We start from the raw sequence: 43624 nt of genomic DNA, 5'->3' as shown, positions 1-43624 counted from the left end.
TATCACGTTCAATATCGTGCATTTGTTCGAGTTGCAGTTTCTGTTGAGGAGTCAGTGTAATTTTCATGGTTCGTAGCATGATCCTGATTCTAAAAAAAATCAAGCATCTTCAATGATCACGGGTATAGGTCGTGAATTTACCGGCACGATGGGGCGTATTCAGTGGGGCAAGATGTATGAAGAAGCAGACAAGTTGCTTCAACGCCTTAACGTAAAGCACTCATCGAAAACGTTGCTTGGTGATTTGAGCCTAGGTGAACAGCAAATGGTGGAGATCGCGAAAGCGCTTTCGTTTGAATCGAAAGTCATCATTATGGATGAGCCAACTGACGCGCTGACTGATACCGAGACGGAGTCACTATTTAAAGTGATCAACGAGCTTCGAGAGCAGGGCTGCGGCATCGTTTACATCTCACACCGTCTTAAAGAAATCTTTGAAATCTGTGACGACATTACGGTGCTTCGTGACGGTAAATTTATCGGTGAGTGCAAGGTGTCCGACACTGATGAAGACGGCCTGATCGAAATGATGGTTGGTCGTAAGTTAGAAGAGCAATACCCACGTATTGATGTGCGACATGGCGAAACTTGCCTTGAAGTGATTGGCCTGACTGGCTCTGGCGTTCACGATGTGAGCTTTACGCTGAAACGCGGTGAAATTTTGGGTATTTCTGGTTTGATGGGGGCAGGCCGCACCGAACTGATGAAAGTGATTTATGGCGCGTTGCCAAGTGAGCATGGTGTTATCAACCTTGATAACAAAACCATTAACCCGGTTAGCCCACAAGATGGCTTAGCAAATGGCATCGCTTATATCTCTGAAGATCGCAAAGGCGATGGCTTGGTGTTAGGTCTCTCGGTTAAGGAGAATATGTCACTTTGTTCTCTCAATCATTTGACTAAAGGCTTCCAAATCCAACATAGCGACGAAGTGATTGCCGTGGAAGATTTTATCAAGCTATTTAATATCAAAACCCCTACGCGCGACCAAATCATTGGTAACTTATCCGGCGGTAACCAGCAAAAAGTGGCGATCGCGAAAGGGTTAATGACAAAACCTAAAGTTCTGATTCTCGATGAGCCAACACGTGGCGTCGATGTCGGTGCGAAAAAAGAAATTTATCAACTCATCAACAAGTTCAAAGCCGAAGGCATGAGCATCATCTTGGTGTCTTCCGAGATGCCAGAAGTGCTTGGTATGAGTGACCGCATTCTGGTTATGCATGAAGGTCGTATTACTGGCGAATTCGATGCGAAAGACGCCGATCAAGAAAAATTACTCGCCTGTGCCGTAGGCAAAAAGATCAATGAGGAAGCAGCATGAGTACTAATACCATGAGCAAACCAACCGAAGCTAGCAACAAGAAGTTGTTCACAAAAGAGTGGTTGATTGAGCAAAAATCACTGATAGCACTGATTTTTTTGATTGTTGTTGTGTCATTTTTGAACCCGAACTTCTTTACGGTCGACAACATTCTCAACATTCTTCGTCAAACCTCAGTGAATGCCATTATCGCGGTAGGTATGACACTGGTTATTTTAACCGCAGGCATCGACTTGAGTGTTGGTTCCGTACTGGCGCTATGTGGTGCCTTTGTGGCAAGCATGATTGCGCTTGAAGTCCCGGTGCTGGTGGCGGTTCCGACCGCTTTAGTCGCAGGTGCAGCGTTAGGTGCAATTAGCGGCATCATCATTGCGAAGGGCAAAGTACAGGCCTTTATCGCTACGCTGGTTACCATGACGTTACTACGCGGTGTGACTATGGTGTACACCGAAGGTCGTCCAATCTCGACAGGTTTTACTGACACAGCTGATGCGTTTGCATGGTTTGGTACCGGCTACGCGCTAGGTATTCCAGTACCTGTTTGGTTGATGGTAGTTGTATTCGCTGCGGCTTGGTACCTACTTAACCACACTCGCTTTGGTCGCTACGTTTATGCACTAGGTGGCAACGAATCAGCGACTCGTCTATCTGGTATCAATGTAGACCGAGTGAAGATTGGTGTGTACGCCATCTGCGGTATGCTGGCAGCGCTTGCAGGAATCATCGTAACTTCTCGTCTGTCTTCCGCTCAGCCAACTGCGGGTATGGGTTACGAGTTAGATGCGATTGCTGCGGTTGTACTTGGCGGTACCAGCTTGATGGGCGGTAAAGGCCGCATCATGGGTACGCTAATTGGTGCGCTGATCATCGGTTTCTTAAACAACGCTCTTAACCTACTAGACGTTTCCTCATACTACCAAATGATTGCCAAAGCAGTGGTTATCTTGCTCGCAGTACTGGTAGACAACAAAAACAAATAATCCATAACCATTAAATCCTGAATACAAACCGAGCCAGTGGGCGTGTGCTGGCTCACCCTACACAAAGGACTAGAACGATGAAAAAACTTGCAACTCTTATCTCTGCTGCACTTCTTTCTTCCACTGTATCAGTAGCGGCACAAGCCCAAGATACGATGGCGATTGTGGTTTCGACGCTAAACAACCCGTTCTTCGTAACGATGAAAGACGGTGCTGAAGCTAAAGCGAAAGAATTGGGGTACGACTTAATTGTATTGGACTCGCAAAATGACCCGAGCAAAGAACTGTCGAACATCGAGGATTTAAGTATTCGCGGTGTAAAAGCAATTCTTATCAACCCAACGGATTCTGATGCTGTGTCTAATGCGATTCGTATGGCGAACCGTTCTAAGATCCCTGTATTGACACTAGACCGTGGCGCAAGCCGTGGTGAAGTCGTGAGCCACATCGCGTCCGACAACGTGATCGGTGGTGAAATGGCAGGCCACTACATCATGGAAAAAGTTGGCGAAAAAGCAAAAGTAATTCAGCTTGAAGGTATTGCGGGCACATCGGCGGCGCGCGAGCGTGGTGAAGGTTTCATGAATGCCGTGAAGGGTAGCGATATGGATCTTCTTGCCAGCCAGCCAGCAGACTTTGACCGTACTAAAGGCCTAAACGTGATGGAAAACCTACTCGCGGCTAACCCTGATGTACAAGCGGTGTTCGCACAGAATGATGAAATGGCGCTAGGTGCACTTCGCGCCGTTCAAGCTTCTGGCAAAGACGTCGTTATCGTTGGTTTTGATGGCACGGAAGACGGCATTGCCGCAGTTAACCGTGGCAAGCTAGCAGCAACCATCGCACAGCAACCAGATCTTATCGGTGCTTTGGGTGTTGAAACGGCTGACAAAGTCTTGAGAGGTGAAAAAGTAGAAGCATACATTCCGGTACCACTAAAAGTAGTGACTAAATAAGTTTGACGTTCAATAAAGCGTCCTAATTTTTGCTCTCTCCTCCGTTTATATCTGTCGTTTAGGAGGAGAGGGCAAACATACCCAAGTGACTTAAAAATGCAGGGTATAGATGCCTTTGGCTTTTTATCGTGACTCCTTCGTTAAGAAGAGAAGTTAAAGTCATCTAATGTATTTTCCAAAATAGTTTTTCAAAAAAAGGGTTCATTCAGAACCGAGGATAACCGTATGAATAAGTTAGTGGTGTTAGGTAGTGTAAACGCTGACCATGTTCTTCAAGTGCCTTCTTTCCCTCGCCCTGGCGAAACGCTACATGGTCGCAACTATCAAGTTATCCCAGGTGGCAAAGGTGCCAACCAAGCTGTTGCCGCAGCTCGACTCAAGGCTGATATTGGCTTTATTGCTTGTGTAGGCGATGACTCGTTCGGCATCAATATTCGTGAAAACTTCAATATGGACGGCATCGACATCACTGGTGTGAAGATGCAACCAAACTGCCCAACTGGCATTGCGATGATTCAAGTGTCGGATAGTGGTGAAAACAGCATTTGTATTTCAGCAGAAGCGAATGCCAAATTGACAGCAGAAGCGATTGAGCCAGATTTAGATCGCATTCGCCAAGCGGATTACCTGCTGATGCAATTGGAAACGCCGATGTGCGGCATTGAGAAAGCCGCGCGAGTAGCGAAAGATGCAAAAACTAACGTCATTTTAAACCCTGCCCCTGCTCGTGAACTGTCAGACGAACTGCTTGCTTGTATTGATGTCATTACACCAAATGAAACCGAAGCTGAAGTCCTGACGGGGGTAACGGTAACGGATAATGACAGCGCGCAAGAAGCGGCGAATGTGCTTCATAGCAAAGGTATCGAAATTGTCATGATCACTCTCGGTGCGAAGGGTGTTTGGTTAAGTCAAAATGGTAGAGGTGAGCTCATCCCGGGGTTCCGTGTTGACGCGACTGATACCACCGCAGCAGGGGATACGTTTAATGGGGCATTCGTCACTGGCCTGTTAGAGGATTTACCTTTAGAATCAGCAATTAAGTTTGCACATGCGGCGGCTGCAATTTCTGTGACCCGCTTTGGCGCGCAGACGTCGATCCCAACTCGCGAAGAGGTGGACGCGTTTCTCGCTGCACAATAGGGCTTAAACGCCTCATTAATTAGGAGTAATAACATGGCGACGATGAAAGACATCGCAAAACTGGCAGGGGTTTCCACTTCAACAGTGAGCCATGTTATTAACAAGACGCGTTTTGTGAGTGAAGAGATCTCCGAACGCGTCAATAATGCCGCAAAAGAACTCAACTACTATGCGCCATCAGCTTTGGCGCGTAGCCTCAAAGTCAATCGTACCAAAACCATTGGTATGCTAGTGACAACTTCAACCAACCCATTCTTTGGCGAAGTCGTAAAAGGCGTCGAACGCAGTTGCTATCACAAAGGCTATAGTCTCATTCTATGTAACACCGAAGGTGACAACGAACGCATGCGCCAGTCCATTAATACGCTTTTGCAAAAGCGTGTCGATGGTTTGATCTTGATGTGCTCCTCGCTAGAAGGGGAGCGTATCGATGTATTTGAGCGTTATCCTGATATCCCTGTCGTGGTGATGGATTGGGGGCCAATGCTGTTTACGAGCGACAAAATTCAAGATAACTCGCTTCGTGGCGGTTACCTAGCGGCGAAATACCTGATTGATTGCGGCCACACAGAAATAGGATGTATCACTGGTCCTTTGATTAAACACCAGGCGCAAATGCGATACGAAGGTTACAAACGTGCGATGAACGAAGCAGGCTTGGAATTTAATGCCAACTGGATAATTGAATCGGACTTCGAATGTGAAGGCGGATATCAAGCATTTATGAAAATGGCGCAGCGAGGCATCTTACCCAGCTCGATTTTCGTTTCCAATGATATGATGGCGATGGGTGTGATTAACGCCGCAAATGAGCTCAATATTAAAGTCCCGGAACAGATTTCAATCATCGGTTACGATGACATACATATCGCGAAGTTCATGTCGCCATCACTCACCACAATTCACCAGCCTAAATACCGTCTTGGGCAAGCTGCCGTGGAAACGCTTGTCCGAAAATTGGATGATAAATCAACAGAAGCGCAAGTCGTGCAATTAGAACCTACCTTAGTTGAACGAAAAAGTGTCAAGATATTAAAGTCAAGCAGCACTAGATGACCTGTGATGTTGAGCTAAAAAATCAAAAAAGTCGTTTCTCTTTATACTATAAAGCCTTACTATCACCATTGATTATAAATAAAAATATTAATTGTTGTCTGGCGGATTAGTTAAATGTTATCAAAAGGTTACGCTAAGTTCTCCGTAAAGCATCCTTGGTTTCACCGAGTTAATGTTATTGCGGTCATACTGATTTTTTTTGTGAGCTGTTATCAGCTCTTGGTGAATGAAGCATTCGAGTACGCCATTGGGTTTGTTATTACACTTTTGGCGTCAGCTTTATTTGCATCAGCTTCCGCATTCAAAAAGCGCTATTTAGGTTTGGATTCTTAGGCGTGTTAATTTCCAAGCGGTTCAATTGAGTTATTTATTGCTTTCAAGCAAATATTGAACTGAATTATGATCGAGTGCATCAAGAGGGGGACAAATGTCCTCCTTTTTGTTAGGTGTCACGCCCTAATATAGGCATATTCCCAAACAAAATCATAAAGGACATCGACATGGACCTACTTGCCTTACTCGATATAAACAACACCCTGGTTAACATTCCAATTGGCGGCGGTTACGCAATGAGTTGGATCGAAGCTTTCGGTACGGTTTTTGGATTGCTTTGCATTTGGTTTGCTAGCCAAGAAAAAACCATCAACTACTTATTCGGTTTGCTGAATGTCACTCTTTTTGCCGTTATCTTTTTCCAAATTCAGTTATACGGATTATTACTTCTTCAACTGTTTTTCTTCTGTGCGAACATTTACGGTTGGTATGCGTGGACTCGTCCAAACGCGGAAGGTGAAACGCTGGAAGTACGCTGGTTAAACAAACAGAAACTCATCGCCACTGCTTCTATTAGCGTTGTGTCTATCGCGTTGTTAACCATCTACATCGACCCTTTTTTCTTTGCATTAGCAAACATTGCTGTTGATAGCTTGAATCTCTTTGGTGCAGGTTTGGCTGATCCGGTACTTGAACCTGATGCGTTCCCGTTTTGGGATGCAACCATGACAGTACTTTCTGTTGTTGCACAAATTCTGATGACACGTAAATATGTGGAAAACTGGATTCTTTGGGTTGTGATTAACATCATCAGTGTTGGCATCTACGCGACACAGGGTGTTTATGCGATGTCTGTTCAGTATGCGATTTTGATGTTCATTGCTGCCAATGGTACGCGTGAATGGGCCCGTAGCGCCAAGCGCAATGGCGATAAAACCTTAGCTCAAGCTGCAGCTTAAGGAACGAATAATGGCGAAACAACCTCATATTGGTGTTGATGAAACACAAGTCGCTCCTCTCGTCATTGTATGTGGTGAGCCAGACCGAGCTAATCGTATTGCCGCATTATTGGATGATGCAGAAATGATCTCGGAAAATCGCGAGTACCGTGTTTTTACTGGCAAATACAAGGACCAGCCTGTTTCAGTATGCAGCACAGGCATCGGCGCCCCATCGATGATCATCGCAGTTGAAGAGCTAAAACAGTGCGGTGTCACTCATGTAGTACGTGTTGGATCGGCAGGTGCGATGCAATCAGGCATTCAGCTTGGCGAGCTAATCATTGCCGAAGGAGCGGTAAGAGATGAAGGCGGCTCCAAAGCGTATGTGGATTCGGCTTATCCGGCGTACGCAAGCTTTTCCTTATTAAAGGAAGTTGAGCGTTACCTGTCAGTACAAGAGGCGCGTTATCATTTTGGTGTGGTACGTTCTCACGACAGTTTCTATACCGATGACGAAGATGCGATATGCCAATACTGGAACAAGAAGGGCGTCTTAGGTGCCGATATGGAAACCTCAGCTTTGTTTGCCGTTGGCCGATTACGTGGTCTTCATGTGGCTTCGATCTTAAATAACGTCGTTTTGTATCAACAAGATGTGAAAGAAGGGGTTGGCCAGTACGTGGATGAAGCGAAAGTAATGATGCAAGGTGAGAAGCTTGCTGCAACGACGGCGCTAGAAGCGTTGATTGCTCAGAGCTAGTCCGTACGAACTTCAGTCACTCTTATAAATCAATGAATGTAAAGCGACAGGCCACTGTCGCTTTTTTATTTGGTGTTACGGGGTACAATCCACCTGAGATAGTTATCAGTAACTTTTCTGAGAGAGCAGAGAATGAAAATCAGCCCGTATCCAACTGGCCGCTTCAAAACATACCTTGAAAAAAAGAGCGTTGCCTTTCGTGAGATGATCTATCAGTGTCAAATTAGTACGCGTTACTTTGATGCTGGGGAAGAAATTCTCCGTCAAGGTGAGCAACTTCAGTACTTATATGTTGTGCCAGTAGGTCGAGTGTCAATGAGCATATTGGCCGCGAATGGGCGACGCTTTCAATTAGGAGAGGCAAACTGCGACTACCATATCTATGGTGAAATGGAGTACTTCACTCAGACTCCTTGCCAATGGAATGTGATTGCAGATGAGCACATGCAGGTTGATGTCATCTGCATCCAAAAACTAACTGAAGCGCTACAAAAGCATCCAGAAATGATGGTGTTCTTTGCTTCAGCGTTGGCCGAAGATTATCAAGACTCTATGGATATCTATACCAATCGGTTATTGCATCCCATTACTTATAATATTGCGTATGATCTTTTCGTCCGTAATCAAACCAACACATTGCTCGGTGGCTTTGACAAAGTAAATCAAGAAGCTGAGCGATTTGGTACTTCTGGCCGTGTTTATCGACGTGCAGTTAAAGATTTGATTGAAAAGGGATTGATTGCAAAAACGGAAAACGGGTTGGAGATTATTGATGAGCTTGCACTCAAAGCATTTATCGAAGCGCATGAATGATACACCTAGATATTGCAATGAATGGTTTTTATAAGTCTTTGATATAGTTGGAGCTCGAATAAGCGTAACTAATGTAAAGTACCTTAAATTTTGTTGAATGCAGTAAAGAGTAACGTTATATTGCGAACGCGCATGATAATAGATCTCATTAAGGCTTAACAAAATGAAAAAATTCGTCGGTGCGGCTATGCTGTCGCTATTTACTGTTTCTCCTTCTTTCGCTGCTAAGGTTGTGATTGACCATTACATGGGTCAAACCGAGCTAGAGCAATCACCAGAACGTGTGGTTGTGATTGGCTTTGGTCCGCTAGATGCGCTGGACAACTTTGGTATCGATCCTGTTGCAGTCTCTAACTCTTCTAATCTGCCTAGCTACCTTTCAAAATACAGCAAAGATAACTACACCTCTGCGGGTAGTTTGTTTGAACCTGACTTTGAAACCATTTACATGCAAAAACCGGATTTGATATTGGTTGGTCCGCGAGCGTCTGCGAAATATGAAGAGCTGAGTGAAATTGCTCCTACGGTCGTTTTTGCTGCGAAAGAGAATCAAGGTTACTGGGAAGGTACGCAAGCACAGTGGCGCAATATTGGTAAAATCTTCAATATCGAAGAAAAAGTAGAGCAGAAAATTGAAGCGCTAGATGCTCAATTCAAAGCAATCCGTGACTACAACCAATCAAATAACAATGATGCGTTAACGATTTTAAGCATGGGTGACAACATCAGTGCGTTTGGTGCTCAATCACGATTTGGTGTGATTTATAACGATTTCGGTTTCTTGGAAACGGTTGAACACGTGAAAACAGGCACTCACGGAGATGTTATTTCTTATGAATTTATTCGTGAAGCTAACCCAAAAAATATACTCGTAGTTGACCGCAATTCGCTAAAAGGCACGCCAGATAACGATATTCGTAAGTCCATGGATAACGACTTAGTCAAAGCAACCGCCGCATATAAGAATCACAAAATCACTTATTTAGATGTGGACGCGTGGTACTTGTCGATGTCTGGTGTGACTGCAACAGAAAAAATGGTCAGTGAGATCAAGCAAACCGTTGAACTGTAATCCAAGATAGCAGAGGTTAACTTTGAAAAAGTTATTGCTAACCCTTGTGGTTTTAAGCACGGTTTCGCTGTTTGTTGGGGTGGCAAACATGACGCCCCAACAGTTATTTTCGGGTGATGAGAAAGCGTTAGAGCTTTTCTTTACCAGCCGTATACCACGTTTGTTCGCCATACTGCTTGCTGGTGCAGGCTTAAGTATTGCAGGCCTTGTTATGCAGCAAATCAGCCAGAACCGATTCGCGGCACCTTCTACAACCGGTACGATCGAATGTGCCATGCTGGGCTACGTACTGAGCGTGGTTTTCTTTGGCAACGACAATCACCTATGGCTTGTCTTTGGTATCTCGGTGTTCGGGACGCTAGCATTTATTTTCTTTATTCAACGCATTCAATTTAAGAGTGTGGTCTTTGTGCCACTTGTCGGAATTATTTTCGGCAATGTCATCCAATCCATGACTACATTTATTGCTTACAAATACGATGCGTTACAAAGTCTGAATGCTTGGACAGTCGCAAACTTCGCCAACATCTTGCGTGGTGATTTTGAACTACTGTACATCGCGGTACCAATGGCTATTCTCAGCTATCTTTTTGCCGCACGGATTTCAGCCGTGGGTATCGGAAAAGATTTCGCGGTTAACTTGGGGTTAAATTATCAGCAGGTTGTCACGATTGGCGTTCTATTGGTGTCCATCATGTCGGCAAGTGTCGTGATGATTGTGGGGCAGCTGCCATTCCTTGGTCTGATTGTGCCGAACCTCGTTAGTCACTTTTATGGTGATAACCTCAAAAAGAACATTCCGCTTACGGCCATGTATGGGGCGACTTTAGTGTTGTGTTGCGACTTGGTGAGTCGTTTGATTATCTTCCCTCATGAAATGCCAATCTCTATCGTGATCAGCATATTGGGTGGCGTGGTATTCATCGCGATGTTGTTGCGAGGTAAACAACATGCGTGATTCAACGAAAATCCTACTGTTAGGCGGCATTGCGGTACTTTTCGCATGTTTGTTTATTGGTATTGGGCTAACGGCTGACAACTACCAGTATTTTTTATCTCGTAGAGTTCCTAAAGTATTGGCGATAGTGCTAGCGGGTGTGGCTATTGCTCAGTCTTCACTTGTATTTCAAACCATTACGCACAACCGAATTTTAACGCCAAGTATCATGGGGTTTGATGCGTTGTATGTGTTGACGCAAATTTTGATCGTGCTGATTTTTGGTGGTTTGAGTACTTTAGTTCTTAACTTGTACGTCAATTTCACGATTGCCGTAATTGTAATGGTGTCGTTTTCGTTATTGTTGTTTGGTTTTTACTTTTCTAAAGGAAGCAAGAACTTGATTACGTTGCTATTGGTCGGCTTGATCTTTGGTCAGCTATTTTCCAATGCGGCGTCATTTTTCTCTTTGCTGATGGACCCAAATACGTTTGCAATCGTTCAATCGAAACTTTACGCCAGCTTTAATAATGTCAAAGTGAATTTGGTTTACTTTAGTGCACCAGCTTTGATGTTTGCATGTTGGTTGCTATTTAGTATGCATCGCACTTTAGATGTGTTTTGGCTCGACCAAGACAATGCGAAAAGTTTGGGCGTCGACGTACCTAAGGTGACGCGAAATGTATTCATTATCTCGGCGGTTCTGATTGCTATTTCTACGGCTCTAGTGGGACCAATCATGTTCTTTGGTTTGCTGGTGACCAACTTAAGCCGAGAAATGTTCCGAAGTTACCAACACAAAACGCTATTGGTTGGTTGTTCGTTTCTCTCCATCAGCTCGTTACTGGCTGGGCAATGGATTATCGAGAACGTGTTCAGTTTTGAGACGACGTTGAGTGTCGTTATTAACTTTATTGGTGGTGCGTATTTCTTATACCTACTACTGAAAAACAAAGTTGTATAAATATGATAGTGATAGACAAATTAACGAAGGCCTTCGGTTCAAATAAAGTGGTTGATGAGGCCAATACTCAGTTTGAAAAGGGCAAAGTGACGTCCATTATTGGCCCGAATGGCGCGGGAAAGAGCACGCTGTTATCTATGGCTTCGCGCTTAACGGAGCGGGATGGTGGTAGTGTTATCATTGATTGTAAGGAAATTGCGGAATGGGACACTAAAGAGTTAGCGAAAAAGCTGGCGGTACTTCGTCAAGCCAACTCTATTACCATGCGATTTACCGTGAAGGAGTTGGTCTCTTTTGGCCGTTTCCCATACTCCAAAGGAAATCTGACCAAAGAAGATCATGCGGTGATTGAACAAGCGATCGACTACCTAGATTTACAAGGTATCCAAGACAAATATTTGGATGAGTTAAGTGGTGGTCAGCGACAGCTTGCGTTTATTGCCATGGTGATTGCACAAGATACAGACTACGTTTTTCTTGATGAACCACTTAACAATCTAGATATCAAACACTCTCTTCAGATCATGAAAGTCGTGCAGCGGTTAGCTCATGACATGAACAAAGCCATGGTGGTGGTAATTCATGATATTAATTTCGCAGCGTGCTACTCGGATGTCATATTGGCGCTTAAGCAAGGCAAAGTTGTGGCAAGTGGTGCGGTGGAAGAGGTGATTCAGGCGTCTACGCTAGAGGATATCTACGAAACGCCGTTTAATATTATCGAATTAAACGGCAAGCGCATGTGTACTTACCACTAATCCAACCTCAGTGCTTAATGAAAGCGATTCTTCAATGAGGATAGATAGGCGAGTTTACTTGGTGAGCTCGTCTATGATTGGGCATCGGCTTTCAGCGTCTCCCGGACAAGAAGAAACCCAACCTTCAAGTTGCGTTTTGATCTCCATAAGGTGCGCGATTTTTTCTTCAACCTCTCTCAGCTTATCCATGGTTCTTGCTTTTACTTCGCTGCTTTTTCGGTTGGGATTATGGGCAAGCTGCACAAACTCTTTGCATTCTTGCAGTGAAAAGCCAGCGTTTTTTGCGCGTGATACTAAGTTAAGCTCTTGAATATGATTATCTGAATATTCGCGATAGCCAGAGTCGCTGCGCGCTGGTGGAGATATGATCCCTTTGTCTTCATACAATCGAATCGACTTAGATGAAAGCCCAGTAAGCTTTGCGACAGCACCAATATTCATGTTCAACCTCCATAACGTTTAAGGCGAGTATATACCGATGTTGTGGATAAGACACTCCTAAATAACAGTCAGTTACCTGGGGCCTCTTTACTCTTTTATCACTTCATGCGGTGGTACACCAAATACCTTTTTGAAAGCGCAGGTGAAGTTGGAAGGGTGGTGGTATCCGGCTTCATAAGCCGCTTCCGTGATCGTCACTAGGCCACGTTCCAAGTGTTGCCTCGCAATCTCAAGGCGACGAAAGCGAATATAACCATTTACGGTCATATTCAGTGATTGTTTAAATCGGCGCTGCAGGTTTGAAACGCTCATTGAAAACACGCTTGCCAACTTTTCTAAGCCTAGTTCTTGCTCAAGGTGAGTTTCTATATAGCTAACAATATCCTCTATTCGACCATCTGTGTGCCGTTCATGGTTATTTCTATTAGCACTGAAGTTTTTGGGGATTTGCTCAGTCGCTTGATGCAAAATTTGATAGATCAAGCTTTCAACTTCCAACTTATCTTGGAATTCTTGTGGTGTTTCTCGGCTTGTCAGCGTTTCAGCCAGTTCGCATAACGCCTGGTTAAGCTCTAGAGGATGAAACGCCTGATGAGAGTTAAAAAAGGACCAATGACGACAGGTTTGGTCAAGGCGAGCCTCTAGCCACTGGGGCTTAACCAATATGTTGATCTTATTAATGAGGTTATCTTTGAGCAGTGAGCGACGAAAGTTTGCAGGTTTGAGTAGGTTCACCACGACACCTTTAGGGCCGTCGCCTGCGTCTAAATCAAATTGCAAATCGTCATAGCCAAACGAGAGCTTACCTTCTAAAAGAATAGTGACCAACAGTGAGGCGTGGGCAGTAGAAACAATATGTGAATCAACAAGCTCTAGGCAACGTCCACCATGAACAAAGATTTGATCATTGTACTGATATGATAGGAATTTGCCTTCTGCCAGTTGAGTTTGACAAGGTTGACCTTGAGTGACGATCCACTGTTTTTCTGTGGCTTCCAGTTTTTGGGTTAAAGCGATCTTGGCAATTCTAGTTCGTTTTGGTGTGACTTCCTGCATTTGACACTTCCTCATAACACTTGTGCGATTTCGCATAATCAAATCGCCTTTGTATTTATAAAACTCATGCTTATTATACCTGAGAATTATTATCATTAATATTTAGGAATGAAGTTATGGAAAGCCCTGCTTGTTCATCTATCAAGCTTTCAAGCCTTTGCCTTGCAGTGGGAATGGCGCTATCAAACCCTGTTTTAGCTCAAGATACCGAGTCACATTTTGAAGAAGTCGTTGTATGGGGAACAAAAGTTTCTAGCAATACTGAGTCGATGTTTGCGGAAGACATGTCACTGAAGCAAGCGGATCATATGTCTGATTTACTGCGCGATATTCCCGGTGTGGATGTTGGTGGAACACACTCTGTGAATCAACGTATTACCATTCGTGGTTTGAGCGAAACCGATTTGGACATTCGTCTTGATGGTGCTTCTCAGCATGCGAGCATGTTCCATCACATTGGTAACTTGACGCTAAACCCTGACATTCTCAAATCTGCCGATATCCAGGTAGGTAATAACTCTGTGACTCAAAATGGCTTAGGCGGCTCGGTTTATTTTGAAACGAAAGACGCTCGCGATTTACTTCGTTACGATGAAACGTTTGGCGCTCGTGTTTATGGCGGTTATGCATCCAACGACAACCAACAAGGCTCGTTGACACTGTACGGGCTTTTGTCCGAAAACATTGATGCGATGGTTTATGGCCATTACGTTACGCGCGATGATTTTGAAGATGGTGACGGCAACAAAACCTATGGCGCTGCGGGCGATGTTTATAACATTCTGGCTAAGTTGGGGTATGAACTAAAGGACATCCATCGTTTTGAGCTCTCTTATGACATGTACCGAGACAGCGGTGATTACAGTCCGCGTCCTGATATGTCGGGTAGTGCGAACAATGGCTTATCGAGCACGTTACTTATTCCTACGGATTATGACCGAGATACCGTTACCTTGAGTTACGAGCTGCGAGGCGAACAACATCAAGGAAACGTCACGCTCTATAATACCGAGACAGAAATTAAACGGGATGAGAGCGTTATGGCTCCTCGCTGGCCTTCGAACCGTTTATCGAAGAACACCGCTAAAAACCAAAACTTTGGTTTGAATGGTAAGTTCCAGTCGGATGTTATGTTAGGTGAGTTTGATAATCGAATCACCTATGGTTTCGACTACATGGATAAGACATCTTCAAGTTACTACGGTAGTCGTAAGTTCATGGATGAATCGGCCATTTCAACCGCATTGTTTGTAGAAGACCAGTTCTTCTTCTCTGATGCTTTCTTTGTTACCGCAGGTATGCGTTTTGATGATTACAAACGTGAAGCTGAAACGGGGACGAGTAACTATGATGATGTGACCTGGGCCCTAGCAGCAGAATGGGCAGTCACTCAGGATTGGACGTTGTTTGCGAGCGCACGCTCTCTATTCAAAGGCCCTGAGCTGATGGAAACCTTTATTGCTTACCAAGACGTTGCATTTTTAGAGGATGGACTAAAGCCAGAAACGGGGTTGAACACACAGGGTGGTGTCCGTTTTGATAAAACCTTTGATAAGCATTTCTTTGGAGCGAATATTACGGCATTCCAAACGGAAATTGATGATTACATTGCAGACCAGTACCAAAACGCGACTCAAACTTACCTGATTTACAACTTAGGTGATGTCGAGATTAAAGGCTTTGAGGCAAGTGCTTCTTATGGCTACGACAAGTTTAACAGCAAACTTTCTTACTCTAAGTCGGACACCAAAAACAAGAATACTGGTGGCCCTGTTGCTGGGGGTAATGGGCGTAGCATTGATATGGGTGATAGTATTGCTCTAACTTTGGATTACCAGTCAGACGCTTTAGAAACGATCTTCGGGTGGAACTGAATGTTTGTTCTAGAGGAAGACAACGTCTTTGATGGTCAGCCAAAGAAAGCAAGTTATGATGTACATAATCTATATGCTCAATGGGTGCCGTCTGATATTGATGGACTGTCGGTGACCTTTGGTATTGATAATGTATTTGACGAGTTGTACAGCTCTCATGCGTCTCGTTCGGGTACGGCACGTGGCTTCACGCTTGATGACTACGAGCCGGGTCGCAACTTCAAACTTTCTGCTGCTTATCAATTCTAATAGGGCTCCCGAGAGGGGGCGCTTCAAAACACGAGTAAATTCATGATTAAAGAAAGCACCCGAATAGATAGCGAATACGCTGACAAATATTTAGTGACACTTTGTCGACATTTTGGACGAAAGGTTCCTGCTACTTGGAATGAAAACCGCGGTTTGGTGACATTTCCGACGGGAAAAGCGGAGTTTGCTCTTTGCGAGTCTAGCTTGACCATTATTTGTGAGGCGGATTCCGAAGAGAGATTGAGCACAGTGAAGGCGATAATCTCATCGCATGTAGACATGTTCTCTCGTAGAGAAACATTAGCACTTAACTGGGTTCGCTAGAGCTATTGATGAATGTGCAGAAAATGAGAGCGCATTAAAAGCAAAAAGCCCGTGATCTTATCATTCGCGGGCTTTTATTGTTCGAATGCTATTGCTTTTTAGGCTCTAGATTCTAGGCTTTTTTTTTCCTGTTGCATTTTTGCTAGGAAGTAGATATTAACGCAAGCAATAAAGCCGTTAGTTAATACTACAGGCCAAGAATCAATCATTAGTCCGTAAGCAGTAAATAGCGCACAACCAATAAAGTTAAGGATACGAAGCTTAACAATATCTTTCATAGTTAGCGAAATTGCGACCATGATTGAAGCTGCATAACCTAAAATCTCAACCATATTCATGTCCATTTTTTGACCCTCTTAAAATCTGCCGAATTTTGTCGGTACCAATTCTTCTCATCTTGAGATTAATGAGGAAGCTCCATGCCTCGAATGGTCTTTTTTTGTTGTATGGACGCACTATATCAATGGAAAAACCGTGATAAAAGCCTCAAATCAAGGTTAAGAGAAGGTTAGCGATTACGCAAACGTTTAGGACGGGAATTACTGATAATTTTACTTATTGTGTTGATTGATAATAACGATGGTATTAATAGCTCTCACATCATTGAAAGTGGGGGAATATTTACATATGATTGAAAATGATAATTATTTTCAAGTGTGATGTTTATGTATTTTCTTATTAGCTTGCTCGTATTTTTTTTACTGTATATCAGGACAAAGCCGAATTCGTGGTGCTCGGGAATTCATATTGTGAGCCACATTTTCATGGTTATATTTTGTCCAACGATTTATGTCATTCAATATTTAATCGTCACGTTTTTCTCGTCACCAATATTGATTAAGTTGTCATCACGTTCAGGTGTATACAACATTCTTATTGCTTTTCTTCCATTATTGATTGCAACCGGTAGTTTGGCGTTTAGCTGAGCGTTTTCATCTATCTTCTTTTTTAAAACGACTACACTTATACGGAATAAGGTATCAATTTCATATAATTAATCGATATTGCGGTGTTAGGACATGTGTCACATTTTTGTGACTACTAGTAAGTTTTACTTACTTTGCTCATTAGTGCGCCATTTATCGATTGTTTAATGAGTTGATACTTAGTCTAATCGTCTAAAGGTGTGCAGTATGCCGCACTAAATCATTTAAAAACTATCTAAAAAGGTTAATGGGAAACGTAGGCCATTAGCGGAGGTCAGATGAGTACGCAAACCGTGCCGCAGAACGCGATTGTAAATGCTGTCAAAGGTGAAGTCTTGGTTTTAGGTCTGGATGGAAAAGTCAGGTCTATAAAAGCGGGGGATGAGTTAATATCTGGCGAAGTGATCATTACTGAAAATAACGCTTCTCTTGATGTACAGATACATAATGAGCTGTATCTGATTGATGCTAATTGTGTCGCGTGCCTTCCAGAACCTTCTTTTGAACAACCAGAAACCTTGCTGCAATCTCCAGTTAATGGCCAGGTTATTTTCGATCCAACAGCTATCGAAGGTGCTAACTTTGACGCTAATGATGTCGCGGCTATCCAACAGGCCATTTTAGATGGTGCTGACCCGACTGCTATTTTGGAAGCAACGGCTGCTGGTGCTGGCGCTGAAGGCTCAGCCAATGCTGGCTATGTGACCGTTGAATATAATAATCCGGAAGTACTTGCCTCCACCTTTTTTGAGACGTCAGCGACTCGTAGCGGTGTAGAAGAACGCGATGAAGCTGATGATTTGGATGTCACTATTTTTGCCGATGGCGGACAATCACTGCAATCTAGCGTAACAGAAGGCTCAATTTCTCTATCAAGCTATCCGCAAACCATTTCTTCTAGTGTGCTGGTTGAAGCAGGGGATCTCGCACTTGATACCGCTTCATTTGTACCCGAAACGTCTTCTTTAGAGTCTTTGTTAACTGAGCTTAACAGTGATATTACCTCTGGTGGTCAGCCAGTGGCGTTCGTTTATGACGAAGCGCAAAATGCCATTATCGGCACTCAAGAAGGTAACGAAGTGCTTCGTATAGAGATCGAAGCGACATCTTTAGGCCGTGATTTAGAGTTAGAGGTCGTTACCACGATTAGCCAGGGCATTGACCATGTCGCGTCTGTTGCTGATGGTCAAGTTTCCATCTCCGGTGATCAAATCAATATCGCTTTTGACATTACAGGCGCAGATATTGGTGGTAACAGCATTCAAGCGCCTATCGATTTCACAACAACCGTAATTGATGGCGATGATCCTGCGCCGCAAAACGTTACTTTTGAAAACGTTGAATCTTCTTCTACTCCGATTACTGGCACCTATGTGGATATTGGTAGTGATCAATTGGCAACGGTCACGTTTAATCAAGAAGGGCTTAGTCAATTCGATGGCCTATTGAGTGATAATCAGGCGACAGAAGCGGTACTATCTGAAGACGGCAGTACTATCACCCTGTCCATTGCGGGCTCTAATGAAACCGTCTTAACCATCAGTCTGAATACTGATGGTACCTACCAATTTGAGCAATTTAAGCCGTTAGAACAAACAAACGGTGAAGATACGATTGAGCTCTCTTTGCCAACCACAATCGTCGATTTCGACCAAGATACGGCAAGTAACACCTTTACGATGAGCATCCTTGATGGCGATAATCCGGTGATTGCAAACGTGACGGGATTGTCTTTAGACGAGGCGGGGGTTGACCAGGGTTCACAGGAAGGCGCGGTAGTAACAAGTGGCTCTGGGTCGATCACGACAGCGGTCGGTAGTGACATCATTGATCACTATGAGTTGGAACCTACAGAGTTTAATGTTGGTGGTGAACTCCAATCTCAAGGGCAGGTTGTCCAACTTGAACTAGCATCCGAGAGTAATGGCGTGCGTACTTACGAGGGCTTCATCGAGCTGGATGGCGTGCGTATCACAGTATTTGATGTGGCGATTGATGCCCCTGCATTGGGCGAATACCAATTCAACTTGTATGAACAACTCGACCATACGGGTGCTAACGATGACTCGCTTACTTTCTCACTGCCAGTTTACGCGGTAGATGCGGATGGCGACCGCTCCTCGATTACCGAAGGTTCGAACACACCAGAAGCGGCGCAAATTGTCATTCAAGTTCAAGATGACGTTCCTACGATTGATGGCGTTGATGCGCTAGCCGTCGATGAAGACGATTTATCAAGCATCGGCTCCGATCAAAGCGACTCTGTGCTCGCGCAAGGCAACTTCACGACGACTCAGGGCTCAGACCGTGTCGTAAGTTATCAATTAGAGAGCGGCACTGATCCACTCAATGGGTTGGAATCACAGGGTCGATCTATCTCTCTGACGGAAACAGCCAACTCAGATGGCAGCTTTACCTATTCTGCAACGGCAGAAGGGGACGCTATCTTCACCTTACAAGTGAACCCTGATGGCTCTTATTCATTTACTCTTGAAGGTCCAATCGATCATGCTGTGGGTAGCGATAGCCTAACCTTGGATTTCACGATTGTTGCAACGGACTTTGACGGTGACACCAGTTCACTTGTTCTACCGGTAACCATTACTGATGATGTGCCAACCATTAACGACGTTGTTGCTCTTGCCGTCGATGAAGATGACTTAAGTTCGGTAGGCTCTGACCAATCACAGCCAACGCTGGTTGAAGGCCAGTTCACGACAACTCAGGGCTCTGATGGCGTTGTACAGTATCAGCTGGATGTAAACGCTGATCCTTTAAATGGCCTGCAATCTCAAGGTCAAACCGTCTCCATTGCCGAAACTCAAAATGCAGACGGCAGTTACACTTACAGCGCAACGGCAAATGGCAGTGCAGTCTTCACACTTATTTTGAATACCGACGGCTCGTACAGTTTTGAGCTGCAAGGTCCAATCGACCATGCGGCAAATAGCGACAGTTTAACTCTTGATTTTAGTGTTATTGCTACTGATTTCGATGGTGACACAAGTCAAATTGTACTGCCAGTCACCATCGTGGATGATAAACCGACTATTACCGATGTTGATGCGATTACCGTTGATGAAGATGATTTAGGCACGATTGGTTCAGAGCAGACTGACCCGATTTCTATTGATGGCAACTTCACCACCACACAAGGCTCTGATCGAGTGGTGAGCTATCAGCTTGATGCTTCTGCAACACCAGTTGACGGCCTTACATCGCAAGGCGTGGCAGTCACGCTGACTGAAACCGCAAACGGTGATGGCAGCTTTACTTATAAAGCAACAGCGGGTAGTGAAGCGGTCTTTACGCTTACAGTGAATACCGATGGCTCTTATAACTTCACGCTTGAAGGGCCAATTGATCATGCTGTTGATAGCGATGAGTTAACACTCAACTTCCCAATCATCGCAACAGACTTTGATGGTGACACCACAAACGCGACTATCCCTGTCACCATCGTGGACGATAAGCCAGTTATTACTGATGTGGATGCAATTACGGTTGATGAAGATGATCTAGCATCAATCGGTTCAGACCAAAGTAATCCAATTTCTATTGATGGCAGCTTCATAACCACACAAGGCTCAGACCGGGTGGTGAGCTACCAGTTAGATGCTTCAGCAACACCGGTTGACGGTTTAACGTCGCAAGGCGTGGCTGTCACACTGACAGAAATCGCAAATGGTGATGGTAGTTTCACTTATGAAGCGACTGCGGGTGGCAACCCAGTATTTACTCTGACAGTAGATACTGATGGCTCTTACAACTTCACGCTAGAAGGGCCAATTGATCACGCGGTGGATAGTGACGAGCTGACACTCAACTTCCCAATTATCACAACCGACTTTGATGGCGACACCGTTACTGAAACCATTCCAGTCACGATTGTTGATGATGTACCGACCATTACAGCGGTGGATGCGTTGAGTGTCGATGAAGATGACCTTGGCGGTGTGGGCTCGGACCCAGGCGGCGATCTGTTCGTTGAAGGCGCGTTTACTACCACACAAGGCTCTGACCGAGTGGTGAGCTACCAACTGGATTCAACAGCAGATCCTGTTGCGGGGCTGACATCTCAAGGTGAGGCGATTACCTTGGTGGAAACCGCGAATGGTGATGGCAGCTTTACCTATGTTGCGACCGCAGACGGCAATCCAGTCTTCACGTTAAACGTCGCAACGGATGGTACGTACGACTTTACGCTGCAAGGCCCGATTGACCATGCAGCTAACAGCGACAACCTGACGATTGATTTCCCAATTATTGCCACTGATTTTGATGGTGATACGACTTCGGCAACCATTCCAGTCACGATTACGGATGATGCACCAGTCATCGATAACGTCGTGCCGCTGGCTGTGGATGAAGATGATCTCTCAGGTATTGGCTCAGACCAAAGCGACGCTGTTTATGTAGAAGGTGCGTTCACGACCACTCAAGGGTCAGACCGTGTGGTGAGCTACCAACTTGACTCAACGGCTGATCCTGTTTCGGGGTTAACTTCGCAAGGTGAGCCTGTTACTTTGGTAGAGACTGCGAATGCCGATGGCAGCTTTACTTACGTTGCTACCGCGGATGGTAACCCTGTCTTCACCATGAATGTGAATGCAGACGGTACATACAACTTCCGTCTGGAAGGTCCGGTCGACCATGCGTTAAACAGCGATGAGTTAGTACTGAACTTCCCAATCATTGCGACGGATTTTGATGGTGACACGACTACTGCGACCATTCCAGTCACCATTACTGATGACGTTCCAAGCATCGACAACGTTGTTCCACTGACAGTAGACGAAGATGATCTCGCCACAATTGGCTCAGACCAAAACGATGATGCGTTTATGTCTGGTTCGTTTAGTACGACAGAAGGCTCGGACAGCGTTGTTAAATACCAGCTTGATGCAACCGCGGATCCTCTAGCAGGGTTAACTTCTCAAGGTGAACCTGTTGTGCTTGCTGAGACGGCAAACGGTGATGGTAGCTTTACTTACACTGCCACAGCAGATGGCAATGACGTATTTGAATTAGTGCTGAAGCCAGATGGCAGCTACACCTTTACTCTGCAAGGTCCACTAGACCATGCGATGAATAGCGACAGCCTACAAATCGATTTCCCGATTATCGCAACAGACTTTGATGGCGACACTTCAACTAAAATACTGCCTGTCACTATTGTTGATGATCAGCCAAGCATCACTAATGTTGATGCGATCAGCGTGGATGAAGATGACTTGGCGACGATTGGCTCTGATCAAAACGAGTCCGTGTCGATTGATGGTCACTTTGTCACGATGGGCTCTGATCATGTTGTGCGTTATCAGTTAGACGCGTCCTCTAACCCTATTAATGGCTTAACCTCACACGGGGTAGTGGTGACAATGACGGAAAGCGCGAATGCGGATGGCAGTTTCACCTATACCGCTACCGCAGGATCAGAAGCCGTATTTACCTTGACGGTGAACAGCGACGGCAGTTACCACTTCACGCTTGAAGGTCCAATTGACCATGCAACAGGTAGTGATGAGCTGACGCTGAACTTCCCAATCATCGCGACAGATTTTGATGGTGATACCACCACAGAAACGATCCCAGTCACCATCGTCGATGATAAGCCAACTATTACCGATGTCGATGCGATTACCGTTGATGAAGATGATTTAGCCACGATTGGCTCAAACCAAACTGACCCGATTTCAATCGATGGCAACTTCACCACCACACAAGGCTCTGACCGAGTGGTGAGCTATCAGCTTGATGCTTCTGCAACACCAGTTGATGGCCTTACATCACAAGGCGTGGCGGTCACGCTGACTGAAACCGCAAATGGCGACGGCAGCTTTACCTACAAAGCAACGGCAGGCACAGAAGCAGTCTTTACGCTGACGGTGAATACCGATGGTAGCTATCAGTTTACGCTTGAAGGTCCAATCGATCATGCTGTTGATAGCGATGAGTTAACGCTGAACTTCCCAATTATTGCGACCGACTTTGATGGTGACACGTCTGCTGAGACAATTCCTGTCAAGATCGTTGATGACAAGCCAACACTTGGTGGCATCGAAGCAACAAGTGTGCAAACGGTTGATGAGGACGATATCCCAACGGTAGGATCTGATGGTACGCAGGCGAACAGTATTGCCGGTAACTTCATCGCGACTGATGGCTCTGATGGCATTGTAGAGTATGGTGTTTCTGACCTAACGACGCCAGTACAAGGCCTGACCTCTGGTGGTCAATCACTGGTCATGGTTGAAGTCTCAAACGCAGGTGGCGTTTCAGTTTACGAAGTTCGTATTGATGGCACGACGACACCAGTATTCCGAGTGACACTCGATGCCTCTAATGACAGCTACACGTTCGATTTGCTTGCTCCTCTCGATCATCCAAATGCTGATGGCCAAAATGAACTGGTCATCAATTTGCCGATAAACGCGACTGACTTTGATGGAGACGTGTCGAACAACATCACCTTACCAATTACGGTTGTGGATGATGTTCCGACCATTGATGGTTTACTAGCAGGCAGCGAAAAAACCGTTGATGAAGATGACCTACCAGCAGGTACTGATGCTGCAAGTGCAGAAGATACTGTTATTTCAGGTACCTTTGATATCACCGAAGGTGCTGACCAAGTTGCTTCTATTCAGCTGAGTGACCTGACCACGCCTGTTGCTTCTCTGACTTCAGATGGTGATGCTATCACCTTAGTTCTGTCTTCTAGCGCAAATGGCGTGAACGTATACCAAGGTGTTGCTGGCAATCCTGCTGAAGTGGTTTTCGAACTGACGTTGGATGCAACGAACAACACCTACGAGTTCGATTTACAGAAGCCGCTTGATCATCCAGATGGTAATCAGCAAAACGAGATTGTTATTAACCTCCCTGTGACGGCGACAGATAATGATGGTGATACTTCACCAGCCTTCACATTGCCAATTACCGTTGTGGACGATGTTCCAGTTGTTACCAATATTGAAAGTCTACGTGTAGACGAAGATGACTTACCTCTTGGTTCTGATGGCACTAAAGAGCCATTAACGGTATCAGGTGAATTTGACGTTACTAGCGCAGATGGTATTGATGCGTTCGAATTGGATCTAAGCTCAAATCCTATCCCGAATCTGAAATCGGGTGGAGAAGAGGTAACACTTTCTCAAGACGTTGGTGCTTCAACTGCTGACGCGCTTGTTTACGTGGGACAAACTCCGGGTGGAGTGACTGTCTTCACGTTGACACTTCATCAAGATGGTAAATACGACTTTGAGTTATCTGGTCAGTTAGATCACGCGGTTAACTCTGATGAGATTTTGTTGAATCTACCTGTGAAGATTACAGATGGCGACAACGATACCATCACTGCTACCTTTCCAGTGACCATCGTAGATGACAAGCCAACCATTGATGCTATTAGCTCTGGTAGTACCTTGTCTGTGGATGAGGATGATATTCCAAGCCAAGGTTCGGACGACACGCCAGAATCCAATATCATTGGTGGCAATTTTGAGGTTACCGATGGTGCCGATTCTATCGTTAGCTTCCAATTGGACAGCTTAACATCGCCTGTTTCTGGCCTTACCTCAGGTGGTCAGCTGCTTGAATTGGTTGAGTTCTCAAATTCAAATGGTGTGATTGAGTACCGAGCCTATGTTCAAGGTACGACGGATACCGTCTTTAAACTGACGCTAAATGGTTCAGCAGACAGCTATGAATTTGAACTGTTGGGTGCACTTGATCATCCTGCGGGTAACGATGAAAACTCGTTAGTCATCAACTTCCCAGTCAACGCGACCGATTTTGACGGCGATGTGTCCAATAACATCACCTTGCCGGTCACTGTGGTGGACGATGTTCCAGCGATTGTGAAAGTGACAGACTCTAGCCAACAAACCGTTGATGAAGATGATCTTGCTGGTGGCTCAGACACGACAAGTGGCGATTCAACGTTATTAACTGGTGGATTTGAAGTCGTTGATGGTGCGGATGAGATTGTCAGCTACCAAGTTTCTGACCTCAACACGGTTGTGTCTGGCTTAACGTCGAACGGCAGCAGCATTGAGTTGAATGTGGTGAGCTCGGTTGGTGGTGTAACCAGTTACGAAGCGGTGATTACTGGCACATCAACTAAGATCTTCACGCTGTCTCTTGATGCGAATAATGACAGTTACCAATTTGAACTGTTGGGACCAATCGACCATGACGCTGTTCAAGGTGAAAACAACCTTGTCATTGATATCCCAATTACAGTCACAGATTTTGATGGTGACACGTCATCATCACTGAACCTTCCAATCACCATCGTTGATGACATTCCTGAAATTAAATCAGCAGATGCTTTGGCTGTTGACGAGGATGACCTCGCTAATGGTTCTCAGGCAACCAACAAAGACAGCCTTGAAGCAACGGGCAATTTCGATACGGTGGAAGGGGCAGATACCGTTGTCTCTTACCAGTTGGATCTTACTTCTAACCCGATACCAGGAGTAACTTCAGGTGGCCTCGCAGTGACGTTAGTTCAAACCGCGGTAAGCAACAACAACTTTACTTATCAAGGTCAAACACCTGATGGTAACTCAGTGTTCACGCTAGTTTTGAACGCTGACGGCTCTTACAAGTTTACGCTTGAGGGGGCGCTAGACCACTCAACCCAAGGCGAAGATACACTCATACTTGATCTCCCAGTCTTCGCGACCGATGTCGATGGCGATACGGCCGGTATTAACTTACCAGTGACGATTACCGATGATGTTCCAACCTTGTACGATGCATCTATTTCGCGTGTTGAGGGGCAAGGCAGCCGCACGGTTCATTTATTCCAAGACCCTGTAGAAGGTGATGACGATCTTGGTGCTGACGGCGCACAAATAACTTCATTTTCGGCTGATGATTCAGGCATTTACTTTAAGCAAAACGGTGTTGATTCCGATTCTGTCGATTTGAACGGCAGTGACCAAGTTGTGTACGTTCACAAGGTTCTTGACGGAGTGGATACTGAAATCGGTCGTCTGATTGTTCGAACTGATGGCCGTGTGTCATTCCGTCCGAATGACGATCTTGACCATACCGAAACCGACTCGATTGATTTCACCATCAACGTTGTTGCAACCGATGGTGATGGCGACATTGCTGATGCCGATGTGGATATCTCGATAAGAGACCGTAATGCGCAAATTGACACGTCTACCGTTACTGCGTTCGAGGACCAAGGGCGTGATGGTGTCGTTGTGGGCGTTGACTCTGCAAATACTCAGGATAACTTGTCGACGCTGGATGTGACGCCGGCGAAAGTCGATTTGGTTATCGATTTGCATGATATCGATCGTAACGAAAGCTTAGGTGATATCACTATTCGAGATGCTGATACTCACAACGGTACGTTCTACTACCGAGACGGCAGTGGCAACTACATTGAATTAACATCTGTGGGCAATACGGTTGTTCTCGACGCATCAAATGTCGAGCAGTCATTCAATGGTGAGCTTGTCTCGTTAGATAACTTGTACTTCGTACCAGATCGTCATACATCAACCGATGCTTCTGGTATCGATCTTCGTATCCGTGTGGAAATTCTTAATAATGGTACGCCAGATCATACGATTAATGGTCGTTTAGACATTGAAGTTGCTGCCGTTGCAGATATTGCGACTTGGACGACGAGCAGCGAGTTTAACTATTCTGTCGATGAAGACGGAAACAACGTCGCACTTAATATCACGGCGGAAACTCAGGATACTAGTAATCCTGAAGATATAGTGTACGAGCTCGTCTTTACACAAGGGGAAGGTAACGCAGAGTTAGTATATTCGGATGGTAGTGCGATTCCACAAACTGGTGGTGTTTATCTCGTAGATGCCAGCCGAATTGGTGACGTTCAAATTGACCCAATCGATAATTTCTCGGGCGAAATCAAGATTGATGTAACCGCGATTACAACAGAAAACAACAATCCGTTATCAGGGAAGGAAACGGCACGTTCAGAGACAGAAACTATCATCATTGATGTTAACCCAATCGCGGACCCAGGTAGTTTTACAGTCAACCGAATCAATGTCTTTGAGGATAACGCTCGAACTCAAGACACCGTCAATCCTGTCACGGATCATGATCCACTTCAGTTAAGTGAAGTGATTACCATGAAGCCATCTGCGGATTTAGATGGTTCTGAAGCACTGTTTGTGCGTATTTCTGACTTCTCAATTGATGGCGTTACGTTAGTGTGGCTTGATTCAGCAAACCCAAGCCAAATAGTGGAAGTGACCGATTCAAGCGGCAATGTACTCTATTACGAAGTGCCAGAATCTGAGTTAGCCAACGTCGAAGTGCTTCCTCCGTTGCACAGCAATGATGACTTTACTTTCAACGTTGAAGGTATCGTAAAAGATACGGCATCGTTATCTAGTGGGGTTGCCGAAGATATGTTGTCACTAGGCAGCAAAACAGTGATCGTCGGTGTGAAAGGCGTAGCTGACATACCATTTATTGAGCTTAATGATAAATCAGGGATCTGGCATGAGTTTAATGACGGCAATGTGAGAGGTATTGAGACTAATATCGATGAGAATGGTCAAGTAGAGTTGGGCTTTAGTGTCATCTCTGGCGAGTTACCAGATAACCCGAATGATCACTCAGAGTCGGTTACGGTTCTGCTGTCCAATATTCCGGCAGGTGTTGAGGTATTTGATAGTGATGGTGCATCCGTCGATCTGACCTTTGTAGGTTATGACGCGCAAAATCAGCCAATCTATGAAGCCAATATCACCACGGCGAATATTAATTCTGGAATTGTTATTAAACCGGAAGCGTCATCGACGGAGAACATTCATATTACAGCGACGACGATCGTCACAGAGAATGATGGTCACAGTCGAACCTCATCGGGTGAGATCCGAATTATTGTCGCTCCTGTCATTGATGCGCAAGATAACTACACGGTTCAATCAGAAGGTGATGAAGATACACGCTTTAATATTGATTGGAAGCCAACGTTGGCTCAAAGCCCTGATACAGACGAGTTCTTTAGTGAGGTGACGATTTCTGGATTTCCTCCAGGCAGCACGGTTTATGTCGATGGCGTAGCACAAACATTGGTTTCTGGAACATTAACACTTTCGCCACTAGCGAACGAGTCGGAGCAAGACTTTTCTGCTCGAATCTCTCAAAGCGGGTATGTCCAGGTGCAATTAGAGCAAGACTCTAGTACTGACTTTGATTTGAATACTACGGTGACGGTGAAAGAGATTGACCACGAATATGTCGATGCTTCTAATCCAGGGCAGGGAATTGCAGAAAAAACCATCAATGGCATGGTGCATGTCCAAGTCAATCCAATCGTTGAGCCAGAAAATACAACAGGATCGCTAGACGCCCAGACACGTTTGCTTGTTACTGAAAGCACTGGCGTTGTCACTGACATCGTGAAGTCAGACGGTCAAGGGAACATTGATTTTACGATCAATACTTCAACGGGTGGGGAGTCTGGTGCGAATATCATCAAATACCAAGAGTTTGACGCCTCTTCAGATGAAGTGGTGACTCAGCTTGTTGTTCAGTTCCACAATGTCGACCCTGAGATTCTCAATCAATTGGTCATTGTTGGTGCATTGAACGAAGGCGGCGGTCGATGGACAGTCATTGACGAAGAAAACTTCTCGATTAAAGCGCCTTCGGGTCTTGATTTAACGCCAAACGACGACAGCGATGATGGTGACAACGGCGGTCTATCTCAAATTGGGTTAACCATCTATGCCGAGGTCAACGATTTAGGTGAAGATGCCGTTGAAAAAGACGCAACAGTAGTAAGAGAAACTGACGTGACACTTGAGTTTCCGACGGTTCTCACGCCGCAAACAAGTGTTGCAGCTGAAATTCAGGTGGCTGATGACGTCCAAATTGAAGCATCGGAAGATAATGCGATCGACCTTGGCACTCAATTGACGTCGAAAGTCGATGCGATTAATGCGGATGGTGTGGAAGATGTTTTGACTGTTGTTATTGATCCATCCGCACCCGGTATTCCTCCAGGCTTGGTGATAACAGGCACTGATATCGATTTTGTCAATGGTAAATACGTTTTCCAAGCAGATATTGATGCTAGTGGCAATATCACAGGTTTGGACGGTTTAACGATGCACTTGGCAGAAGATTATGCTGGTGATTTCGAATTGCCTGTGAGGTTTGTCACCAAAGACACAGAGTCTGGCGACGAAAAAGAAAACAACGTGCGAATTCCAGTTCAGGTTTTACCGATTGCAGATGTTCCGAGTTCGGCGGGTGATCAGCCATTAGATGGTGATGTTACACCAAATGTGACAGTGGATATCACAGGTACTCTCGGTTTAGACGCTAACAAACAACCCGTTGATGACCTAAATAACGATGTACCAACGGCGGATGGTGTGGGTTATGAAGATGGTTTAATCCAACTTAATCTAAATGTCGATTTTGCTGACCGTTATAATAATATCCAAGGTGGTCAGGAAACGCTAACGAATATCAAGTTAGAGCTCGATGACACAACACTGGGGGAGTTTGTTGACGCAAATGGCAATAGCTTAGGGACAAGTATTGAGTTTAATGAAGCAGAGATTTTAGCGGGTGCGCTTGATAATGTTCTGTTTAAGCCGAAAGAAAATTATCCCGTAGGTGGGGGACAAAACACCGTCAAGATTAATATCGAAGGAGAGATCACGGACGAGGCTGTATTTGATCAGTCTATCCTAAATAACCCTGGCGATAATATCGATATAAGAACTTTTACTGATGACGTGACATTCGAAGTTACGCCAGTGGTGGACGATATTACGATTACAGGTGCCGATCCTACGAAGCCAATTACCGTGGTTGGTGACGAAGATACTTTAATTTCGTTGAATCAATCAGGCTCTGGGGTTTCGATCAGCTTAAACGATAATGATGGCTCTGAAAGTTTCGTTTCACTCAAGTTAACAGGGATCCCTGATGATTTTGTCGTGCAATCCAATTCCTCTGATTATGTTGTTAAGAACAACGGCGGAGGAGAATGGAGTATTCAGCTAAAAGACCTTACTCAGACATCCGTTGATTTGAGTGACATCCAAATCAAACCGCCGAAAAACTTCAGTGGCGAGGCAGAGATTGGCATTACCGTGTTCATCCAAGAAGAATTGTTACAAGTACCAACAGAGCGAACTAATAACTTTACGCTGGTTGTGAATCCTATTGGCGATGATGTCGATGTGAATCCTGATACTTCAGCTGCGGGGAATGAGGGAGAAGATATTGTTATCAACGTCAATGCGCTGGTGGTTGATAACAAAGAGTCCATCGGAGATGGCGCAACCTACCAGGAAAATGATCCAGAGACGCTGAGAGTTGAGATTTCAAATGTCCCTGATGGGGCGAGTGTTTCATTACCTGATGGAACGGTGTTTACTGACCAAGGAAATGGCGTCTTCGTATTAGAAATCGATGCTCAAGATTTGGATCAAGTGGTCTTTAATTCTGGTGATCGCAACGATAACTCATGGGGTGGGTCACTGCATTTCAAAGTGCAAGCGGTTGATACCGGGCTCGATGGTCGCCAAAGTTTAGGTTCAGCCGAGGAGTTTGACGTAGCTGTTGATGTTGAAGCGGTGAATGATCGACCGGAGTTCGCGAATGTCATTGACGTTGAAACACCAGAAGACAACGCTATCCTGCTGGATACATTTGGTATTTCGGATGTGGATGCGGTACTTGATGATCCTACCGCAGAGTATGTCTTGAATATTGCTGTCGATAGCGGTTACTTGGCGCTCAATCCATCGATTATTGCCAATTACGGATTGACGGTTTCTGGAGACGGCACGGGTTCAATTGAACTGAAAGGAACCGTATCTGACCTTAACGCCGCTATCGCTGATGGTTTAGTGGAGTTTAACCCAGCGCTTAACTTCTTTGGTAACGTCAATGTCGACATCTCTGTCGATGACCAAGGCAACGAAGGGATTGTGATTAGCGGTGTCGATGAAACACTCAATTCAAATAGCAGCCAATTTGTAATTGAAGTCACAGAGGTGAATGATGCGCCAACAACATCGGAAGTGACCTTGACAAGTATTGATGAAGACAGCGGCGCTGTTATTATGACCGCAGCAGACTTGCTGGTTAATGCGGTTGACATTGAGTCGGACAATTTAACCGTTAGCAATGTTACGCTTGTCGATCCTGCAGCAGGGACGCTTACTCAACTGAGCTCAACGGAGTGGAGCTTTGAACCTGCTCCTGATTTTTACGGAGATGTAAGCTTTAATTACGATATTACGGATGATGGCATGACCAATGGCGTCTCGGATCCGAAGACCGTCAGTGGCTCAGCCGTGATGACAGTGCAGGCGATTAACGATGCTCCGGAGATTGATGGCTCAATGGTCACAAATACGATTGTGGAGTCATCGGATCAAAAAATCTCAGGTATCGAAATTACCGATGTTGATTTTGCAGGTGTTCATGAGAATGAAATCATGACGGTGTCACTCAGCATCGATGAGGGTGATATAAGTGTCGTTGTCCCGGCGGGGAGTGGCATTACTCAAGGCGTTGGTTTAGCAGGTGAAACTGTACTGATGGGGACTTTGTCTCAGCTTAATAGTCTTTTCGCTTCGACGGATCCGGATGTCGGTGTATTTATTGATGCCAGTGACGTGAACAGCAACTCTATTGCGCTTACCGTTACCGCTGATGACAACGGTATCTTCTATGACAACTTAACGGGTACCTCACTACAAACATCAGAAACGTTTGATATTAACGTAACGCCTGTCGCTGACGTACCAAACTTGGCCATTGATCAGAACTTTAGTTACATTCAAAGAATTAGTGCGAGTCAAAGTGCAAGCCGTCAAGGCATCGCGCTGGTGGGTATTATGGCGGCGTTGACCGATGTCGATGAAGTACTAGCCTTAGAGCTCACTGGCGTGCCAAGAGGAGCCACGATCACGAGTGAAGCTACAACATCGAATATCAGCTTTGATGGTACAACATGGACTGTTCCAGAAGATGAAATTGATACGCTACACATCAATAATGCGATCCCGGGAGATTACGATATTACATTGACTGCGGTTTCTACTGCATCAAATGGTGATCAAGCGTATTCAACGCCATTAGATATTAATCTAAACGTTACGCTAAATAATCAAGATATTGATCAGTCCGCTGAAAGTGAAGACAGCTATCTTATTGGTAGTGATGCAGGCATTACTTTAGCAGCAGGTACGGGAGATGATTATATCCTAGGAGGAGATGGAGACGACGTGCTTATCGGTGGACTAGGCTCTGATATTCTGACTGGTGGTGCGGGTAGCGATATCTTTAAATGGACAGAAGACACGGTGGATAATGGTGCGATTGACACCATCACTGACTTTAGCGTTAATGAGGACACCATTGACCTCAAAGACGTGATCGCTGATTTGAATGATCCAACGGCAGGTATTGATGATTTACTTGCGCACATTCAAGCCGATTACGACGCATCAACAGAAAATGTTTCTCTGAACATTACGACGGATGCAAATGTCCAGCAAACCATTGTTGTGGAAAACTTAGGTACATCGATAGACTTCAACGGTCTTAGCTCCAATGAGATTGTAGAGTCATTGCTGAATCACGGTGTTATTGATAACGGATAAATCTGGATTCAACATAAAACGGGCGGCTTTAACAAGGCGTCCGTTTTTATTGGGAGTTATTGATTTTTATCGAGACTTATTGAATCGAAATAGCACAACATTAGATAGCAAAAGAGGGCTTGTTACGGATTTGTAGTGACAGGTTGGAACTAAGAAGTTTTAGACGTGAATATCGAGTAAGCTGCCAATGACTTCATTGTTTTTCTCAATGACGGATGCACCCACTCGGTTGTAACCTGCAGCTTGCGTCAGGTTGATGAGTGATTCAACTTTTTGAGAGGGGAGGCTAGGAGTTGAAGCGGTTATTGCGACATCTGCCACTTTAGCCAAATCGATGTTGTGAGAAGCGATCTCTTCTTTCACTTTACCTAAATTATCATTAATGCCATGCGCGGCTTTTTCAGCCATCTGCTGTGACATCTGAACAATTTGGTGCCCAGATTGAATTCCTGATACAGGCATATCACCACTCCCAATACTATGCTAATGAGAGCATAGGTGGGGTTTATAAAACGTTCAAGTGTTTTATATCAATGATTTGATTAAGCAAACAGTTTGGAAAGCATTTCTCGCTCTTCAACAGAAAGTACTGGGTTTTGCGTTTTGTTTAACTTTACGCTTATCTCACCCTGTAATGATTTCAACTGACTCGCTGTTAAATCACTGAGCTTTTGTTTAAGTTCATTAAATTGTTGTGCGTTCATCTCAATACCCTCGTTGTAATTCGGTTTATCCTTCATTTCCCGAAATTCTTCGTCCTTTGGATACAACATATTTATTCAACCTAGATAGATTAGAATTTGATCGATTGCTTTTTGTCCGAATATTGTCAAGGTGCGTTAAGTGATACGTCAGATTTTTCCTATGAAGGTACATAATTACCCACTTTGGGGTAGATAGAAAAGTAGAAAGAAAAAAGGAAGCGACAATTCGCTTCCCTTTTATATGCGTGTGTTACTAGTTAACCCTCACTGCAAACTTACTGGCAAGTGAATGTAGCTCTGGGAGCATGCGATAGATAAGGTGAAGTTGCTGCAATACCATGCGAGCGGAACTATCATCTTCATCTCGCCACTCATTCAAGCGTTGCTCAAGCCCTGCGTCGTCAATATTAGATAAATCGCACTCTTCGCAATGCTGGTGAAGCTGTTTATGGAGAACGTCTAAATGCTGATGAATACAGCGGTGCGCATCTAAAACGAGCTTATGAATTGACTCATCTTCAATGCGAGTTCGGTGCGCACCAAGAGCAGAAATATAGTTCAGCATTGCGTGATTTAACGTTAAGAAGCGGAAGCTCTCATCAACGGCAGCACGATATTTACCAGGCTCCGCAAGCATTGTACTGATGGCAGAAGAAAGTGAGGCATCACTGTTATGGGCTTGACGACGAGCAATGCGATAGCTCAAGTTGTCCTTTTTACCAATTCGATACTGACCAATGATCTGATCGAGATACTGTTTGTTAGCATCTATCGCATCCGACATGACTTTGTGCAGCCTTCTCGATTGCCAATCTGGCAAAATAACCAGCACGGCTCCTACAGCAAGCACACACCCGATGAGGGTATCAGCCAGTCGAGGAAGCACAACCGCGTAACCTTCACCTAACTGGTTGAATAAGAAGAGGACCAGTAGTGTGATAAAACCAGTTGCGTATCCGTAATTGTTCATCCGAAAGGCGAAAAACATCACGCCAGAAATAACGATGAACACTAACTGGCTTTCTTGAGAAGGGAAGAAAGTCAGTAATGGTACGCCAATTAACAAACCAGCTAAAGTGCCTATGACTCGCGCTGTCAGTTTTTGACGTGTTGCGCTGTAGTTCGGCTGACACACGAAGAGAGTGGTTAAGAGTATCCAGTAACCTCGGTCGATGTTGAATACTTGAATGATTCCATAACCAATCGTCAAGGCAATCGACATACGCAATGCGTGTCGAAACAGCATCGAATCTTTGTGTAAATTCGCGGATATACGCTGCCACATGGCTTTTAATGTGTGCGGGTTAGTATCGGCGAGCGTATCTTCCTCTAGGCCCTCGACATCTGGGTTGTTAATGTTATTCAGTTGCTTTTCTACCGTCGCTAAGTTATTGAATAAATATGTTAACTGCATTAGCAGACGTTTCCAGTGTCCTTGCTTTTGTTCTTCTAAGTAAGCAAGTGAATTTTGCACTTCAGCTAAGGCCAAGATGGACTGATCGGTATGTGAGTATTCATTCCCTAGCTGAATCGCTAATGCAATATCACGACACGCTTGGGCTTGAGATTCCAAAAGATATTTAAAGCGAAACAGCACATCAGAACGTTCAAATTCAGTTGCTAAATCTTGATAGCGGTAATGGCTAGAGCTGACTCGTTCGTGGATGTCTTGAGCGATGAAGTAGATATTTAAGAATCGATCACTAGGGCCATCAATGTGGCCGCGTTTCGAGCGGTTTAGTAATGTGGCTTTGCAAGCGTTTAGCGCCATCACCGTCGCTGCGTTGCACTTGGCGGCTTCAATCCGAAGTGGCTGTGGCGTTAGGTTGGTGACAGGGTGAAAAAGCTTGGCTTTCGCATCGAGATAATTTGCCATTTGGAAGAACACATTGGCTAAGCTTTGTTGCACAGGCTGAAGAGGCCAAAATATCTGCCAAATCATCGACATGAAGTAATACCAAGCAGCACCAGTTAAAAGCAGTAGTGGCTGAAACCAAATGTTAGTACTTTCATGCGCACCAAGCATGGTGTAAATGGCGATCAGCAAAGAGCCAAAAGCAATGCTCGCGTATTTAGGACCTATCGCTCCAAGAATGATAAAACCAAAGGTTGAGATAAATAACCCTAATGCAAATGCCCAAGGGGTGTCGAACAAGATTTCAATTGAGAAAGCGGCGAGCGCAAAACAGAGAAAGGTCAGAATCAGCGCCTTGATGCGCCCAGTGAAACTATCATCACTCTCTGCCAAAGCAGCAGCAATAACGCCCAGTATTAGCGGCGTGATCAGCGTGTTTTGCTCGAAGTACCAAGTCGGGATAACTACACCCAGTAAGGTGATTAGGATAAGAACGCTGTAATTTATGGTCTTGTTTGCCCAATAGAGCCGAAATTTAGAAGTTGCTTGCACAATGCGCCTTATGTTTCCGATGAAAAACGGGGGAATACTACCAAACCCACTATAGCGCGTTTATGATTTACTTTAAGAAAAATTCGTTGTTGCTGATAAAATCAACAGGGATGTCATTGACTTATACTAAAGCAGCCATGCAATGTGTCTATAATTGTAAAGTCAGCTTCAAATAGAATGAGCTTTAGGTTACTAAATCGACAGTAATGTGAATTTTATTAAAGAATAAAAGAAGATGCTTACTTAGGTGCTCGCCATTGCTACAATTTGGCGCCTTAAAATGATATAAATCGACAACTTCTAAATTAAAAGGCGCACGTTTCATGCAGCTCACTGCCACTAGCAAAGCACAGTTTTTTATTCAAAATGAGTACCATCACGTCGAAATAAAAGAGAACAGTGTTTTATTAAGCTCAATAGGCAGTGAAGAACATATTCCTTTTACGATCTGGAATGGCAAAGTTAGCGTAAAGCGTGGGTTGTTATGGAGCTCTTTGCAGTTTTTTGCTCATGAGCACGAAGGCAAACAACAAAGCTGGCTAGTACAAGGGCTACCGTGGCCACAATGTCGTAAGTTTGCTCTTGAAGCTGTTCGTCAGTATCAAGAATGGCACAATACTCAGTGCCGAAAACTGGCTGAGTATCTACCTAAGTGGGAAGAAGAGCTCTACAAACTTAAGCATCTTCCTGCCTATCTATCGCACTCTCAAGTGGTCTCCTGGGTGGAAAGTCTTAACCAAGAGTTAAGCGAAATGAAAACCACTCTAGAAGAAGCCAAAATGCGGATGCCGAATCGCATGGCGGAAATCGAACCTTGGCTTATTGATACGTCTGCGACGCTTGGTGAGCGTAATCGTGATTGGCTTGAGGAAGAACGTCCGAATTGGGAAGTGCTGTTTAATCGCATAGAATCTTCGCCTTTAAACTTATCCCAGCAATATGCGGTGTTGCTCAACGATGATCACAACTTAGTCCTTGCTGGCGCAGGCTCTGGCAAAACCAGTGTTTTAACGGCTCGAGTTGCATACTTGCTGCAAAGCCACCAGGCTCAAGCAGAAGAGTTGCTTATGCTGGCTTTCGGTCGTGATGCCGCGACTGAAATGAAAGAGCGTTTAGTGGATAAAGTAGGCATGGCCGCAGACGGTGTGCGTGTGAATACGTTCCATCAACTAGGCTTATATATACTTAATCAAGTTGAGCAACAGCTTGTTGAGATCAGTCCGTTGGCGTTAGATGACAACCAGCGAACAGCATGGTGTGTAGATTGGCTGAAAAAGCATTGGATGACGCCTACTAACTTTAAACGTTGGCAAAAACATTTAGACAAATGGCCGATTGCCTATTTAAAAGGGGACGATGAGTTAGGAAGTCACTCAGAAAACCCAAAACTGATCGCGTGGCTAGACTCTCAGTTGTCTCACTTAGCTGCGGTAGGGCTAACCAAAAAGCAAGTGCAAGAAAAGTTGGTAAATCACCAAGACTATACTCGTTTAAACAGCGAACTCGCCTTGTGTTGGCCATGTTTTACGGCGTGGCAGAAAATGCTTAAAGAAAGCAATCAAGTGGATTTCCCTACCATGATCAGTCGTGCAACAGATTATGTAAATAAAGGGAAATTTGTCTCCCCATGGCGCTTCATTATGGTCGATGAGTACCAAGATATCTCTCCAGACCGTTTAGCACTGATTGAAGCACTGTGCGAATCCACACCGAAACAAGCGGGTGCGACGTTGTTTGCGGTTGGTGATGACTGGCAGGCCATCTATCAGTTTGCTGGTGCGGACGTCGATCTTATCACTGGGTTTAAAGACCGCTTTGCTCACTCTACCGTTCATCATCTAGATACGACTTATCGTTTCAACAATCAGATTGGTGATGTGGCAAACACTTTTGTGCAGCAAAACCCATCGCAATTGCCGAAAACACTAAATAGCCACAAGCAACGTAAGCAGAAGAGTGTGCATACCGCACCGAGCAACCAAGTTGAAAAAATCTTGGATCAATTGAATCAACAAGCCAAGCAAACCAAGTCAGTCTTATTGTTAGGACGTAATCATTATCACAAGCCCGACTTGTATGACGATTGGTTGCGACGTTTTCCTAATCTCGATATTCGTTTTATGACTTGCCATGCGAGTAAAGGGCGAGAGGCTGATTTTGTCATTATCCTTTCTGTGGATGAGGGGCAGTTCCCTGCGAAGAAGAAGCAAATTCACATTGATGGCGCATTGACCGAGTCCAAAGACAAATTCCCTCACGCAGAAGAGCGCAGGCTGTTTTACGTGGCGATTACGCGTGCGAAAGAGAAAGTTTGGATTACGCACACTGGCGCTGGGTCTGCATTTGTTCAAGAGCTCGTCAATGGTGATTATCCGATCATCACTTCGCGTTGAAGGCAGAGTTCTGAATTTTAGAAATAATAAAGGCGATACTCAGTATCGCCTTTACGTTATTCGGTTGGCATCAAAGCTTACATGCGTTCAGCAAGATACGCTTCGTAATCCGGTACTTCAATATCCACTTCTTGCTCAAGAAGAGGGGAGTTAAACAAGAACTTAGCGGTGGCTCGGTTCGTTGCCACAGGAATATTCCAAACGCTAGCAATACGAAGAAGCGCTTTAACGTCTGGGTCGTGAGGTACGGCGTTTAGCGGATCCCAGAAGAAAACGAGAACGTCGATTTTGCCTTCTGAAATGAGCGCGCCAAGTTGTTGGTCACCGCCCATTGGGCCACTGATCATGCTCTTAATCGCCAGTCCAGTTTCTTTGCTCAGCATGTGTCCGGTTGTGCCAGTCGCGTAAAGAAAGTGACTCTGCAGTTTTTCTTTGTTTTCTTTTACCCAGCGAAGTAGCTCAGGTTTGCAGTTGTCATGGGCAACCAAAGCCACATGTTTGTGGGTTGGCATGGTACGAATGGTTTTTTGCATCAAGATGTTTCCGTTTGTATGATTTTAAAATTGTTGTTATTTAATAGAACACGTTTTTTGTCTTTCAATCAACAGCCTTAACACGGAATGTCGGCCTATATTCTGACGGAGATAACGATTCTTCGATCGTATCGTCATGAAGCGTCTTGGGAGTCAGTGGTTTGATGGTTGGTGAGGCATGTTTGTCATACTCTTCACCCCTTAAGTAATGCGCTGCTTGCATGACGGAAAGCCTGCCTTGCTGCACCATTTTATCTGTTGGTGCGAAGAGCACTTTGTTACGCAATAGGCCTCGGTAAACACCATGACTCAAGTACACAGAAACCAAACCGATCTCCTCAGCTTTGCCTGCGCTACGCAGTTCACTGATAGCGGCTTCAATCGCAACCGCGCTGCCAACGATATAATCTATATTTCCCATATCAATCACACGTTGAACCAAGTTACGCTGTAACTCTTTGTCGTTGTCTGCCCAAAACGAGTTAACGATGTTGATATCACTTCCTTGGATCGCTTCATAAAATCCGGCAGTCACGGGCTTCGTACCTCCACGAGTACGCGGCCCCAAAAGCAAGGCAATGTTTGTTTTTCCTGATCCCTTTGGATGGCGAGCAGCCAGATATTTTCCCGCTTCGTATCCCATCCAGTGCCAGTCAACACCGACCGTACCTTTTAACAGCTCACTTTGCTCTTCATCCAGATCGAGTTGGTTTACAGTAGCAAAGACAGGAATGTTTCCGACCCAATTCTTAAGCGAATGTTCATAGGCCTGTGGGTCCACTGTCCCAAGAACAATCGCATCTGCTCCCCATTGGCTGCACAGTGCGAGTTGTTGCTCTTGACGCGTTTTGTTTGGATAGCCGCCTGCTTCAAGGACTCTCAGCTCGACGCCTTCTTTTTTCGCTTCGGACACCATTCCATAGTTTACTGATAACCAGTATGAATCCTTTAGGTGAGGGTAAATGGCACATACTTTTTCTGCTGCAACCACTGGTAAAGAAGCGACGAGGGCTAATGTGACTGCTGAATGTTTGAAAATTGTGCGAAATGCGTGTTGATTTTTAACCATGAAATGAAGTTCGTTGGCATAGATTAAGTAAACACTGCAAAATATAACGTAATATGTCGCTGAACACGAACATTAAGGTCATGAAAATATGTTGCTAGCAACCGCAAGCATCGGTCGTAAACTCTTGTTGTCTTTCATTGCGATGGCAATGCTGGTTATGTTATCGGCACTTATTGGTGTGTCTGGATTTTCTTTGGTTGCCAAGACGGAAAGAAATGTTGTGGATTCTGCAATTCCCGCCATGATTGAAGCGAGGCAAGTCTCTGAGTTGAGTACTCGCATCATTTCGTCTGTACAACTATTATCAAACGCAAGAAACGAGCAGGAAAGAAAAGAGTCTGGGCGTGTGCTTTTCGAACAGCTCGAATCATTGCTTACTCATATCAAAGAGCTGGGGAGTGAGTCGTTTGATTCTCAATTGCTAGAAGATCTCGAGAATAACGTCCAGAACGTTATCGACAACTTGGCAGAACTTGGTGTTTCGGTTGAAAGAAAGCTGTGGCTGGCAAAAGAGATTGATACTCGTGTCGAAGAGATGCGCTTACTGAGTGAAGAGTTGGAACAGCTAACTCGCACGCAAGTTCAGAACACGAGCACCATTGCCGTTGCTAACGTCACACATATCTATGACTTATTAGAATCGAATAAAAAATCGCAAGTTTATCAGGCACTAGATGCGCTGGTGGAAGTGGATCTAGATCTGACAGAGCGATTGCATGAGCTGCACTTATTGGCTTTTAAAATGCTGAATCAAATTGAAGAAGCTCGCACATTAACCAATATTGAGCGAATCCAGCAGGTGCAAAGTGATTTTGAAAGTAATCTCAAAATCATGAAGCGCCGTGTGCTTGCCGTAGAAGATCCCACTCGCTCCAAACAAATGAGCCAACTACTAACAGAGCTCGGTAAGCGTCAGGTCGTGTTCACTATTTTGATGCAGCAGTATGAGAATAACGAACAATCTCAACAACTGATGCAAAAGACACTGGAATTGTTTTCGGAGCTGAATGGTACCGTAAACAAATTGGTTGATGATTCAAACAAAACAACAACCGTCGCTGTGGATGAATTGACGAGCACGCTGAAATTCGCTCAGTGGTCTCTAACGGTGATTTCAATTGTTGGTTTGATTGTGTTGGTGCTGATTTTATGGCGTGTTGTATACCTTTCTGTGGTTAAGCGATTGGCAGAGTACTCTGCTGCGCTGCTTTCTGTGGCGCAGGGTAACTTAGCCGTCGAGCTGGAGGTAAAAGGCAAAGATGAGCTAGCGCATATGGGGCAAGCTATCATCACGGCTCGAAATACAGCGCAAGCGCTAAAAGTGGTCGCAGAGGGAGAAGCTCAAGCCAAGCGAGAGCTCGAAGAGCACAAAGAGCATTTGGAAGAGCTCGTTGAGCAACGCACTTCACAGTTAAAACAAGCGAACCGCCGTTTGAATGAAGAGGTTTTGAATCACGCGAAAGCTCGTAAGCAAGCAGAGCAAGCGAGTCGAGCTAAATCAGCATTCTTGGCGACCATGAGCCATGAGATCAGAACGCCGATGAATGGAGTGCTCGGAACGGCACGTTTGTTGATTGATTCAGGCCTCAACCCTATTCAAAAGCGTTATGCGGAAATCATCAACCGCAGTGGTAAAACGTTGCTCGCGATTCTGAATGATGTGCTGGACTACTCCAAGATTGAAGCAGGGCATTTAGAGATTCGCCACATGGGCTTCGATTTACACCAAATGGTTGAAGACACTTTCCAGTTAATGAACAGCCGAGCTCAAGAGAAGAAGCTGTTGTTTTCCTATCATATTGAAAGTGATGTAAGTCGCTATTGGAAAGGGGATGTCACCAGAATCAGTCAGGTGCTGAACAACCTTGTCGGAAACGCGATTAAATTTACTGACGAAGGTGAAATTGATATCTACGTTAGCCTCAACCCAGAGGATGAGTCGCAAGTCCTATTTGAAGTATCAGACACCGGGATAGGTATTGCCAAAAAAGATCAGAAAACGTTGTTTGATGCCTTCACGCAAGCCGAAGGTGGGATGAGTCAAACTGGAGGAACGGGGCTTGGCCTGGCCATCAGTAAACGAATCATTGAAGCGATGGGCGGTATTTTAGAAGCCGACTCTGAAGAAGGGCATGGCAGTCGATTCTGGTTCTCCATTCCATTAGAGGAAAGTGAACCTGTTGAAACTGGTGCAGTGGCAACCGCGCGCTGCAAAGTGAAAGCGAAAGTCTTGTTGGTAGAAGACAATGAAGTAAACCGAGTGGTTGCGGAAGGCTTTTTAGAAAGCATGGGCCACCAGGTCGTGATGGCAGAAAACGGCTCACAAGCAGAGCAACTGATCAGCACGCAGGATTTTGATATCGCTTTAGTCGACATCAACTTGCCAGACTGTGATGGAACCGAGTTAATCCAACGTTTAAAACAAATTGAATGTAACAAACCAGCCAATAAAGCCCTTGCTGCTACGCCTATGATCGCAGTGTCTGCGCACGTTTTTGCCGAAGAAGTTGAGCGCTATTTAGCTGCAGGTTTTGACGGGTACTTACCTAAACCATTGGCAAAAGAAGCTCTAGCGGCATTGATTCAGGATGCGCTGGATGGAAAACCGTTGTTGTTGCCACAAAATGCCGACTGTACCCCGTTTGATCAAACTTCGCCTCAAGAACAAGCGATACAATCAAAGGTTGTTCAAGTCCCTAAAACAGAGGAATCAGATGTGGTCATCATTAACCCGAGCGTGATTGAGTCCGATATGAAAATCTTGGGCAGAGAGAAGATATTGCACATCATTAATCTGTTTAGAACGACCAGTGCCGATGTACTAAGCAAGCTGCAAGCGTCTGCTGGTGGTAATGACAGTAAAGAAGTGAAGAACCTTGCTCACAAACTAAAAGGCAGCGCAGGGAGTTTAGGGCTTACGGCATTAATGAACTCTTGCCAAGAAATTGAAGCTGCGCCTCAACCTTTAGATACCTACATGGCGACTAAAGATCAATTGGTGTCTCAAGTGTCTGAATCAATTCAAGCTCTTGATGAGTTGATGGCGAAGTAAATCAATTGCATCCCAAAAACAAAAACCTCCGGCAAGCCGGAGGTTTTTTCTATTCGGTCATGTCATCTTCCCACTCGAATCGAGTGTCTAGGGCATAAGGGTCGTCATCAAAAGGATGCTCCACTTTGCCACGCAAGTATTCGAGTTGATGCTCAAGCATGTTGACCGTTTCGTAGTCTCCCTCAGAACAAGCAACGTAAATCTGTTGTTCAAGAGCGGCAATGTTATCTCGGATACCCATGAGAACCCCCTTAAATCATCATCGATTCTCAAAACGATTATAGTCAAGTAATCCAAATTCGATCGGTTGTTTTGTACGGTACCAATTGTGCAGACGATCGCTAAACGGCCAGAATTTTTCTGAGCTTCTGCGAATCGCAAAATTATCCAACAACTTAACGTAATCGGATTCATTTTGGATGGCACTAAATTGATCGACAAATTCTTTTACTTGATTTTCGTTGATCGAGAAAAATGCCGCTGGGTAGCTTCCCACAACGCCACGTACGATGGTCATATCATCGTTAGCAAAGTCCCGGTTGCTTTCTTCATCAAACAAGCTAGAGATATTCGTGTGTGCATTATTGTGAAGTAGGGTGAACAACTCATCTTTTCCAGATTGGCTTCTCACCATAAGCATGGTGATTTGCGGAACGGTTTTCAGACCTTCTCCACGAACTTGGCCAATACGTTGGAGCTGTTTTTCACTTTGAGCAGAAAGCTCAGTATCTTTAATCTCGTAGCGCGGAAGAAGAACATCTGAAACTCGTTCTCTAAGCAACTCGACTAACTCTGTTTTTGGATCGTCAGTTTTATACTCGACGCTGGTTGGTTGGTTAAATGTAAGTGTTCACCGAGCCCATATTGACAGAAAAAGTGTGACACTCAGCACTTGATCCACTTTTGGCTATTGAGTGATCATTCCAGTGCTTCATCCTGTTTGTTATGAGCAGAAAGAAAGCCCCTAAA

At 44.8% G+C, this 43624-nt stretch carries 24 protein-coding genes and 3 pseudogenes; 17 read left to right on the top strand and 10 right to left on the bottom strand.

The annotated features are described in order from the left end of the window. Positions 1-124: 124 nt before the first annotated feature. The 12 genes and pseudogenes from rbsA to vctC form a co-directional block, all read left to right on the top strand. A pseudogene (gene rbsA / locus L3V30_RS22735) lies at positions 125-1324 on the top strand (ribose ABC transporter ATP-binding protein RbsA); the annotation flags it as partial. Further along, on the top strand, positions 1321-2304 hold the full coding sequence (gene rbsC / locus L3V30_RS22730) for a ribose ABC transporter permease (RefSeq protein WP_237309972.1): 984 nt from the start codon (positions 1321-1323) through the stop codon (positions 2302-2304). The pseudogene rbsA and the gene rbsC, both read left to right, overlap by 4 nt. Positions 2305-2381: 77 nt before the next feature. Continuing rightward, positions 2382-3260, top strand: a complete 879-nt coding sequence (gene rbsB, locus L3V30_RS22725) for a ribose ABC transporter substrate-binding protein RbsB (RefSeq protein WP_237309971.1) — start codon at positions 2382-2384, stop codon at positions 3258-3260. Between the two features lie 225 nt (positions 3261-3485). After that, on the top strand, positions 3486-4403 hold the full coding sequence (rbsK, locus tag L3V30_RS22720) for a ribokinase (RefSeq protein ID WP_005397162.1): 918 nt from the start codon (positions 3486-3488) through the stop codon (positions 4401-4403). A 33-nt stretch (positions 4404-4436) separates the two neighbouring features. Continuing rightward, positions 4437-5459, top strand: a complete 1023-nt coding sequence (locus tag L3V30_RS22715; RefSeq protein WP_161442513.1) for a substrate-binding domain-containing protein — start codon at positions 4437-4439, stop codon at positions 5457-5459. A 500-nt stretch (positions 5460-5959) separates the two neighbouring features. After that, on the top strand, positions 5960-6691 hold the full coding sequence (gene pnuC / locus L3V30_RS22710) for a nicotinamide riboside transporter PnuC (RefSeq protein ID WP_005397168.1): 732 nt from the start codon (positions 5960-5962) through the stop codon (positions 6689-6691). 10 nt (positions 6692-6701) lie between these two features. Beyond that, positions 6702-7433, top strand: coding sequence for a nucleoside phosphorylase (locus L3V30_RS22705; RefSeq protein WP_237309970.1), 732 nt, complete (start codon positions 6702-6704; stop codon positions 7431-7433). Positions 7434-7565: 132 nt separating this feature from the next. Beyond that, the gene (locus L3V30_RS22700; protein WP_006741007.1) at positions 7566-8246 is read left to right on the top strand and encodes a Crp/Fnr family transcriptional regulator; all 681 of its coding nucleotides are present in this window, start codon (positions 7566-7568) and stop codon (positions 8244-8246) included. Positions 8247-8409: 163 nt separating this feature from the next. Next, positions 8410-9318: a siderophore ABC transporter substrate-binding protein gene (locus L3V30_RS22695; RefSeq protein ID WP_005397174.1), complete on the top strand. Its 909-nt coding sequence runs from the start codon at positions 8410-8412 to the stop codon at positions 9316-9318. 22 nt (positions 9319-9340) lie between these two features. Next, complete coding sequence (vctD, locus tag L3V30_RS22690; RefSeq protein ID WP_104972467.1) at positions 9341-10276, top strand: iron chelate uptake ABC transporter permease subunit VctD; 936 nt, start codon at positions 9341-9343, stop codon at positions 10274-10276. Next, complete coding sequence (vctG, locus tag L3V30_RS22685) at positions 10269-11219, top strand: iron chelate uptake ABC transporter permease subunit VctG (RefSeq protein ID WP_012842333.1); 951 nt, start codon at positions 10269-10271, stop codon at positions 11217-11219. The genes vctD and vctG overlap by 8 nt, the downstream gene beginning before the upstream one ends. Before the next feature lie 2 nt (positions 11220-11221). Continuing rightward, on the top strand, positions 11222-11977 hold the full coding sequence (gene vctC / locus L3V30_RS22680) for an iron chelate ABC transporter ATP-binding protein VctC (RefSeq protein ID WP_005397181.1): 756 nt from the start codon (positions 11222-11224) through the stop codon (positions 11975-11977). Positions 11978-12031: 54 nt separating this feature from the next. On the opposite strand, the gene cueR is transcribed toward vctC, so the two are convergent. Together cueR and L3V30_RS22670 are read right to left on the bottom strand one after the other, a co-directional pair. Continuing rightward, on the bottom strand, positions 12032-12418 hold the full coding sequence (gene cueR, locus L3V30_RS22675) for a Cu(I)-responsive transcriptional regulator (RefSeq protein ID WP_012842332.1): 387 nt from the start codon (positions 12416-12418) through the stop codon (positions 12032-12034). 87 nt (positions 12419-12505) lie between these two features. After that, positions 12506-13474 (bottom strand): AraC family transcriptional regulator, encoded by a 969-nt coding sequence (locus tag L3V30_RS22670; RefSeq protein WP_237309969.1) that lies wholly within the window; start codon positions 13472-13474, stop codon positions 12506-12508. 116 nt (positions 13475-13590) lie between these two features. Between L3V30_RS22670 and L3V30_RS22665 the strand changes: the two are divergent. Both L3V30_RS22665 and L3V30_RS22660 read left to right on the top strand, forming a co-directional pair. Then, positions 13591-15597: pseudogene (locus tag L3V30_RS22665) on the top strand (TonB-dependent siderophore receptor). A gap of 42 nt (positions 15598-15639) precedes the next feature. Continuing rightward, positions 15640-15921, top strand: coding sequence for a DUF2218 domain-containing protein (locus tag L3V30_RS22660; RefSeq protein WP_225461038.1), 282 nt, complete (start codon positions 15640-15642; stop codon positions 15919-15921). Between the two features lie 98 nt (positions 15922-16019). Here the strand turns inward: L3V30_RS22660 and L3V30_RS22655 are convergent, their stop codons facing one another. Then, the gene (locus L3V30_RS22655) at positions 16020-16265 is read right to left on the bottom strand and encodes a YgjV family protein (RefSeq protein WP_005397186.1); all 246 of its coding nucleotides are present in this window, start codon (positions 16263-16265) and stop codon (positions 16020-16022) included. 860 nt (positions 16266-17125) lie between these two features. Between L3V30_RS22655 and L3V30_RS22650 the strand changes: the two genes are divergently transcribed. Continuing rightward, positions 17126-32497 (top strand): retention module-containing protein, encoded by a 15372-nt coding sequence (locus tag L3V30_RS22650; RefSeq protein WP_237309968.1) that lies wholly within the window; start codon positions 17126-17128, stop codon positions 32495-32497. A 159-nt stretch (positions 32498-32656) separates the two neighbouring features. Here the strand turns inward: L3V30_RS22650 and L3V30_RS22645 are convergent, their stop codons facing one another. The 3 genes from L3V30_RS22645 to yccS form a co-directional block, all read right to left on the bottom strand. Further along, positions 32657-32959, bottom strand: a complete 303-nt coding sequence (locus L3V30_RS22645) for a hypothetical protein (RefSeq protein WP_005396673.1) — start codon at positions 32957-32959, stop codon at positions 32657-32659. An 80-nt stretch (positions 32960-33039) separates the two neighbouring features. Further along, on the bottom strand, positions 33040-33270 hold the full coding sequence (locus L3V30_RS22640; RefSeq protein ID WP_041853076.1) for a hypothetical protein: 231 nt from the start codon (positions 33268-33270) through the stop codon (positions 33040-33042). Positions 33271-33454: 184 nt separating this feature from the next. Further along, positions 33455-35608 (bottom strand): YccS family putative transporter, encoded by a 2154-nt coding sequence (yccS, locus tag L3V30_RS22635; protein WP_005396670.1) that lies wholly within the window; start codon positions 35606-35608, stop codon positions 33455-33457. Positions 35609-35931: 323 nt separating this feature from the next. Between yccS and helD the strand changes: the two genes are divergently transcribed. Then, entirely contained in the window at positions 35932-38001 is a 2070-nt protein-coding gene (helD, locus tag L3V30_RS22630; protein WP_237309967.1) for a DNA helicase IV, read from the top strand. A gap of 77 nt (positions 38002-38078) precedes the next feature. On the opposite strand, the gene L3V30_RS22625 is transcribed toward helD, so the two are convergent. Continuing rightward, positions 38079-38534, bottom strand: coding sequence for a methylglyoxal synthase (locus tag L3V30_RS22625; RefSeq protein WP_005376571.1), 456 nt, complete (start codon positions 38532-38534; stop codon positions 38079-38081). 64 nt (positions 38535-38598) lie between these two features. Further along, positions 38599-39648 (bottom strand): TMAO reductase system periplasmic protein TorT, encoded by a 1050-nt coding sequence (torT, locus tag L3V30_RS22620; RefSeq protein WP_258689897.1) that lies wholly within the window; start codon positions 39646-39648, stop codon positions 38599-38601. A 43-nt stretch (positions 39649-39691) separates the two neighbouring features. Between torT and torS the strand changes: the two genes are divergently transcribed. After that, positions 39692-42655, top strand: coding sequence for a TMAO reductase system sensor histidine kinase/response regulator TorS (gene torS, locus L3V30_RS22615; RefSeq protein WP_237309965.1), 2964 nt, complete (start codon positions 39692-39694; stop codon positions 42653-42655). Between the two features lie 49 nt (positions 42656-42704). Here torS and L3V30_RS22610 read toward each other — a convergent pair whose 3' ends face one another. Together L3V30_RS22610 and L3V30_RS22605 are read right to left on the bottom strand one after the other, a co-directional pair. Continuing rightward, positions 42705-42896, bottom strand: coding sequence for a hypothetical protein (locus L3V30_RS22610; protein ID WP_005376565.1), 192 nt, complete (start codon positions 42894-42896; stop codon positions 42705-42707). Positions 42897-42914: 18 nt separating this feature from the next. After that, a pseudogene (locus tag L3V30_RS22605) lies at positions 42915-43496 on the bottom strand (fatty acid cis/trans isomerase); the annotation flags it as partial. Positions 43497-43624: the final 128 nt, after the last annotated feature.

It is taken from the genome of Vibrio sp. A1-1 (assembly GCF_021728175.1).
In the GTDB taxonomy this organism is placed as follows: domain Bacteria; phylum Pseudomonadota; class Gammaproteobacteria; order Enterobacterales; family Vibrionaceae; genus Vibrio; species Vibrio diabolicus.
Note: the sequence above shows the minus strand (reverse complement) of the source record. Positions and strands in the feature narration are given on the sequence as shown.

Excerpts from the sequence above, each read along its gene's own strand:
- rbsC (WP_237309972.1), top strand. The coding sequence starts at position 1,321 with ATGAGTACTAATACCATGAGCAAACCAACCGAAGCTAGCAACAAGAAG.
- rbsB (WP_237309971.1), top strand. The coding sequence starts at position 2,382 with ATGAAAAAACTTGCAACTCTTATCTCTGCTGCACTTCTTTCTTCCACT.
- rbsK (WP_005397162.1), top strand. The coding sequence starts at position 3,486 with ATGAATAAGTTAGTGGTGTTAGGTAGTGTAAACGCTGACCATGTTCTT.
- L3V30_RS22715 (WP_161442513.1), top strand. The coding sequence starts at position 4,437 with ATGGCGACGATGAAAGACATCGCAAAACTGGCAGGGGTTTCCACTTCA.
- pnuC (WP_005397168.1), top strand. The coding sequence starts at position 5,960 with ATGGACCTACTTGCCTTACTCGATATAAACAACACCCTGGTTAACATT.
- L3V30_RS22705 (WP_237309970.1), top strand. The coding sequence starts at position 6,702 with ATGGCGAAACAACCTCATATTGGTGTTGATGAAACACAAGTCGCTCCT.
- L3V30_RS22700 (WP_006741007.1), top strand. The coding sequence starts at position 7,566 with ATGAAAATCAGCCCGTATCCAACTGGCCGCTTCAAAACATACCTTGAA.
- L3V30_RS22695 (WP_005397174.1), top strand. The coding sequence starts at position 8,410 with ATGAAAAAATTCGTCGGTGCGGCTATGCTGTCGCTATTTACTGTTTCT.
- vctG (WP_012842333.1), top strand. The coding sequence starts at position 10,269 with ATGCGTGATTCAACGAAAATCCTACTGTTAGGCGGCATTGCGGTACTT.
- vctC (WP_005397181.1), top strand. The coding sequence starts at position 11,222 with ATGATAGTGATAGACAAATTAACGAAGGCCTTCGGTTCAAATAAAGTG.
- cueR (WP_012842332.1), bottom strand. The coding sequence starts at position 12,418 with ATGAATATTGGTGCTGTCGCAAAGCTTACTGGGCTTTCATCTAAGTCG.
- L3V30_RS22670 (WP_237309969.1), bottom strand. The coding sequence starts at position 13,474 with ATGCAGGAAGTCACACCAAAACGAACTAGAATTGCCAAGATCGCTTTA.
- L3V30_RS22660 (WP_225461038.1), top strand. The coding sequence starts at position 15,640 with ATGATTAAAGAAAGCACCCGAATAGATAGCGAATACGCTGACAAATAT.
- L3V30_RS22655 (WP_005397186.1), bottom strand. The coding sequence starts at position 16,265 with ATGGACATGAATATGGTTGAGATTTTAGGTTATGCAGCTTCAATCATG.
- L3V30_RS22650 (WP_237309968.1), top strand. The coding sequence starts at position 17,126 with ATGAGTACGCAAACCGTGCCGCAGAACGCGATTGTAAATGCTGTCAAA.
- L3V30_RS22645 (WP_005396673.1), bottom strand. The coding sequence starts at position 32,959 with ATGCCTGTATCAGGAATTCAATCTGGGCACCAAATTGTTCAGATGTCA.
- L3V30_RS22640 (WP_041853076.1), bottom strand. The coding sequence starts at position 33,270 with ATGTTGTATCCAAAGGACGAAGAATTTCGGGAAATGAAGGATAAACCG.
- helD (WP_237309967.1), top strand. The coding sequence starts at position 35,932 with ATGCAGCTCACTGCCACTAGCAAAGCACAGTTTTTTATTCAAAATGAG.
- L3V30_RS22625 (WP_005376571.1), bottom strand. The coding sequence starts at position 38,534 with ATGCAAAAAACCATTCGTACCATGCCAACCCACAAACATGTGGCTTTG.
- torS (WP_237309965.1), top strand. The coding sequence starts at position 39,692 with ATGTTGCTAGCAACCGCAAGCATCGGTCGTAAACTCTTGTTGTCTTTC.
- L3V30_RS22610 (WP_005376565.1), bottom strand. The coding sequence starts at position 42,896 with ATGGGTATCCGAGATAACATTGCCGCTCTTGAACAACAGATTTACGTT.